Below are 54,817 nucleotides of genomic sequence, written 5' to 3' on the forward strand. Positions count from 1 at the left end.
TGCACCTGAGCACCTCGGACGCCTTGCTGGTGACCTTGCTGGTCGCGATCTCGAACTTTTTCTGGCTGCCGATCGGCGGCACGTTAAGCGACCGCTTCGGCCGCAAACCAGTGCTGATCGCCATGACGGTGCTGACTGTCCTTACGGCTTATCCGGCATTGTCCTACGTGGTCAACGCACCAAGCTTTGCGCACATGCTGGAAACCCTGCTGTGGTTCTCGTTCCTGTATGGCATGTATAACGGCGCGATGATCCCGGCGTTGACTGAAATCATGCCGGTGGAAGTGCGTGTGGCGGGTTTCTCCCTGGCCTACAGCCTGGCGACAGCAGTGTTCGGTGGCTTTACCCCGGCGATCTCCACCTGGTTCATTCACATCACTGAAGACAAGGCTTCACCTGCGTATTGGATGATCTTCGCCGCGCTGTGTGCATTGTGTTCGACCCTGGCGTTGTATCGCCGCGCCAATACCCGTGGCCAAGTCATGCAGGAGGCTGCGCAATGAAACCGCTGTTCAAGACCCTCACTGCTGTCGTCCTCGGCACCCTGGCGCTGACCGCCCAGGCCGAACAACTCAAGGTCATGACCTCGGGCGGCTTCACCGCCGCGTATAAATTGCTCGGCCCGCAATACGCCGAGCAAAGCGGTGACACCCTCGACACCATCCTTGGCCCGTCCATGGGCAAGGCGCCGGAAGCGATTCCCAACCGCCTGGCCCGTGGCGAACACGCCGACGTGGTGATCATGGTCGGCTATGCCCTGGATGAACTGATCAAACAAGGCAAAGTCGACCCCGCCTCCCGCGTGGAATTGGCGGACTCGCGGATCGGCCTGGTGGTGAAGGAAGGTGCGGCCAAACCTTCGATCAATACCGATGCCGAGCTCAAGGCTGTGCTGAGCCAAGCCAAGTCGGTGGCCTATTCAGATAGCGCCAGCGGCGTGTATGTCGAGAAGCAATTGTTCAAGAAACTCGGCATGCCGGCCAAGGGCACCATGATCGAACGCGTGCCGGTGGGCGAGCAGGTGGCCAAGGGCGATTATGAGGTCGGCTTGCAGCAAGTGGCGGAGTTGTTGCCAGTCAAGGGTGTAACGTTTGTGGGCAAAATCCCGGAAGACGTGCAGTCGGTGACGCGCTTTGCCGCGGGCATTCCGGTGAACGCCGAACACCCGGAGCAGGCCAAGGCGCTGTTGCAGTTCATGGCATCGCCCGAGGCCCAGCCGGAGGTGCAATCCACCGGCCTGGACTCGGTGTCACGCTGACCGGAACGGCATCTCCCGTACCAGTCGCTCCAACTCCAGCGCCGCCGGTGGCAATGTCCGCCCGCGGCGCTTGATCAAGCCCACATTGCGCAGCACCTGGGGCTCCACCAGCGGCACACTGACCAGAATCGGGTGAGTGTGCGCCGGCATCGCAATCGACGGCACCATCGCCACGCCCAGCCCCGCCTCCACCAGCCCGATCATCGTGGTCACATGGTGGGTCTCGCAGATACTCGGCTTTTTCACCCGCACGCCACGCAGCGCCTGGTCGAGCAGGAAGCGATTGCCCGACGTCTTGTCCACCTCAATGTAGTCATGCTCATAAGCCTCGGTCCAGCTCACGCTGTCACGCGCAGCCAGAGGGTGATCACGCCGACAGGCCAGCACGTAGCGCTCCTGCAGCAGCAACTCGAATTCCACCTCATCGGCCAGGCTGCCGCTGAAACTCACGCCAAAGTCTGCCTCGCCGCTGGCCACCGCATTGCACACCTCGCCGGCACTGGCATCCAGCACCCGCAGGCGAATCTTCGGATACAGCTTGTGGAATTCGGAGATCACGTGGGGCATGAAGTAATACGCGGTAGACGGCACACAGGCGATGGTGACGTTGCCCATGCGTGTGGACGCGACGTTGCTGATGCCCATCAAGGCGATGTCCAGATCATCGAGCATTCGCTCCACCTGGGGCAAGAAGGCACGACCGACCATGGTCAGGCTGACCCGCCGCGTGGTGCGCTCGAACAACTTTACATCCAGCGCGGATTCAAGCTTTTCGATACGCCGGCTGAGGGCCGGTTGCGAGATACGGATAGCCTCGGCAGCGCCACGAAAACTGCCCTTGTCCACCACGGCGCGGAAGGCTTGGAGGTCGTTGAGGTCGAAGTTGATGATCACGGGAGGCAGGCCAAAGGTGGTCGAGGTGACGAGCATTATCGTATGGGAGCCGGTGGGACGCCATGTGTGCCGAGACGGTTTGCCGAGATCATCCTGTTACACATATGAAGTCATACATATCAGCAGGTTATCGGCCGCCTGCGGCCACGCGATCGCCAAAACGGGTCAATACTTGGGGCCTGACCTACACAACTGGAGACGTAGCAACTCATGGAAACCTACCCCTTCTGGATGGACGACGAGGCGCCGGGCATCGGCATCGATCAGTTGCTTCTTGCATCGCGTCAATGGTCGAGTAGGATTGAATCCTACTCACCTCTGGCGGATAACCCCATGCGCTCAACCCAGCAAATGAGCATCACCTTGCCCCTTGAAATGGCTGCCCTGGTCAAAGCCAAGGTGGCTGCTGGCGAATATGCCAGCGAAAGTGAAGTGATTCGCGACGGCCTGCGGGCGTTGCTGGCGCGTGATCGTGCCATGGAAGATTGGCTCAGAGACGAAGTCATCCCAGCAGCGACCGCCCTTGAGGCCAAGCCTGAGCTTGGGTTATCGCCAGAACAGGTCCGCGAACAGATGGCCGCCAGACGTCAGCGCAAAGGCACACGGGAAGCGTGAGCTACTCGGTAGTTTTTTCGCCCCAGGTCCTGGTGCAACTCGATGCCCTCGAGGATTACATCAGCGATGTCGGCTCCCCTCCTGTAGCGGCACGTTTTATCGATAACCTCATCAGCTACTGTGAAAGCCTTGCCCTGTTTCCCTTGCGTGGCATGCGCCGTGACGACCTGCTGAAAGACTTGCGCATCACTCACTGTCGTCGCAGCACCGTTATTGCTTTCAGAGTGAAGCCTGACTTCAAAACGGTATCGATAGTGGGGGTGTTTTACGGCGGGCAAGACTACACGGCGTTGTTGCACGCAGATGAGAACGAGCACCCGACAAGGGCTGAAAAGCCTGCTGAAAACTGATCAGCAGGCTTTTAGCGTTCAAACACCCTTTAATGAAGGGCCTGATAGCGCGTTCCAAGCCGTTGGCGCACCGAAAAATGCCTGGGCATTACTGTCCAACGTTTCCAAATGATACCCGCCTTCCTGCACGATCACGCAGGGCAACCCCAGCGCACGGATGCGGGCTCCCAACCGCGCAAAGCCGTCCCGCGTCACCGCGACTTTGCTTTGTGGGTCCAGCTCGTAGATATCGAAGCCCAGTGACAACACCAGCACATCCGCCGAGAAGCGCTTCACCGCTGCCAGGGCCTGCTCCAGCTTTTCGAAGAACACCGCTTCGCTGGCACCATGGGGCATCGGCAGGTTGAGGTTGTACCCTTCGCCGGCGCCACCGCCTTTTTCCTCGGCAAAACCAGCCACGCCAGGATAGAAGTTGGTCGGGTCGCCGTGGATCGACACATACAGCACGTCGTCGCGGTCGTAGAAAATTTCCTGGATGCCTTGGCCGTGATGCATATCGGTATCGAGCACGGCGACACGCTGGAAACCTTGTCGCAGTGCTTGCGCAGCCACGGCCGCATTGTTGATGTAACAGAAGCCACCGGCCGCGTCGAAGCGGGCGTGATGGCCCGGCGGCCGGCACAAGGCGTAGGCGGCAGGTGCGCCATCGAGGAGGTCACCCGCAGCGGCGACGGCACTTTGCGCCGACCAATAAGCCGAGCGCCAGGTCAACTCGCCGATGGGGCAACTGCCATCGGCCAGGTAGCGTGCAGCCTGGGCCAGGATGCCGCGCAGGGCATTGGGTTCACGCACGAAAATATTGGACATGACTTCGTCGCCCCAGTCTTCGGGGATCTCTTTCCAACGCGGGTGAGCCTCTTGAAGAAAAGCCAAATAGGCGCTGCCGTGCACGGCGAGCAAAGGACCCATACCGTAATCGGTCGGTTGCTGGATATCGAAGCCCAGGGTTTGCGCAGCCAGCAGCAGGTTGCGCGCTCGCTCGGGAACCTCCTGGGGCGTGCGCATCTGGCCGCGGGAATAGTAGCTACGCGGGTGATGCAGGAGTTGTTCGGGGTGGAAAAACGTCTTCATGAGTTGCTCCTGGATAAACACAGAACCTGTGGGAGCTGGCTTGCCTGCGATTGCGGTGAATCAGGCAGTACATTGTTCTCTGACAGTCCGCTATCGCAGGCAAGCCAGCTCCCACATGGGCATGGCGTCAGCCTTCAGAAATGAACGCGCCCGGCGCGTTTCAAGACGGCGTTGAGCAAGACATCGGTGCCTTGGCGCACATCGTCGGGCAAGACATCTTCGGCTTCGTTGTGGCTCAGGCCGCCGACGCAGGGGATGAAGATCATCGCGGTGGGGCAATAGCGCGCCAGGTGAATCGCATCGTGGCCAGCACCGCTGACGATGGTCTGCTGGCTGTAGCCCAAACCGTCCACCGCAGCCTGCACGCAAGCCACGCACTCGGCGTCGAACGGCGTGGCCGGGCTGATCCAGTGAGGCGTGATGGTGACGCTCAGGCCACGGTGGTCAGCGATAGCCTGCAGGCGTGCACGCACTTGCTGCTCCATGGCGTCGATGTCGGCGTCGTGGTGGTGGCGCAGGTCGACGGTAAAATTGAGCAATCCGGGGATGGTGTTGCGCGACGACTTGGCGATGCTCAGTTCACCCACAGTGGTGAGACCCTGCGGGGCAAAATCGGCAGCGAGGTTTTCCAGGGCCTGGATCATTTTCGCCGCGCCGTACAGCGCATCTTTACGCAACAGCATCGGCGTAGTGCCAGCGTGCGCGGCCATGCCTTCGACCCGCACATCGAGCCAGCGAATCGCTTGACCACCGGTGACTACGCCGATGCTGTTGGCGTTGTCTTCCAGGATCGGGCCTTGCTCGATATGCGCCTCGAAATACGCATCCACCGCACCACCCAACGGGCGCTCACCGTTGTAGCCGGTGGTGCGCAACGCCTCGTTCACGCTGATACCGTCTACATCGGCGGTGGCCAGTGCCTTGTCCAGGGCGAGCGTGCCGGTGAACACCGCCGAGCCCAGCATCGCTGGGGTGAAACGGGCGCCCTCCTCGTTGGTCCACACTGCAATTTCCAACGGCTTGCGCGTCTGGATGCCGTGGTCGTCGAGGCTGCGGATCACTTCCAGGCCAGCCAACACGCCGTACACCCCATCGAAGCGTCCGCCTTCGGGCTGGGTATCCAGGTGGCTGCCCATCATCACAGGGGCTGCGTCGTTATCGGTGCCGTCGCGGCGAGCGAACAGGTTGCCAATAGCGTCCACGCTCAACGTCAGGCCAGCGGCTGTACACCAGTGACTGAACAGCTCACGACCGGCCTTGTCTTCAGCGCTCAATGCCAGGCGGCAGCTGCCACCGCGTGCCGTCGCGCCGATCTCGGCCATGGCCATCAGGCTATGCCACAGGCGCTCGCCATTAATCTTCAACATTGCTGACTCCCTCAACTGTGTGCCATTTCCAGGCGATGAGCCGTGGCGTGGCGGCGGGACAAGGCCAGCACGCACACCAAAGAAACCGCCGCGATCACGCTGTAGAACACTGCCATCGGCCACCATTGGCCTTGGTATTGATGGGCCAGCCAAGTGCCGATCAGCGGGGTCAAACCACCGGCCAGGGCACCACAGACCTGATAAGCCAGAGAGATCGCGGTGTAGCGCACACGTGTTTCAAACAGGCCGCTGACAAAGCCTGCAATGACGGCGTAGAAGGACGCCATGCACACCACCGCGAGGGCAATGCCAAGGATGATCAAGGGCGCCTGGCCGCTGCTGACCAATACGAACATCGGGTACGGCGACGCCATCGCCAGTACGGTCATGGCGCACAGGAACCGTGTAGCGCCGACCTTCTCCGCCACCCAGGCGGCCAGAGGCTGAACGCAGAACTGGATGATGGCGACGAAGAACAGGCATTCCAAAATCAACGAGCGCGGTAGGCCCAATTGTTGAGTGCTGTAGGCAATCATGAAGGTGTTGGTGAAATACACGCCGGCAATCCCCAACGTATTGGCGCCAATGCACAGCAACAGCGGGCGCCAAGCGGTTTTCAGCACTTCCAGGACGGGGGCTTGGTCCTTTTTAATAGCACGGGCCTTTTCCGCCAGGGCCTTGTCTTCAAGGAACTCCGGCGACTCGTTCACACCCAGGCGAATCGCCAGGCCGACCACTAGCAGCAAGGCGCTGGCCAGGAACGGCAGGCGCCAGCCCCAACTGAGCAGGTCTTCTTCCGGCAGACGAGTGACGGCGCTGAACGCCAGCAAGGACAGAATCAAACCGGCCGGGCTGCCCAACTGCGCGAAGGATGCAAAGAAGTTACGGCGCCCCTTTGGCGCATGTTCCCCGGCCATCAACACCGCCCCACCCCACTCGCCGCCGACCGCAATGCCCTGCACCACGCGCAGCAGGATCAGCAGCACCGGGGCTGCGGCGCCGATCTGCGCATAGGTCGGTAACAGGCCGATACACACCGTCACCACGCCCATCATCACGAGGGTAATCACCAGGGACTTCTTGCGCCCGATGCGGTCGCCGATATGGCCGAACACGATGCCGCCCAACGGCCGTGCGAAAAAGCCCACGGCGAAGGTGCCGAATGCGGCCATGGTGCTGAACAGTTTATCGTCGGAAGGGAAGAACAGCTGACCGAACACCAGCGCGGCGGCGGTAGCGTAGATGTAAAAGTCGTACCACTCGATCATGGTGCCGATAAAGGCGGCGGCCGCGGCACGGCGAGGCTGCGGCGAAGCGGAAGGCTTCATGGGGTTGGCTCCTTTGGTTATTTTTTTGGCAGGAGAAGGTCGAACCAGTGCGCTCTGGTGGCGCTTGTTAAGCCCGATTTTTCGGCCTGGGGCTATGATTAGTCAATTTTCTATTTATTATCTTGATTATAAAAACTGCTTATTCTCGAGCGATGCCATGCCCGAATCCCGCCGCGATATTCACCCCCTACTCAATGACCGCCTGGACTGGAACCTGCTGCGCACCTTCCGCGTGATCGGCCAGGAACTTAGCATCAGCCGCGCCGCCGCCCGCCTGCATCTGACGCAACCGGCGATCAGCCAGGCGCTCAAGCGCCTGGAAGAACAGCTGGATTGCCAACTCATCCTGCGCCGCGGCCCGCGCTTCGTGCTCACCGAGGCCGGTGAGCAGATCTTCGCCATCGCCGGCGAGATGTACGGTCAGGTCTCGCAGATGAGCAACGCCCTGCAAAAGCCCGGCGATGAAGTGATCGGCAAAGTGCGTTTGCTGATGATCAGCCGGATTAATTCCGACACTTTCGATGACTTTCTCGCAGGCTTTCATCGCGAGCATCCGCGGGTAGACCTGGAGGTCGAAGTGATGCGCAGCTCCGACATCGTCGCCGCGCTGCTGGAGAAAACCGCGACCTTGGGGCTGAGCCTCAACCGTCGGCCACAGCCGCGCCTGGAACAGCACCTGTTTCTGCGTCAGCGCTATGCGTTTTTTTGTGGGAAACACCACCCATTGTTCGGACGCACAGGCTTGGTCGAAGGGGACTTGCAGTCGGAAAACTTCGTGAGTTTTACCAGTGACCAGATCGGCGGGATGCTCTCGCCGCTGACGATTTTTCGTGATCAGCAAGGGTTCGGTGGGCGGATCGTGGCGTCATCCTCCAGCCTGGAAGAAGTGCGTCGATTGGTCATTGCCGGGTTTGGCTTGGGCTGCTTACCCACTCATGTGGTGGCGGACGATGTGAAGAGCGGGCTGCTGTGGCGGTTGCCGCCGGATGAGGGGATTGCGGATGTGGATATTCATCTGTTGTGGAACCGGGAGCAGAAGATGAGTCGGGCGGAGGGGGTGTTTATTGAGTGTCTTCTAAGTCGGTTGGCCGACGAATGATTGCTCACATCGATAGCACTGATGATTACTATCGAAACGAGCGCCTGCTCGATTGCCAACACTGATTCCTATAATCGCCCCCAGCTTCCCTCTCCTGCGTCTGACCTCAGGCGACTTTCACCTTGGAATCCCACACCATGCCAAGCGCGAGCCAGGCCTCTAACGGCCTTCCCGAACATAATCAACAAAGCGTCAAACAGCAGTGGCTGGCGATTCTTTCGGTCGCCGTGGGTGCCTTTGCCCTGGTGACCAGTGAATTCCTGCCGGTGGGCGTACTCAACGACGTCGCCAGCGATCTGGGCATCAGTGCCGGTCACGCCGGGTTGATGGTGACATTGCCCGGTATCATGGCCGCCCTCGCCGCGCCGTTTCTGTCGGTCAGCATTGGCGCCATGGACCGTCGTTACCTGCTGATCGGCCTGACACTGGTGATGATCATCGCCAACTCGGTGGTGGCCTTCGCCAACGATTTCAGCCTGCTGCTGTTCGGTCGCGTATTGCTCGGCATCAGCATCGGCGGCTTCTGGGCCACGGCCATTGCCCTCAGCGGGCGGCTGGCGCCCAAAGGCGTTGGGGTTGCGAAAGCCACCTCGATCATCATGATGGGCGTGACACTGGCCACCGTCTTGGGCGTACCGGTAGGTACGTGGCTCAGTGGCCTGATGGGCTGGCGCATGACCTTCCTGGTCACGGCGTTGGTGGGCATTCCGGTGCTGTTGGCGCAAATCTTCCTGCTGCCGCGACTCACCCCTGAGAAAGCCATTCAGATCCGTGACCTGCCGGCTTTGTTTATCAACCCACAAGCACGGGTCGGGTTGATCGCCGTGCTGCTGATCGGCCTGGCGCACTTTGCTGCGTATACCTATGTCGCGCCGTTCTTTAAACACAGCTCCGGCTTCGACGGGCCGACGATTGGCTCGCTGTTGTTGCTGTATGGCGTGGCTGGGGTGCTGGGCAATATCTTCGCCGGCTTTGCCGCCAACCGCAGCGTACGCAACACCCTGTTGTTGGTCGCACTGATGATCGGCACCAGCACCGCGCTGTTCCCCTACTTCGCCACCGGCATGACCGGTGCGGCGATGCTGATCGCCCTCTGGGGCTTCGCCTTCGGCGCGTTCCCAGCCTGCGCGAGCATCTGGATGTTTGTGGTGGCGCCCAAGGACGTAGAGCGTGGTATGCCGCTGTTTGTGGCGCTGTTTCAGGTGATCATCGCCCTGGGTTCATTCTTTGGCGGGCGGATCGTCGACCAAATGGGCAGTTCGGTGTTGTTGAGCCTGGCCACGGTGTTAGTAGGGTTCGGGTTTGCGACCGTGCTGGTGTTGGGGCGCAAGGTCAGTAATAACCTGGTGGCACAGCCTGCCTGACCGGACTGCATCCGCAAAAAAGCCTGCTGAGAGCTGAGTTCAGCAGGCTTTTTTCGTTTCAGGGAGCAGGTATTTATTTGGCCGCGGGGAAATCACGCTCGAGGACGGCATCCACCAGCATTTGCGCGTTTTCGATCAATTGAGCCAGGGCCATGATCACGGGCGACTGAGTGCTGTCCGGATCTTCGGCGCATTGGTAGGCGGTTTGAAGGGCGGATGAGAGGGTTTCGGTGGCAGCTGTACGCGGGTTGACAGACCGGAAACGTGGAAACCCGGCGCACCCGAAGATGCCCCACGCACAGCCGCCATAACAGATGGGCACAGACAAACGTCTGAAACCAGTTTGGGGATGCGCGAAAGTCGCACGTTATTCGGCCTGTCAAAACCGGTCGCCATGAGGGCGACGGCGGAAGGTTAGCGCCCTGCCCCGGCCAACGCAACCCTGCACGAAAACTGCCGAACCTGCACAACGTAAGCACCTGTTTCGGAAAAGCTTGGTAACCAGAATCCCCACCAGGAACCTTGTGTGCATAAGCCTGCAAGCTAGCCTCAAAAGGTCGCCGCTGTGGCGACATACTGTCAAGGGTGCTGATATGCCAACGAGATATCGCGATGCGGTCACAGGTGAATACGTAACCGAGCAAGAGGCGAAGAAAAGACCAAGGGAAACGGTGAAGGAAACCGATAAAAAGCGCCCGGCAAAGCCGACGGCCAAGAAGTAGGATCAACAGATGAGAGCGACTGCCGTATGTCCAGACAGACTTGCCAATGAAACCCGATTGCCCCAATGTAATGACAAACGTCATTACACAAGGAGCTATCCCTTGGCATCTATCAACATCCGTATCGATGACGACCTGAAAGCTCGTGCCTACCTAGAGCTGGAGAAACTCGGTGTCACACCTTCTGAACTGATACGTCAGGCGTTGCAATATGTTGCCGAACGCGGCCAGTTGCCATTTAAGCCTGTCCTCATGACTGAAGAGGATGAAGCCTTGATGGAGACCGTACGTGAGCGCCTTGCGTCGCCTCAACGTGTGAGGGTTTCTCTGGATGACCTATAGCCTTGATTTTGATGCGCGTGCATTGAAGGAATGGCAGAAACTCGGCGACACCCTCCGTCAGCAACTCAAGAAGAAGCTGGTCGAAGTCCTGAACAACCCATGTATTGAGGCTAACCGCCTACATGGGCTGCCTGACTGCTACAAGATCAAACTGCGTAGCAGCGGGTACAGGCTGGTGTATCAAGTGATAGATCAGGAAGTTACGGTGTTCGTGGTCGCCGTCGATAAGCGTGAACGAGATCAGGCTTATCGCAAAGCGTCTGAGCGCCTTGATCAGCGTTAGGCAGGACTACAACAATTCCCTGAAGCAGCCGTTAATAAAGGCTAAAAACGAAAAAGCCCCGTAGTTTATTCAGCTACGGGGCTTTTTCTATGTAATGGCGGAGAGATAGGGATTCGAACCCTAGGTACCGGTGAAGGTACAACGGATTTCGAATCCGTCCCATTCGGCCACTCTGGCATCTCTCCAACGGCGCGCATCATAACAGCATGATTGATGGATGCAAAGCGCCGAAGCGATTTTTTTCCGTGCTATCAGATGCTTGCGTCGATTACAGCGGTACGCCGAGGCGCTTGGCGACTTCTTCGTAGGCTTCGATCACGTCACCGAGGCCTTGGCGGAAGCGGTCTTTGTCCATCTTCTTCTTGGTGTCCTTGTCCCACAGGCGGCAGCCGTCCGGGCTGAATTCGTCGCCCAGAACAATGGAGCCGTCGTGGAACACGCCGAACTCCAGCTTGAAGTCCACCAGCAACAGGCCGGCGTCGTCGAACAGCTTGCTCAGCACGTCGTTGACCTTGAGGGACAACTCCTTCATGCGCGCCAGTTGCTCAGCGGAGCCCCAACCGAACGCCACGACGTGGGATTCGTTGATGAACGGATCGCCCTTGGCGTCGTCCTTCAAGAACAGTTCGAAGGTGTAAGGGTTGAGCTTGAGGCCCTCTTCCACGCCCAAACGCTTGACCAGGCTGCCGGCGGCGTAGTTACGCACGACGCACTCGACCGGGATCATGTCGAGCTTCTTGACCAGGCATTCGTTGTCGCCCAGCAGTTGGTCGAATTGGGTCGGGATACCGGCCGCTTCGAGTTTCTGCATGATGAAGGCGTTGAACTTGTTGTTCACCATGCCTTTGCGATCCAGCTGTTCGATGCGCTTGCCGTCGAACGCCGAGGTGTCGTTGCGAAACAGCAGGATCAGGCGGTTGGCGTCGTCGGTCTTGTACACCGACTTGGCTTTGCCGCGGTAGAGTTCTTCACGTTTTTCCATGATGGGCTCCGCTTTGAGTAAGGTGGGCTAGGCGATGTGTCGCCAGTCGAGCCCTGAATCTTGATCGGCCAATTGCAGCCAGTCCGGGTCGCACCCTAGGGTGTCGACAAAACATTGCCGGGCAAGCGTCGGCAGGTTGTTCTTGCTGCTGAGGTGAGCCAGGACCAGGTGTTGCAGGTCTTGCCAGCCCAACTCATACACCAGGTATGCGGCCTGGTGGTTGTTCAAATGTCCCAGCTCGCCGCCCACCCGCTGCTTGAGAAAGTAAGGGTAATGACCGCGCGCCAGCAGGTCTCGGCAGTGGTTGGACTCGATCATCAAGGCATCGAGGTCCCGGTAACCCTCCAGCACCTTGGCGCAGTAGGAACCCAGGTCGGTGAGCACACCGAAGCGCCGCTCACCGTCACTGAATACATATTGCGTCGGCTCCTGGGCATCGTGAGCAACCGCAATGACATTGATGCTCAGGGCGCCAATGTGCAGTTGCTCACCACCGGCCAGGAAGCCAGCAGGCTCAATGGGTTTGCGCATCCCGCGCAACGTGCCGCGACTCAAGTACACCGGTAAATTGTAGCGCCGAGACAGCAAACCCACGCCATGCACATGGTCGGCATGTTCGTGGGTTACCAGAATCGCGCTCAGTTGCGTGGGGTGAACCCCCAGGCGCAACAGGCGCCGCTCGGTTTCCCGCAGGGAGAAACCACAATCGACCAGCACGTACGTGTCATCATGGGCGACCAGCGTACCGTTCCCTTGGCTACCGCTGCCGAGAACGGCAAAACGCATCGGATCAGCCCAGGTTGTCTTGAATCACGCCCAACACTTTGCGCGCTGTTTCAGCTGGCGCGACGGTGTTGATGTTCTTCTCGACGGTGACTTGCACGCTTTCGCCCACCTTGCTCAAACGAACCTGGTAACGCTCGGCACGGGTTTCGATCTCTTCCTTGGTCGGCGCGCTGCCGAACAATTTGCCGAAGAAACCTGGCTCGTCGTCTTTCTTCTCGGCCTTTTCAGCCACGTTGATGTAGTACAGGCCCAGGCTGCGGTTGATGTCTTCAACGCGCCAAGGGCCTTGCTCCAACGCACGGCCAACACTGGCCCAGGCACGGTCGAGGTCTTCACCCAGGTTCAGCACGACGTTACCGCTGCCGTCTTCGGTGAGGCTGACGCGGCTAGGGGTGTCGTAATCACGGGCGGCGAGCAGGGAAACGGAACCGCCCTTCTCGGAGATACGGCTCATGCTGGCCAGCATCTCGTCGACCAGCGCGGCGTCGACGCCGGTGTTAACCGAGCGCGGCGTGAAGTCGACGTCAGCCGTGCTGCCGGCAGGCCGCTCGGCGCTGACTACATAGACTTCGCTGGTATTGCGCTGCACGCCGGGCTCGATGCGCACACGCACACGGGCTTCGCTGTCGGCGGCAACACCGCCCGCCAGCAGGCGCTGGGCCATGTTGGCGGACAGCTCGCGACCTTGCTGCCATGCGGTGGTGAACTCACCCGTCTGCGGGCGTTGCTGGTCGAGGCGGAAACCGTTGTCCTGGAAGAACTGCACCGCCACCGGCCAGACTTCGGCAGGTGGGCGCTGAGCCACGATCCAGCGGTTGTCGCCGCTTTTCTGCAGGCTGTAGTCGCTGGCATCGGCCACGGCCATAATCGGCTGTGGGCGTGGCACTACGTACTCACCCTTGACCGTGTCGTCGGCAACGTTGCGTGGAATCGGCAGCAGCGGGTCAAGGCGCTTGGCGACATTGACATCAGGCGGCAGTTGCATCGGTTTGGTTGCTTGCGCTTCCAGGTAATCGCTGCCGCGGTCACGGAAGTAGCCTTCCGGGCCCCATACCCAACCGCAGCCACTGGTGCTGGAGATAATCAAGGCAAGTGCGGAAAGTCCGGCCAATCGCTTCATGCGTAGTGCTTCCTCAATTAAACCAGGACGCCGGACTGGCGCAGGGCCTGTCGCAGCGGTTCGTGACAGGCTTCGCTGAGGCGGGTGAGCGGCAGACGGATACCGTCCGGCATCAGGCCCATCTCAAACAGCGCCCACTTCACGGGAATAGGATTGGATTCGATAAACAGTGTCTTGTTGAGCGGCATCAGCTTCTCGTGGATCGCTCGAGCGGTGGCTGCATCGCCCGCGATGGCGGCGGCACACATATCGCTCATGGCGCGCGGGGCCACGTTGGCGGTCACGGAGATGTTGCCCTTGCCACCCAGCAGGATCAGCTCGACAGCGGTGGCGTCGTCACCGGAATACACCAGGAAGTCGCTGTTCACGCCGGCCAGGATGTCCTTGGCGCGCTGCAGGTCGCCGGTGGCTTCCTTGATGCCGATGATGTTCGGCACGGTGGACAGGCGGATCACGGTCTCGGCCTTCATGTCGCACGCGGTGCGACCCGGTACGTTGTAGAGGATCTGCGGGATCTGCACGGCTTCGGCGATGGCTTTGAAGTGCTGGTACAAGCCTTCCTGGGTCGGCTTGTTGTAGTACGGAGTTACCAGCAGGCAAGCGTCGGCGCCGGCCTTCTTGGCGTTCTTGGTCAGTTCGATCGCTTCACGCGTCGAGTTGGCGCCTGTACCGGCGATCACGGCAATGCGGCCCGCTACGCGCTTGACCACGAACTCGATCACCTGGATGTGTTCTTCCACATCGAGGGTGGCCGATTCACCTGTGGTGCCGACCGCCACAATGGCGTTGGTGCCCTCTTGCAGGTGGAAGTCCACCAGTTTGCCCAGGCTGTCCCAGTCGAGACGACCTTGTGCATCCATGGGTGTGACCAGTGCCACCATACTGCCCGCAATCATGCAACCGCTCCTGCCGGAAAAAGAGAGCCGTAATGGTACTGGCGCCAAGATGCTTGTACAAGCGAAGTACCGCGTGAGGATGCGTTCTGGCGCAACTAAACGTCGGACAATGCCATCATTAGGCCAAAGCACCGCCCGAAGCGGGCTGATCACGCAATGAAAACGCCACCTCCTAGCCCTTAGCGACGCTTTTCGCTACCCTTGATCCTTTGATCGATACCGCCCACACGGTAACGACCGCTCATCGCTTTAGGAAGGCTGCATGTCCACCCCCACAGTTCGCGAACAATTCCTTGTTATCAGTGCCCTCGGCGCCAACCCCATGGAGCTGACCAACGTCCTGTGCCGCGCCAGCCATGAGAACCGCTGCGCCGTCGTGACCTCCCGCCTGACCCGCCATGGCGAGTGCAGTGCGCTGGTCCTGCAGATTTCTGGCTCCTGGGATGCCTTGGCGCGCCTGGAAACAGGCCTGCCGGGCCTGGCCAAGAAGCATGATTTCACCGTCAACGTGGTACGCAGCGCCGCCCTGGAAAACCGTCCCCAGGCCCTGCCTTACGTAGCCTATGTCAGCTCGGCCTACCGTTCGGACATCGTCAACGAGTTGTGCCAGTTCTTTATCGACCACAACGTCGAGCTGGAAAACCTGACCTGTGACACCTACCAGGCGCCACAAACCGGCGGCACCATGCTCAATGCCACCTTTACCGTGACCTTGCCGGCCGGCGTACAGATCAGTTGGCTGCGCGACCAGTTCCTGGATTTCGCCGATGCCCTGAACCTCGACGCCTTGATCGAGCCATGGCGCCCACAGAACCCCATGTAAGGAAGTACCTCTCTATGCCGGTAGCCATCGACACACCCGTGGCCGACTTCGAGGCCCAGGCCACCAGCGGCCAGACCTTCAGCCTCGCAGCCCTCAAGGGCAAGCAAGTGGTGATCTACTTTTACCCGAAGGACAGCACCCCTGGCTGCACCACCGAAGGCCAGGGTTTTCGTGACCAGTACGCCGCGTTCAAGGCCGCTAATACCGAAGTGTTCGGCGTGTCGCGTGACAGCGTGAAGTCCCACGAGAACTTCAAGGGCAAACAAGAATTTCCTTTCGAGCTGATCAGCGATAAGGACGAAGCGGTCTGCCAGCTGTTTGATGTGATCAAGTTGAAGAAACTGTATGGCAAGGAATACCTGGGCGTGGATCGCAGCACCTTCCTGATCGACAGCCAAGGCGTACTGCGTCAGGAATGGCGCGGCGTGAAAGTGCCGGGGCATGTTGATGCGGTTCTGGCGGCAGCGCAGGCGCTGAACAAGGCTTGATCTTGCCTCGATAAGGCTTTCAGGCCTTGCGCAACCAATAACGGTACACACCCTCGGCGGCATCTTCATGCTCCAGGGTGTGGCCGGCCAGCTTGGCAAAAGTGCGAAAATCACGCTGGGAGCCGGCGTCGGTGGCAGTCACCTTGAGCACGGCACCGCTGGCCATTTTATTGAGCTCCAGCTTGGCCTTGAGCAACGGCAAAGGGCAGTTCAGACCGCTGGCGTCGAGTTCGGCGTCACAGGCTACAGCGTCGGTCATAGTGTTACTCCAGGCAAACATTCGGGCTGCTTAGAATATCTGGTCCCAAGCTCAGTGTCCGGCTACAGTAAGCTCTTTGTCGAAAGGCTTTGTGCATGACTTTTTTGCGCCCTACCCTGCTGACGCTGGCCTGCCTGCTGGCCTCCCCGGCCTTCGCTGACGACCTGCCGTCACTTGGTGATGCCAGTTCTGCCATTGTCTCGCCGCAACAGGAATACCAACTGGGCCGCGCCTGGCTGGCCTACCTGCGCGGCCAGGTTTCGCAACTCAACGACCCGCAACTCAAGGATTACGTTGAAACCAGCGTGTACAAGCTGGTGGAGACCAGCCAGGTCAATGACCGGCGCCTGGAATTCATCCTGATCAACAGCCCACAGCTCAACGCCTTTGCGGCTCCGGGCGGGATCGTCGGAGTCAACGGCGGGCTGTTTCTCAATGCACAGACCGAAGGTGAATACGCGTCGGTACTGGCCCACGAACTGGCGCACTTGTCCCAGCGTCACTTCGCCCGAGGCGTGGAAGCGCAATCACGCATGCAACTGCCGATGATGGCCGCCCTGCTTGGCGGCATTATCGCTGCCGCTGCGGGTGCCGGCGATGCCGGTATCGCCGCGATTGCCGGCTCACAAGCCGCCGCTATCCAGGAACAGCGCCGCTTCTCCCGCCAGAACGAGCAAGAGGCCGACCGCATCGGCATTCTCAATCTGGAGAAAGCCGGCTACGACCCGCGCTCCATGCCCACCATGTTCGAACGGCTGATGCGCCAATACCGCTTCGACGCCAAGCCGCCGGAATTCCTGCTGACTCACCCGGTAACCGAATCGCGTATCGCCGACACCCGCAACCGCGCCGAACAAGCCAAACCTGGCGGCAAGGAAGACAGCCTGCGCTATCAATTGATTCGCGCACGGGTGCAGCTCAAGTACGAAGACACACCAGGTCTGGCCGCCAAGCGCTTCCAGGCGCAGCTGGATGAAAACCCTAAAAATGACGTAGCGCGTTATGGCCTGGCCATCGCCCAGATCAAGGGTACTCAACTCAAGGAAGCGCGGGAAAGCCTGGCGCCGCTGCTGGCCAAGGCACCCAACGACATCACCTACAACCTGGCCCAAATCGAACTGGACATCACCAGCAACCGCATGCCGGATGCGCAGCAACGTACCGACCGCATGCTCACCCAGTACCCCAGCAACTATCCACTGAACCAAGTGCGAGTAGACCTGTTGCTTAAACAGAACCGTACCGCCGATGCAGAAAAGGCGCTGGATGGGCTGCTCAAGTCGCGCCCGGACGATCCGGACGTGTGGTATCAGGTTGCTGAAACCCGCGGTTTGTCCGGCAACATTATCGGCCTGCATCAGGCTCGCGCCGAATATTTCGCATTGGTGGGGGATTTCCAGCAAGCCATCCAGCAGTTGGACTTTGCCAAGCGGCGTGCTGGCAATAACTTCCCGCTGTCCTCGCGCATCGACGCCCGTCAGCGTGAACTGATCGAACAGGAGCGCCTGGTGAAAGGCATGATGAGCTGAACCCGCCGCCCACAAAAAAGCCCCGCTGCCGTTAACCGGCAGCGGGGCTTTTTTATAGGTCTAGCGGATTACTCAGCCAGCTTGAAGGTGATGAAGCTGGCACGGCCTTGACGCAGGACGCGCATCGACACCGAGCGATTCTTCGGCAACGCCTTGGCGATGTCGGCGAACTCTTTTGTGGTATCGATTGCCTGGTTGTTCAAGTGGGTGATCACGTCACCCGGCTGCAGGCCGATCAAGGCGGCTGGGCCGTCCTGAACTTCCTTGATCACTACACCGCTTTGCAGGTCGAAGGTTTTCTTCTGCTCGGCGGTCAGCTCAACCACGGCGATACCCAGGCGGTTACTGCTGCGCTCGGCACCTGGCTTGGCGTTGCCCAGGGCATCCAGGGGGGCGCCTTCTTCCGGAATTGCGCCAACGGTCAGTTCGACGTTCTGGCGCTTGCCGTCACGAATCACTTCCAGCTTGGCTTTGCCGCCAGCCTTGAGCGCGCCGACCAAATGAGGCAAGTCTGCCGACATGATGATCGGCTGGCCGTTCATGCTCAGGATGACGTCACCGACTTTCAGGCCGCCTTTGGCCGCAGGGCCATTGTCCTGAATCTGCGCAACCAGGGCACCGGCCGGCTTGTCGAGACCGAAGGACTCAGCCAGGTCCTTGTTCACTTCCTGGATGACCACGCCCAACCAGCCGCGGCTGACCTTGCCGCCGCTTTTGAGCTGATTGGAGACGTCCATGGCCACATCGATCGGGATCGCGAAGGACACGCCCATGAAGCCACCAGAGCGGGTGTAGATCTGCGAGTTGATCCCCACCACTTCGCCGGCCAGGTTGAACAGCGGGCCACCGGAGTTACCCGGGTTGATCGGCACGTCGGTCTGGATGAACGGTACGTAGTTTTCGTTTGGCAGGCTGCGCCCGATGGCACTGACGATGCCTTGGGTAACGGTGTGGTCAAAGCCGAACGGTGAACCGATCGCGACCACCCACTGGCCGGCTTTCAGGTCCTGGGACTTGCCCAGCTTAAGCACTGGCAAGTCCTTGCCATCGATTTTGAGCAGGGCCACGTCGGAACGTGGATCGGTGCCAATCAGCTTGGCCTTGAGTTCACTGCGGTCGGCCAGGCGCACGAGAATCTCGTCGGCATCGGCAATCACGTGGTTGTTGGTGAGGATGTAGCCGTCAGGCGAAATGATGAAGCCGGAGCCCAGGGACTGGGCTTCGCGCTGACCACCGCCGCCACGGGGAGAGCGAGGTTGGGGCATGCCGCGTTCGAAGAACTCGCGCAACATGGGCGGCAAGCCTTCCAGGTCGGGCATCTGCTGGTTCGAGACTTTGCGATCCGGCAGCTTCTGCGTGGTACTGATGTTCACTACGGCAGGCGAGGCCTGCTCCACCAGTTGGGTGAAGTCAGGCAGCTCGACCGCTTGCGCAGGTAAGGCCTGGCCCAGCACCAGCACTGTGGCGACTATGGATAAATAAGACTTCAAACGTGGTATCGACATACAGCTCCCGTTACGACGAGCAGAGTTAAGCGACAGGGTTCAATAAACGCCGGATACTGCGACCGGCATTTTTGTTCCGCGAACAAACAAGGCCAGAGCCATCAAACCCTGACCTATAAAAAACATGGGAAGTTTTTGCAAGTGAAAATGCTGATCCAGAGATTTCATACGCCCAGCACCCAACGAAATTCGGGCCCAGATTGAAAGAACAGGATGAACATAAGATTAACAATCTCAGGGCTTGGCAGTGGCCTTTTCACCACGTACCGACAACGCGATACGTTCAGCTGTACCGAGGGGAATTTCACCCACCACCGTGACCATCATTTCGCCATCCACCGTATTCAAACGCCGCGATACTGCCACGGTTGGCCCCAACTGAGCGCGGGTTTCATTCACGTCAGCGCCATTGGCTGACTCAAGGAACACCGAAAAACGTGCGAGCCCATCGTCATACATCAAACTGTCGACGGTAGATTTCGTTTGGGGATCTTTGCGCGCAGCGCTGCTGATCTGTTGGAAACCAGGCGGTAGCCAGTCCAGATGCCACCTTTGCGTGGCAGATAGGCCAGGTGCTTTAGCGGCGGACATTGTTACCGGCGAACAGTCGCTGCTGGGCTGCAAGTCATGGTCAGAAGGAGTGGCCGAAGTATCAAGGCGGGTGAACTGAAAACGCTCCAGCAACTGCCCCCGGGCATTTAGCAGCAAGGACTTGAGCGGCAGCGCAGTTTCACGGTCCAGATGTAACTCAAACCCATAACGGTAGGGGTCACGCGGGCTGATCGACACAATCACCGCATTACGACCGGCCACGCGGGATTTGCCAATGACGGCCAGATCATAGAATGAGGTGAGTTTTTTCGGATCAAGAATACGCGAGGGCGCCTCAGGCGAATGACCGAGACCGGCAACCAACGTGCCACTGACGCATTGTGCCCGACCATCAACCCTGACCGCTTCCTGGGCGGAGCCGTCAAGTTGCAACAAGCGTTCACGGACATGGCCATCCTGGACGCGGTGCCAGATGTCATGGGTGGAAAAGCTGCCGTTACGTTCGTAGACAAACGTACCTTCAAAGCTTTGCTGCTGCTCTGCACGCCCAAGTCGAGTCAGCCAGTCTTGGGCTTCATCGGCATGGGCGGATAGTGCAAACCAACTACTGAGCAAAAGCGCAAGGAGCGGTATGGCGCGCATAGGGCTCCTTAGCGAATCAGCGGTTTTCCTGGCTTGCTGCGCGAGCGTACGGCAGAGCGCTTTCAGCGCCTTTGGCGGCCGATTCCTGTGCATGTTGACGCAGGTAGCCTGGAAGGCGCTGATCTTGCCAGCCGGATTGCCCCTGAAGTACACCATTGGCCATCGGGCCGGTGGTATCAGTGCTTTCCTTGTATCCAGCCAGCACGGCCGGGCCTTTGACTTGCGGACCGGCCATGACCGGTTGCTGAGTCTGCTGGGCCAGTTCGTTGCCTGCGATCTCATCCTGGTTGTACAGTCGAACGCCTGCCAACACAGCAACGGTCACCGAGGCGGCCACTGCCAGACGACCCAGGCTACGCCATGGACCACGCGAGGCTTTTGCCGGAACGGCTTCATCAGCCAGTGCAGCAGAAACGGCCGCAGCAATATCCAGACGAGGGATTAGGAGATCCTTGTGCATCACCGCCCGAGCGACTTGGTAACGAGACCAGGTATCACGGGTTTCGGCGTCATCAAATGCGTTGAGCACTCGACGAAGTTCCAGTTCATCCGCTTCGTTATCCATCACTGCGGACAGCGATTCCTGCAGGGCATCACGACTCATGGCGGTTCCTCTCTTGGCTGTCGCCGCTGTCTTTAGTTTTCCTGCAACAACGGTTGCAAGGCTTTGTCGATGGCTTCCCGGGCCCGGAAAATCCGTGACCTCACAGTCCCCACCGGACATTGCATGACGCTCGCAATGTCTTCGTAACTCAGACCATCGAATTCACGTAAAGTTAACGCCGTACGCAAATCTTCTGGCAGTTGCTGAATAGTGCGATGAACGGTGCCCTCGATCTCGTCGCGCAGCAACGCACGCTCCGGCGACTCGAGATCTTTGAGGCCGTGATCACCATCGTAGAATTCTGCATCTTCTGAACTGACATCACTGTCTGGTGGGCGGCGACCGCGTGACACCAGATAGTTTTTCGCCGTGTTAATGGCGATGCGGTATAGCCACGTGTAAAACGCACTGTCACCGCGGAAATTTCCAAGTGCACGGTAAGCCTTGATAAAAGCTTCCTGTGCAACGTCCTGCGCTTCATGGGTGTCGTGCACAAACCGCACGATCAACCCGAGAATTTTGTGCTGGTATTTCAGCACTAGCAGATCAAATGCTCGCTTATCACCGCGCTGTACGCGCTCGACCAGCTGCTGATCCTCTTCCTGGGTTAGCATGAACACTCCTCGTTGTACTTGAAGGAGGCTTGCATAACTAAACGATCAGGCTTGCAAACATAGACTCGGGCTTTTCGCAAAAGTTCTCCCCCTTCAAGCAAGTTTCCGGCATGCACTGATTTGGCACACACGAAAAACGCAGCACGGTCGGTGCCGGCTGCGCGAATAATCTTGTCGCCGGTTTCGTGACGCGTCCAATGCTCCCGACGGGCCAATAAACTCAACGTTTTCCCAGCTTTCGGGCAACCTGCTATTGAGTCGGGGCCTATGCAAAAAGTTCCCGTCCCGCCAACCGGCCGTTTCCCAAAGCTGCGCTGCATAATCTCACAATGCCACGAAGGCGTGGCTATTGTGCCGCTCCACCCCTCTATATACTAGTGGCCCGTGTGACCCTTTGATTCGCCGATCCAGGCGTCCTGTTTGCGCCCCCCTTTGGATCGCTTTTTGCGGAATCCGTCAAATGAGCCAACAGTTTCAACACGATGTCCTCGTAATCGGCAGCGGCGCCGCCGGCTTGAGCCTGGCCCTGACCCTGCCCAGCCATTTGCGTATAGCGGTTTTGAGCAAAGGCGACCTGGCCAACGGCTCGACCTTCTGGGCCCAGGGCGGCGTGGCTGCGGTGCTGGACGACACCGACACCGTGCAATCCCACGTCGAAGACACCCTTAACGCCGGCGGTGGCCTGTGCAACGAAGACGCCGTGCGCTTCACCGTCGAGCACAGCCGGGAAGCCATCCAATGGTTGATCGACCAAGGTGTGCCCTTCACCCGCGATGAACATGCCGGCAGCGACGACGGTGGCTTTGAGTTCCACCTGACCCGCGAAGGCGGCCACAGCCATCGCCGAATCATTCACGCAGCCGATGCCACCGGGGCCGCGATTTTCAAGACCCTGCTCGACCAGGCCCGCCAACGCCCCAACATCCAATTGTTGGAGCAGCGCGTCGCCGTCGACCTGATCACCGAAAAACGCCTGGGCCTGCCGGGCGAACGCTGCCTCGGCGCCTACGTACTCAACCGCACCAGCGGTGAAGTCGATACCTATGGCGCACGCTTCACCATTCTCGCCTCGGGCGGCGCCGCCAAGGTCTACCTCTATACCAGCAACCCCGACGGTGCTTGCGGCGACGGCATTGCGATGGCCTGGCGCTCGGGCTGCCGGGTCGCCAACCTGGAGTTCAACCAATTCCACCCCACGTGCCTGTATCACCCGCAGGCCAAGAGCTTCCTGATCACCGAAGCCCTGCGCGGCGAAGGTGCGCATTTGAAGCTGCCCAATGGCGAACGCTTCATGCAGCGCTTCGACCCACGCGCCGAGCTGGCACCACGCGATATCGTCGCCCGCGCCATCGACCACGAAATGAAGCGCCTGGGTATCGACTGCGTGTACCTGGACATCAGCCACAAGCCGGAAGCCTTCATCAAGACCCACTTTCCGACCGTCTACGAACGCTGCCTGACCTTCAATATCGACATCACCAAGGGCCCGATCCCCGTGGTGCCGGCCGCGCACTACACCTGCGGGGGCGTAATGGTCGACCAGCATGGCCGCACCGACGTGCCGGGCCTGTACGCTATTGGCGAAACCAGCTTCACCGGCCTGCACGGCGCCAACCGCATGGCCAGCAATTCACTGCTCGAATGCTTCGTGTATGCGCGTTCGGCGGCAGCGGACATTCTTGAGCAACTGCCGCGCATCCCGGTACCGGCCGCCCTGCCCCGCTGGGACGCGAGCCAGGTCACCGATTCGGACGAAGACGTGATCATCGCCCACAACTGGGACGAGCTGCGGCGATTCATGTGGGACTATGTGGGCATCGTGCGCACCAACAAGCGCCTGCAACGGGCGCAACATCGGGTGCGCTTGCTGCTGGATGAGATCGATGAGTTCTACAGCAACTATAAGGTCAGCCGCGACCTGATCGAATTGCGCAACCTGGCCCAAGTGGCCGAGCTGATGATCCGGTCGGCCATGGAGCGCAAGGAAAGCCGCGGCCTGCATTACACCCTCGACTACCCACAGATGCTGCCCGAAGCCCGCGACACTATCCTGGTGCCAACCACCTACGGCGGCTGAACTTCAGACGCACCCGCAGGCGCCGGTGCACATCGGCGGCCTGCGCATCCTTTGGCACGCAGATGGACCGCACTCGCCGTTCACCCTGTACCCGGTAACGCAATACCACGATCAGCGGCAACGCCAGGCTGTCGGGCCGCAGTTGCACAGGGTGCCATCCGCGTGCGGCGCTCCATAACTGCCAGCCATCGTCGTCACGGCGCAGGCCCCGAATCGACGAACGGTGAGAGAGCAGGATTTGCCGCGGTAATACCCAGGCACAATGAGCCAGGCATAGCAGGATGCCCAGGCTTGAGTAAGGCAGGTTTAGAACCAGCAGGCTGCCCAGCGCGATCAGCTGGGCAAGCACATAGGCCGCCAGCAACAGCCGCGAGGCCTGCCAGCGGCATTCGAAACGGTTACTTGGGCTGGACACGATCCAGGATCATCCGAACCATGCGCTGCAGCTCCGGGTCTTCGGATTCGGCGCGCTCCATGAACCAGCCAAACATGTCCTGGTCTTCGCACTCGAGCAACCTGACGTAGAGGTCGCGGTCCACCTGATTGAGCGTCGCGTACACCCCTTTGGTGAAAGGCACCAGCAACACATCCAGCTCCAGCATGCCGCGACGGCTGTGCCAGTAGAGGCGATTGATTTCTACATCTTCGACCATGGAGCCCTCCTAAAATAGAGCGCAAGTATACAGCCCAGACGACACTGGAACAGTCGGCTTTGGTCGCCCTATATGGAAACTATGCATTTGCCGGACGCCCCTCTATGATGCACCCATGACTTTTTGACCTGCGATGACCCATGGCTGACTCCGCTTTTTTCTGCTCCCTGTCCCACGAAGGCGTTCTCGCCGTCCGCGGCTCTGATGCTGCCAAGTTCCTGCAGGGCCAACTGACCTGCAACCTCAATTACCTGAGTGAAACCCAGGCCAGCCTGGGCGCGCGCTGCACGCAAAAAGGCCGGATGCAGTCGAGCTTCCGTATCCTGCTGCAGGGTGATGGCGTACTCCTGGCCATGGCCACCGAGCTGCTTGAACCGCAGCTGGCGGATTTGAAAAAGTACGCGGTGTTCTCCAAATCCAAGCTCACCGACGAAAGCGCTGCCTGGGCGCGCTTCGGCCTGGCGAACGCAGATGCGGCCCTGAGCGCCCTGGGCCTCGCGCTGCCTGTCGAGACCGATAGCGTGGCGCGCAACGAAGCATTGATTGCCGTCCGCGTTTCCCCGGGCCGTGCCGAACTCTGGGTACCTGCCGAACACGCCGACGCTGTACGCAGCCAATTGGCCGCGCAGTTGCAACAAGCTGAATTGAATGCCTGGCTGCTTGGCCAGATCCGTGCCGGTATCGGCCAGGTGATGCCCCAGACGCGCGAGCTGTTCATCCCGCAGATGCTCAACCTGCAGGCCGTGGGTGGCGTCAGTTTCAAGAAAGGCTGCTACACCGGCCAGGAAATCGTCGCGCGCATGCAGTACTTGGGCAAACTCAAGCGGCGTCTGTATCGCCTGAACCTGGAGGCCGCTGAACTCCCCGATCCAGGCACGCCGCTGTTTTCCCCCAGCCATAACAGCGCAATCGGCGAGGTGGTCATCGCGGCAAAAGCTGACCAGTCGATTGAACTTCTCGCTGTGCTGCAAGCCGAAGCTGCCGACAGTGGCGACGTGCGCTTGGGCACCTTGGAGGGCCCGGGCTTGCACCTGCTTGACCTGCCCTACCAACTGGACCGTGATCGCGAGATCCAGCGTTAATCGCCGTACTTTTTTGCAACACCCTAGAGAGCATGAATGAACGAGCTGGCGGAAAAAGTCCAACAAGCGTTGGTAACGGCCATCGACAACGATGACCTGGTTCTGCCGACATTGCCGGAGGTGGCCCTGAAAATTCGCCAGGCCGCCGAAGACCCGGACATCAGCATCAGCCACCTGAGCAAAGTGATCAGTCGTGACACGGCCCTGTCGGCGCGCCTGATCAAAGTGGTCAACAGCCCATTGTTACGGGCCAGCCAGGAAGTCACCGACCTGCACACCGCCATCACCCGGCTCGGTACCAACTACAGCAGCAACCTGGCCATCGGCCTGGTGATGGAGCAGATCTTTCACGCCCGCTCCGGGGTGGTCGAACAAAAAATGCGCGACGTGTGGCGCCGCAGCCTGGAGGTGGCGGGTGTGAGCTACGCCTTGTGCCGTCGCCACAGCCAGCTCAAGCCAGACCAGGCGGCCCTGGGTGGCCTGGTGCATCAGATCGGCGTGCTGCCGATCCTCACGTATGCCGAGGACCACTATGAGTTGCTGGCCGACCCCGTCAGCCTCAACCATGTCATCGACAGCATCCACCCGGTACTGGGGGACAAGCTGCTGCGGGTCTGGGACTTCCCTGAGATGCTGGTGAACGTGCCAGGCCAATACCTGGACCTGACACGCGACTCTGCACGCCTGGACTACGTCGACCTGGTGCAGGTCGCTGCGCTGTACTGCCATCGCGGCACCGACCACCCCCTGGGAACCGTGCCCATTACCACGTTGCCGGCCCTCATGAAGTTACGCATAGACCTGCACAGCGACGCCCTGCGCAGCGAACTGGACGAAGCGCGCTCGATGTTTTACTGATCAACCCGCGATAAAACTCACGCGCACCTTAAGCCCCGCCAGCTCGCCATCATGCAGGCTGATCTGCGCCAGGTGCGCACGGCAAATCTCCCCGACAATCGCCAGCCCCAAGCCCGACCCCATGCCCTGCTGGCTGCGTCGATAAAAGCGCTCGAATACCCGGTCCCGCTCATCCAGCGGAATACCGGGACCGTCATCCTCGACCTCCAGCACCGCCGGGGCCGTCACTCGCAGAATCACATTGCCGCCGGGCGGGGTATGGGCCAAGGCGTTGTCCACCAGGTTGCTCAGCAGCTCATTCAACAGCGTCGGCTCGCCGCGCAGCCATACCGGCTCGTCGGCCTCCAGCGCCAGGGCCACACCCCGCGCGTGGGCCAGCGGCGCCATGGCCATACCGAGCTCACGGGCCAATTGGCTTAAATCGAGCAGTTGCGCACCGCCTTCGGCAATGGCGCGGGCACCGTTTTCGATGCGGGCCAGGGACAACAATTGATTGGCCAGGTGCGTCAGGCGGTCGGTGCCCTGGGCGGCCGTTTCCAGGGTGCTGCGCCAGGTGGCCGGTTCTTCGGCACGCAGGCCCAGTTCCAGCCTGGCCTTGAGTGCCGCCAGGGGTGTGCGCAGCTCGTGGGCAGCGTCGGCAATAAACTGCGCCTGGCGCTCGAACTGCCCGCGCAGACGTTCGGTGAAATGGTTAAGCGAGCGCACCAGTGGGCCAAACTCATCCTGAACTTCCACCAATGGCAGGGGCCGCAGGTCATCCGGCTGGCGCTCTTCCACCGCCGTACGCAGGCGTTCCAGCGGGCGCAGTGCGGCGCTCACCGCAAACCACACCAGCAATAACGCACCGATAGCGAGCATGCCCAGGCGCAGCAGGGTGTCGGCCATCAGGCTGCGGGCCATAGCCACCCGCGCTTCGTCGGTCTCCGCGACACGAACTTCGGCCATGCCATTCATGTTCGGCTCCGAGACGGCCTTGAGCAGGCTCACCACGCGTACATGCTGGCCCAGGTACATGGCGTTGTAGAACCGCGCCAAGGCTGGATAATCGTCGGTGCGGGGCGTGCCGGGCGGCGGGCCGGGCAGGTTTTCGTAACCGGAAATCAGTTTCTGATCAATATCATTGACCTGGTAATAAATGCGCCCGGCACTGTCGTAGGCAAAGGTGTCTAGGGCCACATAGGGCACATTGGCGCTGAGGGTGCCGTCCACCTGGGTCAAGCCGGCGGCAATGGTGCGCGCCGACGCCAGCAGCGTGCGGTCATAGGCGGTGTCGGCGGCTTCGCGACCGTTCCAATAGGCGCTCATGCCGCTGGCGAGCATCAACAACACCAGCAACAGCGCCAGGTTGCACAGTAAGCGCCAGCGCAGACTGCTGGGCTTATGCATCACGGGCTTCCAGCAAATAGCCAAGGCCGCGGAAGGTGACGATTGCGATGGGCTGGCCATCGAGTTTTTTGCGCAGGCGATGCACGTAGATTTCGATGGCGTCGGGGCTGGCCTCCTCGTCCAGGCCGAATACCTGGGAAGCCAATTGCTCCTTACTCATCACGCGGCCCGGCCGGGCGATCAAGGCTTCGAGCACCGCTTGTTCTCGGGAGGTCAAGGTCATCAGTTCGCCTGCGACCGTGAAGCGCCGGGTGTCGAGGTCGTACACCAGCACACCGCAGGTCTGCTGGCGCTCGCCGCCCAACACGCTGCGCCGCAACAGTGCCTTGACCCGTGCTTCAAGCTCCGTGAGTTCGAACGGTTTGGCCAGGTAGTCATCGGCGCCCAGGTTCAGGCCGTGCACGCGGTCTTTTACATCACTGCGAGCAGTCAGCATCAGCACCGGCAGGTTTTTTCCACGTGCCCGCAAACGCGCGAGCACCTCGAAACCATCCAGGCGCGGCAACCCCACGTCCAGGATCGCCACGGCGTATTCCTCGCTGCTCAAGGCCAGGTCCGCCGCCACGCCGTCATGCAACACATCAACGGTCAAACCCATGCTCTTGAGCGCTTGGGCCACACTTTCGGCGAGCTGCAGATGGTCTTCAACCAGGAGGACACGCATGGATTCTACCTCGTTCAGGGGTGGTCGACGCCACGCTTTGCCCGGCAGTTTACAGCCGCAACCTGGCCTGTGAAGCCCGAAAACATTGAAAGGCGATTGAAAGGTTAGTGAAAGCTTCGCCCCTTAGCATCCAACCACGGTGGTCTATGCCCGCCCAGTTGCCTGACCCGTAGCGCCCGAAAAACGCCTCGAAGCGTTTTCGCCAAAATAAGAACAATAACGGAGTACACCACGATGCTGTCGACCCAGCCACAGGCTTGCCCGCCCGTTCGCTCTTCCCGCCTGACCCACACCGCCCTCGCCAGTGCCGCTGCCCTTGCCGGCTTTTCGCCGCTCAGCCAGGCTGCCTTCTTCGAAGACAGTAGCGCGACCCTGGAAACCCGCAACATGTACTTCAACCGCGACTTTCGCGACGGTACCAGTGCGCAGCAATCCAAACGCGACGAATGGGCTCAGGGTTTCATGCTCAACGTGCAATCGGGCTACACCGACGGCACCGTCGGCTTTGGCGTGGATGCGCTGGGCATGCTCGGCGTCAAGCTCGACTCCAGCCCCGACCGCACCGGCACCGGCCTGCTGCCGACCCACGATGACGGCCGCGCCGCCAACGAGTACTCCAAGCTGGGCGTGACCGGCAAAGTGAAAATCTCGGCGACTGAGCTTAAGATCGGCTCGCTGATCCCCGAACTGCCGATCCTCAAGCCCAACGACGGGCGCATCCTGCCACAGACCTTCAACGGTGGCTTGATCACCTCCAAGGAATTCAAGAACCTGGTGTTCACCGGTGGCCGCCTGGACAAAGCCAAGGACCGCGACGACACCCACTACGAAGACATCGCGCTCAATAACAAGAACAGCCGCTTCCTCAGCGGTGCCACCGGCAAGCACTTCAACTTCGGTGGCGTCGACTACAAGTTCGCCGACAAGATCACCGGCAGCTATCACTTTGCCCAACTCGACGACGTCTACCGCCAGCACTTCCTCGGGATGGTCGCATCACGCCCGATGGGCCCTGGCACCTTCGCCGCCGACCTGCGCCTGGCGATCAGCGATGACACCGGCTCGGCCCGCGGCGGAAATATCGACAACCAGTCCCTCAACGGCCTGTTCAGCTATGCCCTCAATGGCCATAAGCTCAGCGCCGGCTACCAGCACATGTCCGGCGACAGCGCCTTCCCGTATGTGGATGGCAGTGACCCGTACCTGGTCAACTTCGTACAGATCAACGATTTTGCCGGCGCCGAAGAACGCTCCTGGCAGGCACGTTACGACTACGATTTCGCCAAGCTGGGCATTCCGGGCTTGAGTTTCATGAGCCGTTACCTCTCGGGTGACAACATCAAGCTCAAGAACGGCCAGACCGGCAAGGAGTGGGAACGCAACAGCGAGATCAAGTACGTGGTGCAAAGCGGCACGTTCAAAGATGTGGCCGTGCGCCTGCGTAACGCCACCTATCGCTCCAACTATTCAGCCCGTGATGCGGATGAAATGCGCTTGCTGGTCAGCTATAGCGTCGCACTTTGGTAGTACCCCCTCATAACAAAAACGATGGAGATCGCCATGACCCTTTCACTGCGTAAATTTGCCCTCGCCGCCGGCTGCATGCTGTTCGCCGGCCAACTGCTGGCCGCCGACGAACCCAAGCGTCCGGAATGCATCGCCCCGGCCTCCCCTGGCGGCGGTTTTGACCTGACCTGCAAGCTGGCGCAAAGCGCGCTGGTCAACCAGAAACTGCTGAGCAAGCCGATGCGTGTGACCTACATGCCCGGCGGCGTGGGCGCGGTGGCCTACAACGCCGTCGTCGCCCAGCGCCCTGCGGATGCCGGCACGTTGGTCGCCTGGTCGAGCGGTTCGTTGCTGAACCTGGCCCAGGGCAAGTTCGGCCGTTTTGATGAAAGCGCCGTGCGCTGGCTGGCGGCGGTAGGCACCAGCTACGGTGCCATCGCAGTGAAAAACGATTCGCCCTACAAGACCCTCGACGATCTCGTAAAAGCCTTGAAGAAAGATCCGGGCAGCGTAGTGATAGGTTCCGGCGGCACCGTCGGCAGCCAGGACTGGATGCAGACCGCGCTGATCGCCAAGGCTGCCGGGATCAACCCGCGTGAACTGCGTTATGTGGCCCTTGAAGGCGGCGGTGAAATCGCTACCGCCCTGCTCGGCGGTCATATCCAGGTAGGTAGTACCGACATCTCCGACTCCATGCCGCATATCCTCAGCGGTGACATGCGCCTGCTGGCGGTGTTCTCCGAGAAACGCCTGGACGAGCCGGAGATGAAGGACATCCCCACCGCCAAGGAGCAAGGCTACGACATCGTATGGCCAGTGGTACGCGGCTTCTACCTGGGGCCAAAAGTCAGTGATACCGACTACGCCTGGTGGAAAGACGCCTTCGACAAGCTGCTGGCCTCCGACGAGTTCGCCAAGCTGCGTGACCAGCGCGAGCTGTTCCCGTTTGCCATGACCGGCCCGGAGCTGGACACCTACGTGAAGAAGCAGGTGGCTGACTACAAAGTGCTGGCCAAAGAGTTCGGCCTGATCCAGTAATCGCCCCTCTTTTTGTGTAATGCCCCTGTAGGAGCGAGCTTGCTCGCGATGAGCCCAAGGACAACCACGTGCGTTCAGACAGCACGCGTTATCGTTGAAGTTTTTCGCGAGCAAGCTCGCGCCTACAAGAGGGGCCTTGGAGTTTTCTATGCTCTTACAACGCATTTTCGCCGCAGTGCTGTTGCTGGCCTGCGCCGGCCTGGCCCTGATGGCCTGGCCGTATCAGGCGGCGTTTTCCTACGAGCCGGTCGGCCCACGCGCCTACCCGCTGTTGATGCTCGGGCTGATGAGCCTGGCGCTGATCTACATGCTGTTTCGCCCGCAACCGACCAAGCACACCGAAGAAGAACCGGCGCTGGACCGCGAAACCCTGGTCAAGATCGGCATTTGCGTCGCGCTGTTGCTCGTGTTCGCCGCCACCTTCGAATCCCTGGGGTTCATCCTCAGCAGCATGTTGATCGGCATTCCAATGGCGCGCCTGTATGGCGGCCGCTGGATGCCCAGCGTGGTGATCGTCGGCCTGATGGCTATCGGCTTGTACCTGCTGTTCGATAAAGCCATGGATGTGCCGTTGCCCCTCGGCCTGCTCGACGTTCTGGAGAACTGATATGGATACTTTTGGTTATTTGGGCCAGGGTTTCGGCGTCGCGCTGAGCCCGTACAACCTGGTGACCGCGCTGTGCGGCACCTTGATCGGCACCGTGGTGGGCCTGCTGCCCGGCCTGGGCCCGATCAACGGCGTGGCGCTGTTGATCCCCATCGCATTCGCCCTAGGCCTGCCGCCGGAGTCAGCGTTGATCCTGCTCGCAGCGGTGTACCTGGGTTGCGAATACGGCGGCCGCATCAGCTCGATCCTGCTCAACATCCCGGGCGAAGCCTCCACCGTGATGACTACCCTCGACGGTTACCCGATGGCCCGCAAAGGCCTGGCTGGTGTAGCATTGTCGTTGTCGGCATGGAGTTCGTTCATCGGTGCGTTTATCGCTACCTGCGGCATGGTGCTGTTTGCCCCGCTGCTGGCCAAATGGGCGATTGCCTTCGGCCCGGCGGAATATTTCGTACTGATGGTGTTCGCGATTGTGTGCCTGGGGGGCATGGCCGGAGACAAACCGCTGAAGACCTTCGTGGCGGCGCTGATCGGGCTTTTCCTCTCGGCAGTGGGCATCGACGCCAACAGCGGCGTGTACCGCTTTACCGGAGATAACATCCACCTCACCGATGGCATTCAGTTTGTAGTGCTGGTGCTGGGCCTGTTCTCCATCAGCGAGATCCTGTTGCTGCTGGAAAAAACCCATCGCGGCCAGGAAGCAGTCAAGGCCACCGGACGCATGATGTTCAACCTGAAGGAAGCCGGTGCGGTGTTCGTGGTTAACATCCGTTGCGGCCTGCTCGGATTCATCATGGGCGTGTTGCCGGGTGCCGGTGCAACACTGGCTTCGGCCGTTGCCTACATGACCGAAAAACGCATGGCCGGTGCCAGCGGCAAGTTCGGCCAGGGCGATATGCGCGGTCTGGCGGCACCGGAAACAGCCATTGGGGCGTCCGCCTGTGGCGCGTTGGTGCCGATGCTGACGCTCGGCGTGCCAGGTTCGGGCACCACCGCGGTGATGATCGGCGCCCTGTCGCTGTACAACATCACCCCAGGCCCGCTGCTGTTTCAACAGCAACCCGACATCGTCTGGGGCCTGATCGCATCGTTGTTCATTGCCAACATCATGCTGGTGATCCTCAACATCCCGATGATCCGTATCTTCACCCGTATCCTCGCCGTGCCGAACTGGGCACTGGTGCCGGTGATCGCGATCATCACCGCGATTGGTGTGTATGCGGTGCATGCCACCACTTTCGACCTGTTCCTGATGGTCGGCATCGGCATCTTCGGCTACATCCTGCGCAAGCTGGATTTCCCTCTGTCGCCGGTATTGCTGGGCTTTATCCTCGGCGGTCTGATGGAACAGAACCTGCGCCGTGCGCTGTCAATTTCCAACGGCGCGCTGGATATCCTGTGGTCGAGCCCGATCACCTTCGGCGTGTGGGTATTGACCGCACTGATGCTGATGCTCCCGCTGGTTCGCATCTACCGCAAACGTACCCTGCAGCGTCGTGCCGTGGCTGATGTCTGAAGCCACCTTTAAACATTGGTGGGGAACACCGCTGGTCGGCCTGGCCGGCGGTTACCTGGCCAGCCTGGTCGGCTGGCCGTTGCCGTACATGGTCGGCTCGTTGCTGGCGATCATCCTGGTGCGTTGCCTCACGCCCTGGCAGTTGGCAGAGATTCCCGGCGGGCGCAAATGCGGCCAGTGGGTGGTGGGCATCGGCATTGGCCTGCACTTCACCCCGCTGGTGATCGAGCAGGTGATGAGCCATTTCGGCCTGATTTTCTTCGGTGCCCTGGTCACCAGCTTGTCGAGCGTGGTCGGCGTGTGGTTGATGCGTCGCAGCGGTGAAGACCGCGCCACGGCGTTTTTCTCCAGCATGCCGGGCGGCTCCGGGGAGATGGTCAACCTTGGCGCCCGCAATGGCGCGGTGCTCAGCCGGGTTGCGGCTGGGCAAAGCCTGCGTGTGCTGGTGGTGGTGCTGTGTGTGCCAGCGATCTTCAAATATTTGCTCGGAGGCGGCGCGCCGCAGTTCCATCCGGCGCCTGTAGACTGGAAGTGGCTGGCCCTGCTGTTTCCGATAGGTGCGCTGGTTGCCTGGGGCTGGCAGCGTTTGCGCCAACCCAACCCGTGGCTGTTCGGGCCTTTACTGGTGAGTGCCATCGCCAGCGTGACCTGGGATCTACACATTGGCCTGCCCGACGGCGGCAGCCAGATAGGCCAATGGCTGATCGGCAGCGGTTTGGGCTGCCACTTCAATCGGCAGTTCTTCCGTAGCGCTCCGGCGTTCATGGGCCGCACCTTGATTGGCACCGCCTTGACCATGGCGCTCGCCACGTTGGCGGCGGTAGGGTTGAGTGCGCTGACGCACCTGGACCTGCGCTCACTGAGTTTGGGCATGATGCCCGGCGGCATTGCCGAGATGAGCCTGACGGCAGAGACCCTGCAATTATCGGTGCCGTTGGTGACGGCAATGCAGGTGATGCGTCTGCTGTTTGTGCTGTTTTTGGCAGAGCCGTTGTTCAGGCACTGGAACCGCCAATCTTAACTCTGGAAATGGCCCCTCAGGGGCCACGACCGTTTGTCTGAACTGGCAATCTTCACAGCTAGCCAAGCTCACCTTATCAGACCTTCCATGGAGCGACTTCCCTCTGAGGAGCGCAATCGTGGTGACCCCAAGCGAAACAACGCTCGAAAACGAAAATGAAGAGCCCGCCGCAATCGTCAATACGATTACCGTCCATGGTTCCCCCAATCGCCTTGTACTCAATGGGGATGGAACGCGTCTGTATGTCGCAAGCTCCACATTGCCACAAGGCATTACTGTCATCGACACAGCGAACTTTAGCGTTCTGAGGACAATCACCACCGTGGGATCGCCCATTTGGCTGGCCATGCACCCCACGGCCCCGCGCCTTTACGCCAGCGATAACAGCCAGGCCAGCGATACGCCGATCACAGTGATAGACACCTTGACCGATACCGTCAGTGATCAGATCAGGGGGTTTACCACCCTCAATGGCTTGGCGTTGAACTCTACCGGAGCACGCTTATACGTCGCTGACCACGCCGCCTCGGAAGTGGTGGTGATCGATACCGCCAATCATCAGCGAATCGCCACCACCCCAGTGCGTTACCCTCGAGAGATCGCGATAGCACCCGGCAACGCCCGTTTACACCTTGCCTCGGATTTGGATGGGTGGACCAGCATCCACCTGGGGACCAACAGGGTTGTGACCCAAACCAATACCGTTGCCGGTCAACCTACCTCCATTGCTCATGCTCGCTTCAACGCACGTGTCTACATCACCTACCAGGACCGTGGTGAGGTCTTTATCGGCAATACCTCCGCCGCACAGGTCAGTACCATACTGGACGGTTTGCTAGGCCCCTATCAGGTGGCATTTCATACGATGCTCGAATTCGCCTACATTACGGAAACCGATGGCGATCGCGTGAGTATCCTCCACACCCGCACACAAACCGTAACCGACACCATCACAGGCTTCAACAAACCGCGGGGTATCGTCGTGACACCCAACGGCCGAACCGCCTACGTGGCCAATATCGGCAATAGCACAGTGTCGCAAGTCCGTCTGTAGCCATGGTCGTCCGGTTCAGAGTGGCGGCAGCTGCCACTCGATCGGTGCCTCGCCATTCTGTTCAAGAAACTTGTTAGCCCGGCTGAAATGCCCGCAGCCCAGAAACCCGCGATACGCCGACAACGGCGACGGATGCACCGACGTCAGCACCAGATGCTTGGTGGCATCGATGAGCTTCTGCTTGCTTTGAGCATGAGCGCCCCACAGCAGGAACACCAGGTGCGGCTGATGCTCGCTGACTACCTCGATAATCCGATCGGTGAAGAACTGCCAGCCCTTGCCCGCATGGGCGTTGGCGTTGGCGCGCTCCACGGTCATGGTGGTGTTGAGCATCAGCACGCCCTGATCGGCCCAGCTTTGCAGGTAGCCGTGGTTGGGGATGTCGATGTTCAGGTCGCGCTTGAGCTCTTTATAGATATTGACCAGCGACGGCGGCGCCGGCACGCCCGGTTGCACCGAGAAACACAGGCCATGGGCCTGGCCAGGGCCGTGGTAAGGGTCCTGGCCGAGGATCACGACCTTGACCTTGTCCAGCGGTGTTGAATTGAGCGCGTTGAAAATCAATGGGCCGGGCGGGTAGATCTCTTTGCCAGCGGCATGTTCCTGGCGCAGAAACTCGCGCAGTAGCGCCATGTAGGGCTTCTCGAACTCATCGCGCAGGGCGTGTTTCCAGCTGGGTTCGAGTTTGATACGGTCGCCATCGGTCATAGTTGAATTGTCTTGTAAAAAAGAATGAGGCGAACCCTAGGAAAGCCGACCCCGCTTGTCAATTGATCTGACACAGCACCGGCACTTTCCCACGAAGGGATCATACTCATCCTTCACCTTCTCGATTGAGGTCACGATGAACCTGCATTTCGAAGAACTGACCGGCAGTGGCGGCGCTCGCATCGGCATCGCCAGCCTGGACGCGCCAAAGTCCCTTAACGCCCTCTCCCTGCCGATGATTCTAGCCCTGGATGAGCGCATGGAGGCCTGGGCCAAAGACCCGCAGATCGTCTGCGTGCTGCTGCGCGGCAACGGTCCCAAAGCTTTTTGCGCCGGTGGCGAAGTGCGCAGCCTGGCTCAGGCTTGCCGTGAACAGCCCGGCGAAGTTCCGGCCCTGGCCGCGCAGTTTTTTGCCGCTGAATATCGTCTTGACTACCGCCTTCACACCTACCCAAAGCCGTTGATCTGCTGGGGCCACGGTTATGTCTTGGGCGGTGGCATGGGCCTGTTGCAAAGCGCCGCCGTGCGTATCGTCACACCAAGCAGTCGTTTGGCCATGCCCGAGATCAGCATTGGCTTGTACCCGGATGTGGGTGCCAGTTGGTTCCTGTCCCGCCTGCCGGGCAAGCTCGGCCTGTTCCTGGGCCTCACCGGTGCCCATATCAACGGCCGCGACGCACTGGACTTGGGCTTGGCCGATCGCTTCCTGCGCGATGAGCAGCAAGACGAATTGCTTGATGGCCTGCTGCAGCTGAACTGGAAGGAACAGAGCGCGATGCAACTCAACAGCTTGCTCAAGGCCCTGGCGCAGGAGGCGATCAGCGATCAACCCGACGCGCAATGGCTACCACGCCGCACTCAGATCGACGAATGGCTGGATGTAGGAGATGTGCGGTGTGCCTGGCGCGCCTTGAACCTGCTGCGCGACCACAGCGACCCGCTATTGAGCCGGGCCGGCAAAACCCTCAGTGAGGGCTGCCCGCTGACGGCGCATCTGGTGTGGGAACAGCTCCAGCGCGCCCGCCACCTGTCCCTGGCCCAGGTGTTCCAGATGGAATACACCCTGAGCCTCAACTGCTGCCGTCATCCGGAATTCGCCGAAGGGGTTCGGGCACGCCTGATCGACAAAGACCAGGCGCCTCATTGGCACTGGCCGGATATCAACACACTCCCGGAAGCGGTGGTGCAAGCGCACTTTGACAAGGCCTGGGAAGGTAGGAATCCTCTGGCAGATTTATCTGACTACTGACAGGTCTGTACGTTTGTCGTTGACCTTGAACGCGCAATTGTCCGGTTGGCTGTCCACACACGTATACACCGGCAACTCGAACGCATCGGGCTGCAGCTTCCAATACAAGGAGCTGGTCAACGACATGTTGATAATCTCATTGCCCCTGCTTGGCCTCAACGCTACTACCCCGTTCCAGCTGGTGCGGTAGATGCACTTGTCCACGTAGCCGTTTCCTCTCTCCTCGCCGTCGCCCGGCATGAAGACTGCGCCAATGAACCCGTCGACAACACCACGCGACGCTACCTTCGGGCTTTGCCAGCGCAGGCCATTGTCCTGGGCGCGATAATGGCCGTCGGCGTACACGATCTGCGTCGTATAAGGACAGCCCTGCTCCGCTCTTGCCGATGCAATGAAGCCGCTCATCAGCAGGAGCACGCAAATCAATTGTTTGAACATAGGGATTCCATCTGCTCAGTCTCACCACGCAAAAGCACAAGGCTTCTCGTTAGTGAAGTACAGCTAGCGCCTCAAAGATAGCTGTTAAATCTGACAGTACGGACATACGGTACCTATAAAAAACGGCGCATGATGCGCCGCTTGTTTTTCAAGATATTTAACGGTGACCGCCGCGACCACCTCCGTGGTCGGAACCGCGTCCACGCCCGCCATTGCCCCAGCGGTCGCCCCACCCCTGGTTTGGGTAGGGCCGGTAGCCGGCGCGAGGGTAATAGCGCGGGGCCGGTTGGTAGTAGCGCGGCGCCGAATAGTAGCGAGGCTGTGGCGCATAGTAGCGAGGCGCTGGCGCGTAATAGCTGCGCCCAGAAGGGTAATAACGCGGGCCGCCGTAGTAATAGGCTGGCGCCGGTGCGGTGTAAACCTCGGAGCGATAGTAGGTAGCGCCTCTATCGTAATAGGGCACGCAGGCTGAAAGGGTCAGGCCGAGCAAAGCGATGAGCAGCAGTCGTCGATACATGGCGGCCTCCTGGACCGCGGAAGAGCTCCTCCAGCGACGCTGGCGAGCGGCATTCAGCTTTCACTGAATGACGAAACATCTGACATCAAAAACCGAATCTGGTGCGTTCGCGACACAAGCGGAAACATCTGTTTCAGACGAAGTGAAAGCCCGCCAAAACGCCATGATGATGGAATGCCGCGCAGCCGCGCTGTATCGTGCAACAACTAACGCGCCCTACCCGATTCCCTTCTGAACCGACCCATGACCACACCGACCCTTTGCCCCGCCTGTGGTGCCCGCAACGACTGCTCCCTGGCCGATCCGCGCACTGCCGATCAAGCCTGCTGGTGCTACGGCGTCATCATCGACCCGGCGGTGCTTGAAGCCCCGCCGGATGAGTTGCGTAATAAAGCCTGCCTGTGCCCACGCTGCGCCCAGGGGGACGAACAGTTGCGTAACCGCAATGCGCGTTGATCGCTTCCTCAGCAACCTGCCACAGTTCAATCGCAAGCAAGTGCGCCTGTTGCTGGTGGAGCGCCGGGTGACCGTCGAGGGTGTTGCCGTCAGCGATCCGCACCATGACGTACGTGAATTCAGCCAGGTCTGCGTTGACGGTGAAATTCTGCAAGCGGGCAAACCGGCGCGCTATTTCATGCTGCACAAACCCCGGGGTTGCGTCAGCGCCACGTCGGACCCGCAACACTCCACGGTCCTGGACCTGCTGCACGAACCGGACAAAGCCGACCTGCATATCGCCGGGCGCCTGGATTTCAACACTACCGGCCTCATGCTGATCACCAACGACGGCCAATGGTCACGCCGCCTCACGCAACCGCAGACCAAGTTGCCCAAGGTGTATCACGTGCAAACCGAACAGGACATCGGCCTGCAGTATGCGATGACGTTCGCGGCAGGGGTGTATTTCGCTTTTGAAGATCTCACTACCCAACCTGCCGAACTTGAGCTGCTGGGTCCCAGGACAGCGCGGTTGAGCATCATCGAAGGCCGATATCACCAAGTCAAACGCATGTTCGGTCATTTTGATAACAAGGTGATCGGCCTGCACCGCGAGCGAATGGGGCCTTTAGTGCTCGATGCGTCGCTTGCACCGGGTCAGTATCGGCCACTGACTGACGAAGAGATCCTAAAAGTCTGACGACCGTTCAGCCGATGATGGCAAAAAACCAGCCGCTCGCCTTGCGACATGCGTTCCGTACTGCTTGAATCAGGGCTTCAGCCAAATAATGACTGATGAGTCACCTATAACCTCCAAGAAACACCTTGCCTCGCCCGCGCCTGATCCACGGGCCTTCCCGGCAAACCGCCCGTCATAACAACACCCGCCGGCCAGCCGTCATCGGACCGACATGGGCCCTCATTTTCCAGGCGTATGCCTACCTGTCATAAAGCTCGTGCAGAGTGATCTGCGCGCACTACCCGCTTGCCAGGAGTCTTACGACATGAGGCCAGAAATCGCTGTGCTGGATATACAGGGTCAGTATCGGGTGTACACGGAGCTCTATCGCGCGGACGCGGCGGCAAAGACCATCGTCCTGGTCAACGGCTCCATGGCGACCACGGCGTCCTTCGCTCAAACCGTGAAAAGCCTGTACCCGCAATTCAATGTGGTGTTGTACGACCAGCCCTACGCTGGCCGTTCCAAAATCCATAACCGTCATGAGCAGATGCTGACCAAGGAAGTCGAAGGCCAGATCCTCCTGGAACTGCTCGACCACTTTGCCGCTGAACATGTGCTGTCCTTCTCCTGGGGCGGGGCCGCCACGTTGGTTGCCCTCGCCCAGCGACCCCGCCGGGTGGAAAAAGCCGTGATCAGTTCATTCTCGCCGGTGATCAATGCGCCCATGCGTGACTACCTCGAACGTGGCGTCGACTACCTGGGCAACCTCGACCGCGACCGCGTCGGCCATCTGGTCAACAGCACTATCGGCAAGCACCTGCCTTCGCTGTTCAAACGCTTCAACTACCGCCATGTCAGCAGCCTGGCCGCACACGAATACGGGCAGATGCACTTTCACATCAGCCACGTGCTCAACAGCGACCGGCAGTGCTACCTCAAGGCAGCCAGGCAGATCGATATTCCGGTGCTGTTCTTGAACGGCGAGTGGGACGAATACACCAGTGCAGACGACGCCAAGCTGTTTGGCCAGCATGTGGCCAAGAGCAGCTTCAGCACCATCCAGGCAACGGGGCATTTCCTGGACATGGAACATAAAGCCGCGTGCCGCGATAGCCGTGAGGCCGTGGTGGGCTTCTTGAAAGGGCAGCGGCCTGCCAACCCGTTGCGGTATAGCCAGGGCCAGGCGCAGCATGCATGGGCGCTTTAAGATCAAGCCTGGCACTGTGGCGAGCATGCTCCCTCGCCACACGCAACTCTCACATTTTTCAAAGAAAAACTTCAAATCCAGCCGAACATCTGGTACAAAGTCAGCCGCTCTGAGCGGGTATAGTTTAATGGTAGAACAGTAGCTTCCCAAGCTTCCGACGAGGGTTCGATTCCCTCTACCCGCTCCACTCAGATTTGCGCTGGCGTCAGGAAGGTTCTGACGCAGGATGCACAAAAAACCGGTCCTTGGTGACCGGTTTTTTTATGGCAAAAATTTGGTCTCCAGCGCTCATCTGCTGCTCGGCAGTCGAGCCTGAGGGCGTGAAGCACCTCGTAATACCTCCAAGCGGCGCCATTTCTGCGCCCTATACTCAACATTGCCCTACCCGGCTATCTGCTGAATCGCATCGATGAATACGTGTTGAATCATCCGCAGGAAAAAAGCCGCTCGGGATTCCTGGCGTCCGCAGCGCTCAAGGTGTTGCAACAGGAGCGGTAGTCACGCCTAAGCAAAGTCTTACGGCAAGGCCGGCAACACCTCGCGATGATGTAGGCTCATCGGCCCAGAGTTCGGAAACATGGCAATGCTGGACACCCAAAAAACCACACCCAAAATCATCCTGCGCCAAGTAGCCGGCTGGGTGTTGGTTTTGCCACTGCTGGCCTCGTTTGTAAGGCTGCCCTTTCCTCTCGGACTACTCTTGGCAATGGGCGTGATTGTCGCGTCGGCTTACGGGGTGAAACTGGCCTGGCGTCATGCGACCCGGCGCGTGGCTGTATTGGCTTTGATTATCACCCTGCTCAATATCATTTCGGCGTTCATGCTAAGTACAGCGTCGGTGCTGAAAGCGCTCTATATAATCTCGTGGCTCTACTGGTACCCCTATTATTCCAATTGGATTTACTGGAATTTCTAGACGGACGAAAAATTTGACCGCAAGAAACGTAGTTTCCAAACCTGCCGCGGGGACTACAGTGGCGTCGTCCCCCTTCACGCCCCTTCAAGGAGCCTGCCGATGACTTATCACTACAAGCTCATGCCTTCCCCCGTCGGTGAGCTCACCCTGGTGGCGCGCGATGGCAAACTCAGCGCCATCCTCTGGGAAATAGAACGCGCCAATCGCGTACGCCTGGGTGAATTGATCGAGGCCAACGACAGCCCGGTGCTGCGAGAAACCGAACGCCAACTGAAGGAGTACTTTGCCGGAACGCGTAACCAGTTCGAACTGGAGCTGGACTTCGCCGGCTCTGACTTCCAGAAGCAGGTCTGGCAGGCACTGCTGACCATTCCCTTCGGCGAAACCCGCAGCTACAGCCAGATCGCCGAGCAGATCGGCAACCCCAAAGCCGTGCGCGCAGTCGGTGCCGCAAATGGGCGCAATCCGATCTCGATCATTGCGCCGTGCCACCGAGTGGTGGGGGCTTCGGGCGGGCTGACCGGGTTCGCCGGAGGGCTTGAAGCCAAGCAGTACCTATTGACGCTTGAGGATCGCAGCCAGGTAAAAATGGCGTTCTGATTACGGGCCAGCAAGCGCCCCGCGGGTAAATGCCTGGTAGTCGAATAAACGCTCGAAACCCAGCTTTTGATACAGTGAAAGGGCGCCCACCGATGCCTCCAGAAAGCATCGGCGGGCGCCCAGGCTTACAGCGTGAAGCAGGGCTACTTGAATCAAGCGCGTGGCGTAGCCTCTTCCGCCAAAGCCGCTGAGCGTGCCGACATCATTCAGCCGGGCCTCGTCCTCGCAGAGCGACAACGTCAGCGAACCTCTCACCTGCCCCTCGGCGGACAAGGTGAAGTGGTAAAGGGTTTCATCAGCGTCGAGGGCCCGCTGGTGACGAGCCTGATAATGCACAGCAATATCGGGCTGCATCGAGTACGCGCTACGCATTGGAACGGCCCACTCATTCAAATTGCGCGTCAGCTTGATCTGCACATCTTCCTCGCTTATCGCTGGAGCAAAGCGCGACAGCTCGAGGACCATCGCCGTGGTCTGTTCGGCAGGCTGGAAACCGAAGCCCGTGAGTACCTCGCATAACCCAACCACCCTTTGCTCATGAACCACGATGCGTATGTCGAGCGAGAGGCGGCGGATCAAGTCCAGCGGTGCAGCCATTGTTTCATCCAACGCTGCGCTGCCCACACGAACAAATAACAGATCGCACGAACCCGCATGTTCATCCGTGAAGTAAGCGTTGATATCAGTGCTGTAACGACGATGCAACGGGCAGATTGCGGCAAAATAATGGTGTTCGGTCAGGTGGTAACGTGTGGGCAGATCGCAGGCGGCGTCGGCGTGCATTGGAAGGCGTCCAGGTAAAAACCCAGTGTTGCGCGCGCCGCGCTGTGAAGCCGTAGGCTCGCTCCTAAAAACACCGCAGAAAAACCCACAATGCAGCTCACATGAAAAACGGCGGTTGGATCCTCCCCAACCGCCGTTTTTCATGTCAGGCAGCGGCCTCAGCCGTCGCCTTGATGGCCCTTGCCGTAAGTCGAGGCCAGGGCCCGGGCTTTTTGCAGGCGCTCTTCAAGCTTGGGCAGCGTCTCATCCACCAGTGCTTTTATCTCTGGCACATCCGACGCCGCGCCTTCTTTCTGGAACAGGGCGATGGCATCTTCGTTCTCCTTGACCTGCTGCGCGGTATAGGCAGCGTCAAACGAATCGCCGTCCTTGAGTTCAGGCATCAGGGTTTCGGCCTTATCAACGATCTTCTCCCGTGGGGCCACTGGCAAATCAAGCTTCTTGGCGATCGCCGCCAAGTGCTGGTTGGCCAGAGTGCGCTCGTTGATGACCTCAATGGTGTAGTCCTTGATTTCCTGGGACGAGGTCTTGGCGTGGGCCATGCGACTGGTTTCGATATCGGCCATGCCTTTGGCCGAAGCCTGCTCGATGAATTCTGCAGGCGACTGGGCGAAAGCATTGCTGGCGCCGAGGCCCAGCAGCATCGCGAAACTGGCGGTGCGTAACCGGATAGCCATGCGGCTCATGATGGGTTCCTCCAGGGCAAAAATAGGCGCGGGAGCATACACCCCGCCCTGAATTCGAATTTTCAGGGCGATAAAGGTTTAGAAAAAACTTACCTGCGCGACGAACGGTCGTCGTCGCCTCAGGCCGCTTTGCTGCCGAACAGGCCCGGCAATGCGTGCGCCAGGGCATTGAGGGCGAAGCCGATAAACATCACGCCGCAGAGTTTGGTGATCAGGATTTCATGGCGTTGATACAGCGTGCGCACCCGTTGGGCACCCACCACGCCGATCAGGATCGCGTAGGCCAGCAAGCCACCGATAAAGCTCAGCAGAATCAACGTCGGCAGCATCGACCAAGTCAACAACTCGGCCCGGCTGGACAACAACGCGGTGAACGTCGCCACGGCAACCGGGTAGGCCTTGGGGTTGGTCAAGCCAAACAGAATACCGTGCCAGAACGGATGGCGCGCCGCGCCCTGAGGGGCATCGCTGTTGCGGCGTTGGGTGCGGATCGCACGCCAGCCGAGCCAGAACAAATACGCCCCGCTGAGTACGCCGAGCACATCAAAGGCACTGCTGCCGACTTCCCGCGCACCGACGATGGCAATCAGCGCCGTGCTGCACCACACCACATCGCCGAGCAAATGACCGCACAAGAATCCTGCCCCGGCACGCCGGCCACGGGCCGCACCGATGCCGAATACGGCCAGGACACCGGGGCCTGGGGTAATGCCGTAGATAAAACCCGAAGCCAGCACGGCGAGCAGCAAGGATGGGGTCATGGATAGACGCTCCGACAGACGCTAAAAGGTGATTGATTCTGCATGTTTCAGCGCGGTGGGTAAAACTTCATTCCAGCATAGGGCTGGGCACGACAGGCTTGCAGCCGCGAGGCCAGATCGCCGACATGAACCTCCAGCTTATGGCCGTCGGGATCGAGAAAATAAAACGATGCGCCTTCGCTGCGGTTGTCTCGCCACTCCTGTACACCGGCAGCGCGCAGGTGTTCGACCAAGGGAGTGAAATCAGCAGCATCGACAGTGAAGGCATAGTGGGTGTAATCCATCGCCGGAGCAGTCGAGCGCAACGGGTCCAGCGACAGGCACAGCCAAAGCCCAGGCAGTGAGAGGTAGGCACCGTTGTCCCAGGTTGCGTCGAGCTGCAGGCGCAGCAGGTCGTGATAGAAACTGACGCTGCGCGGCACATCGGTGACGGCCAGGGTCAGGTGGTTGAAACCGCTGAGCATCTAGGTGTTCTCGCGTTATCGTTGGTCTGCGGACAATACACCCACCACCCTGCCAATCAACCACTGCAACCCCACATCCCCACCCCGCCGCGTATGCCAGGCCAGCTCAAAGGCAAACGACGGAATATGAAACGGCGGTGGCACGGCCAGCAATTGCCGAGCGTCGATATTCATCAACCCACGGGACGACACCGTCAAAATCAGGTCCGTGCCCTGGATCAACTGCGGCGCCACACCCCAGTGCGGCAGGCTGATCGCCACGTGGCGGCGTTCACGAATGGCCGTCAGTGCCCGTTCGATTTCCGGCGTGCCGCTGCCGCGCATCTCCAGCAGTACATGGGGGCGCGACAGATAGGCCGACAGGTCCAGCACCCCGCTGGACGCCAGGCTGTCGCGGTCGACCAGGCAGGTGTAATGCTCTTCGAACAGCGGCGTAGTCCGCAGTTCGGCGGGCATGTCGGGGAATACGCCCGCAGCCACGTCGAGGTCGCCATTGAGCACACCATCGACCATGCCTTCGCGGCTGGCCTGGATGATCTGCAAGTCGATGCCGGGTGCTTCATGGCGTAGGACGCGAACCAGGCCGGGAAGGAATATCGCGGCGCTGTAGTCAGACATCGCCACGCGAAAGCGGCGCTTGGCCGAGGCGGGATCAAAACGATTCGGCGCCAGTAATGCCTGCACCTGGGCCAGGGCTTCGGTCAATGGCGCCGCCAATTCCAGGGCGCGGGGGGTTGGCACTAATGTGCCGCCCTGACGCATCAGCAGCGGGTCGCCCAGCGTATCACGCAGCCGCGCCAACGCATGGCTGACCGCCGGCTGGCTCAGGTGCAGGCGCTCGGCGGCGCGGGTGACGTGTTGCTCGCTGAGCAAGGCGTCGAGGATCACCAGCAGGTTCAGGTCGATGCGGCGCAGATCATTCATCAGCTGCATGCTCGGCATAATAATTTTGAATTTAAATTTGCGCGACGAATACCCTAGAGTCCAGCAAAACCTTTGGGAGCGTCGAGATGACTGTGTTGCATTGGGTAGGTTTGTTAGCGCTGGCGGTGTTCGCCGGCGCGGTGGTGCCGTTTCAGAGTGCGATCAACGCCAACCTCGGGCGCGGGCTCGGCCATCCCTTGTGGGCCACCCTGGCGTCGTTGCTGGTGAGCATCATCGTGCTGCTGCCGGTGATTGTAGCGCTGCGTTTACCCCTGCCGAGCCAGGCCTTTATCAGCAAGGCACCCTTGTGGATGTGGGCAGGCGGGGCGTTTGGCGTGTGTTTCATTTCATTGGCGTTGATGCTGCTGCCCAAGCTCGGCGCGTCAGGCTTTATTGCGTTGGCCATGGCCGGGCAGATTCTCGCATCGTTGTTGCTGGACCACTTCGGCCTGTTCGGCCTGGTGGAACGTCAGTTGACAACCTCCCGGGTGTTGGGCGCGTTACTGCTGATCAGCGGCGTTGCGTTGATTCAGTTCAGCGGCGCTCAGCCGCCAGGCGATTGATCTGCGCCTGCTCCACCACCGGCTGCGGCGCGCCCTGACTGGCCGCCTGCAACATCGCACGGCCAACGGTCTCGGTGCTCACCACCCAATCCGGCTTCAACCGCCGTGCAAACGAGAGCAAAGGCCCGAGTATGCTATAGAAAGATTGATACAAAGGCGTCTTCGAACGCACACCGTGCAACGGCTGGATGATCCCCGGACGGAACAGATACACCGCCTTGAACGGCAACCGCAGCAAGGCATTTTCGGTTTTGCCCTTGACCCGCGCCCACATCGACTTGCCGGCTTCGGAACTGTCCGTGCCGGCGCCGGATACATAGATAAAGGTCATCTGCGGATTGAGCCGCGCCAGGGTGCTGGCCGCCACGAGGGTCAGGTCATAGGTGAGATGGGTATAGCGCGCCTCCTTCATGCCCGCCGACGAAACGCCGAGGCAAAAGAAACACGCATCAAAACCCTGCAGCAGGTTTTCCAGGGGTTGGAAATCCAGCATGTCGTTGTGCAACACCTGATGCAGCTTGCCGTGCTCCTGGGTCAAGGGCGTGCGACCGACGGCCACCACTTCCTGCACATCGGCCGCCAGCAGGCACTCGCGCAGCACACCCTGGCCCACCATTCCGGTGGCGCCGAATAACAGAACTCTCATCAAATATTCCTTCATCCCACTGACTTGGCGAGTCGATAGACGAGCCTCTTGAAGGCCACCGGCACATCCGCCCTGCACGCCGGCACCTTACTCAATTCACTGACGCACAACCCCATTAAATCGCATGATATCCCCCCTTCAGGTCCATTGACACACCAGGGCATTGTAGGCAGCTATTCCAATGAAATTACTGTGCCATCCTAAAAAGCAGGAATATACCTACACTAAATACTCCATCCGGACTATCGCGCATAGGAATCGTCTGACTTATCGAATCAAAATTTTCCCGATAGTGTTTTCCAGCCCCCCCAAAGGACGATAGAGAAATGGAAAACTCATCACTCACACACAAATTCTCAAATTACAAAAAACTCATAGCATTGGCCGAACCGGACTGGCACTCGGCAAAGAGCGGGCGAATATGCGAACTCAATGTCACCGTCAAAAACAATAATTACCTGACAGATCAATATGGGCGTGACCTCCATCACTTCTGCACGACCTCATATCTTGGACTCGATCACCATCCGGCCATAATAGAAGGGGCAATGCAGGGAATAAGGGAAGCCAAAACCCTGCGAATCGCAAATTCAAAAAACCGTTGCAAACTGGAAATACTCGAACGATACGAGCTAGAACTATCGGATCACTTTAACTCCATTTGTTTAAGCACATTGTCTTGCAGTGCTGCCAGCTCTGGACTGCTCCCTCTGCTCGCGAGCGGAGCCTTTACTCGTAATTGCCCGCCTACGATGGTATTCGACAAGCACTCGCACTACTCGATGAATCACATCAAAGCGTCCTGCGCTGATGAGACTGAAGTAGTGACCGCCCCCCACAACGATCTCTCTTTCATTGAAGACTTATGCAAAACCCGCAAATGCGTCGCGTATATAGCTGACGGCATATACAGCATGGGCGGCGTTGCGGACGTTGACGGCTTACTTTACTTAAAAGCTCGTTACGGGCTATTTCTCTATATGGACGACTCGCATGCGCTGTCGGCATTCGGAGAGGGAGGACGTGGTTACATCCGGCCATTTATGCACACGCAAGACGATCAGACCTTAATAGTCGCGTCCTTAGGAAAGTCTTTCGGTGCTAGCGGTGGGTTGATCATGTTTGGCAGCGAACGACAAAAAAGTTTAACGTACCGCTATGGTGGCCCAAGCAATTGGTCGCAAAGTCTGAACTCAGCAGCTATTGGCGCTGGGCTGGCCTCGCTAAAAATACACCAGACTGAAGAGCTATACGAGCTTCAAGAAAAACTTCAATTCAACATCAAACTATTTGACACGTTAATATATACAGAGCAGCACGGCACACAGACGGCCATACGCTTAATTAACTGTGGAGAAGCTGAAAAAGCCAATGAGCTCGCCACCCGACTTTCGGACGCTGGTTTTTTTACATCTGCTGTATTTTTCCCGGTAGTGCCAAAAGGAAGAGCAGGCGTACGCATAACGCTTCGAGCAGATATGAGCCCTACAACGATAAAATCATTTTGCTCACAGCTAACCCAACTAATCACGTTCTCAAAGACCAGCCTCAGCTTGCACTCCCAGTCAGAAGCTACCTAATGGGCCGTTCATTAATGGCCACGATTACTGAAACGGATTGAAAACGGTGTAAACGATGCCGAGCTAGCAGTTTCCTCCTTACTTAGGATATAGGACGACTTGTATTGAAAAGCAATATCGCTCTCCCCCTCGCCTGTAGCGCTGCCTTCCTCGCTCAAGCCGGTATCAGCAGCTATCTGCCCGCAGTCCCAGCAATCGCGCAAGCTTTAGCCGTCGAAAAGCATGTCGCTCTGGCTCTAACGGTGTACCTGGTGGGCATGGCCTTGCCAATGCTGCTGTGGGGTAGCCTGGCTGAGCGATTTGGCAGAAAACCGGTGTTACTTGCAGCCTTGGCGGTGTATGCCCTGGCGAGTGCGACGATTCCATCAGCGTTCAACATTGAGTCATTTCTAGCCTTACGCCTGCTTCAGGGCTTTGGGGCTGGGGGGATGTCCGTCATGGCACGGGTATTGATGCGCGACAACTTCAGCGGTGCACTGTTGGCCAAGGGGCTGTCGTGGCTGGGGATGACCTTCGTGGTCGCCCTGGGTATCGGCCAATTCGTGGGTTCGTTATTGCACATGGCGTTCGGCTGGAAGGCGATTTTCTATACGTTGGCAATCGGGGCTGTCGCTTTGATTGGGGTGTTGCAGCGGGTGGTATTTGCGACGCAAGCAAAAGCTGGCTCCTCGGTCCGCGCTTGGCGTGTTTACAACGCTATTGCGCGACATCCTCCCTTTCTGCACGCCGCACTGGCCGGCGGTTTGGGCTATGGGGTGATCATTGCATTCAATACCTGCGCACCGTTGATTTTTCAGGGAGGTTTTCAGTGGAGCGCAATGGAATACGGCTGGCTGGGTTGGCCGATCAGTGGGGCTTACCTGGCAGGTGCGTTGATGGTCAATCGCTTCGTTGCACGTACAGGTCGCTTGAGGATGATGCGTGCAGGCGTTGCATTGGTACTGCTCGGTACGGCGACCATGTTGCTTGGCAGCGTGCTTGCCAGTGGGCTCGCGGTGCTGCTGTGGTTGCCCTATTGCCTGGCGGTGCTGGGGCAGTCGATCAGTTACCCTATCAGTTTGTCGCTCGCCAATGATGAGGCTCCCATCAGCGGCTCCTACGCCATGGCCCTCAGCGGTTTTGTGCATCAATGGATGGCAGCCATTATCGGCGGTGTGGCAAGCCTACTGGTGAGCCAGCAGGCGTGGCCGCTGGCGGTGTTGTGTGTGGCGTTGGCGGGCGGCACATGCGTATGCCTTGCCCGCTGCAGCTCGGATCAAAAAGCGCTACGAAAGATCTCCTCAATCTGACGCTGGTCCGCACGCCGTGGGTTGGTCAGCCCGCAGGCATCCTTAAGCGCATTGCTGGCCAGCAATGGAATGTCCTGCAACTTAGCGCCAAGCTCACGCAACCCCGCAGGAATTTCCACGTCCTGGGACAACCGACGAATCGCCGCGATGGCAGCCTGGGCGCCCTCCTCGGCGGTGATGCCCTTGATATCCGCACCAAGGGCCCGGCCCACGTCGCTCAGGCGTTTGGCGCAGACGCTGGCGTTGAAGCTTTGTACGTGGGGCAATAACACTGCGTTGCACACGCCGTGGGGCAGGTCGTACAAGCCGCCCAATTGGTGGGCCATGGCATGCACGAACCCCAGGGAGGCATTGTTGAAGGCCATGCCGGCGAGGAACTGCGCATAGGCCATGTTCTCCCGTGCGGCCTTGTCAGTGCCGTCGCGGACCGCCAGGCGCAGGTTGGCGCTGATCAATTCGATGGCCTTGATCGCGCAGGCGTCGGTGATCGGTGTTGCGGCGGTGGACACGTAGGCTTCGATGGCGTGGGTCAGCGCATCCATGCCCGTGGCGGCGGTGAGGCCCTTGGGCATGCCGACCATCAGGGCCGGGTCGTTGACCGACAGCAACGGCGTGACATTGCGATCAACAATGGCCATTTTTACGTGGCGGCTTTCGTCGGTGATGATGCAAAAACGCGTCATCTCGCTGGCGGTGCCGGCGGTGGTGTTGATGGCCACCAGCGGCAGTTGTGGCTTGCTCGATCGGTCGACGCCTTCATAGTCGCCGATACGCCCACCGTTGGTGGCGCACAGGGCGATGCCCTTGGCGCAGTCATGGGGCGAACCGCCGCCCAGGGACACGACGAAATCGCAGGCGCTCTGTTGCAGCAACGCCAGGCCTTTTTCGACGTTTTCCACATTGGGGTTGGGCTTGGCGCCGTCGTAGATCACCGAATCGATATCCTGCATCGCCAGCTTCTCGGCGATCATGCCGGCCACACCGGCTTTGGCCAGCCCGACGTCGGTCACAATCAACGCCTTGCCAAAGCCGTAGTTGCGGATGGCGGTCATCGCTTCGTCGAGGCAATCGATGCCCATGATGTTGACGGCGGGGATGAAGAACGTGCTGCTCATGATCAATCCTCAAAGGCTTTATGCCGACAGAATCAACCTGTACCGCGTGGCGCATCTTGATCAGGATCAATGCTGGCTCGTGATAAAGTCCCCCCCCAGCCGATTTCGAGTAGACCCGCCGCAATGAAGGATTTCCAGGATATTGACGCCCACCTTGAAGACTGGAGTGCCCTGCGCGCTACCGTCGACTTCAGCGGGATTCTGATCGGCAACGGCGCCAGCCGCACGATTTGGGAAGACTTTGCCTACGACTCGCTGTTCGAAAACGCCCGTACTGTCGAAGAAAAACCCCTGAGCCCATCCGAACTCAGCGTGTTCGACGCCTTGCAAACCCGCAGTTTCGAGCAAGCCCTGGGCGCCTTGAAAACCACCAGCCGGGTCAACAAGGCCCTGGCGGTCAGCTCGGCGGCGCCGCGTAACCGTTACTACGCGATCAAGGAAGCGCTGATCAACACCATCCATGCCGTGCACATTCCCTGGCGTCTGGTGCAGCCGTCGACACTGGCGACGATCAACGCGGAGCTGGCCACCTACGCCACCGTCTTCACCAGTAACTACGACTTGCTCAACTACTGGGCGACCCTGCACGCACCGGGTATCGACGACCTGTTTCGCAGCGCCGACTCAAGCTTCGACCTGCGCAATACGCGCACCGACACCCCCCGCATCCTGTACCTGCACGGCGGCCTGCACCTGGTGCGCAACCTCGACGGCACTGCGCGTAAATTGCCGTCCACCGACAGCACCCTGCTCAGCAGTTTTGCCATCAATAACACGATCAAGACCCTCGACGATGTGCCGCTGTTCGTCAGTGAAGGCAAGGTGCAGGAGAAGCTCAAAAGTATCCGCAGTTCGGATTATCTGTCGTTCTGTTATGAACAGCTGTTGAGCCATGAAGGCGCGCTGTGCATCTTCGGCCATGACTTGGGGCCGCAGGATAAACACCTGGTGGATGCTATCGGCCAGGCCAGCATCACCACCCTGGCGATCTCGGTGTCGGGGCGCAGTGATGGGTTTGTTCGTCAACAGAAGCGGCGGTATCTGGAGCTGTTCGAGAGCAGTGGCGTAACCCTGAAGTTCTTTGCGGCGCGTACTCATCCGCTGGGCAACCCGGCACTGTCAGTCCCTGTCGAACGCTGATCAAAATGTGGGAGCTGGCTTGCCTGCGATAGCGGTGGGTCAGCAACAGATTGGGCACAGATAAACCGCTATCGCAGGCAAGCCAGCTCCCACACTTACCGTATTTCAAGTCGGGATCAACCTCATTCCTCAGCGCTGTGCACCACCACCAGCAACTGCGCCTGCACCTCTCCCACCGAGCGAATCCGGTGGGGTTTCTGCGCGTTGAAATGCAGCGCATCGCCGCGTTCCAACAGCACGCGCTCGTTCATGAAATCCACTTCCACCTGGCCTTCATGCACGAATAAAAACTCCTCCCCCAGGTGCTCCTTGAAGGTCTTGTCGGTGAACTCCGCCGGCGGGTAGATGATGAACGGCAACAGGCTGCGCTCGCTGACTTGGTGGGCCAGCACCGCATAACCCGGCGAGGTGTCGGGCCGCTCGTGGCTGCGCACCAGGCTGTAGCTGTCGAGGCTGACGTTGTCTTCGCTGAACAGTTCTTCGACCTTCACGTTCAACGCCTTGGCCAGTTTCAACGCCGCGGCAATGGAGGGCGTATTGAGCCCGCGCTCGACTTTCGACAGGTAACTCTTGGTCATCCCGGATTTTTCGGCCAGGGCCTCCAGGGTCACGCCAAGTTTTTTTCTTAATATTTTCAAGCGGATAGACATGTGCTGCGGTTAATCCATGCAGAAAGCGATGAGACAGGCTTGCCAATGACACATTGTGTCATATAGCATCTTTAGTGTCATTTGCATTCACCCAACGACCTTGCGAGCAGCGGGCGACCAGCAAATCCGACGTCCATTGAACCACCCAAAGGACACCGATATGGCCAAGACATTAGCACTCCCAAAAGACCAACTGGTCAAGCAAGCACTGAGCCAGATGCAAAACAGCCTGGCAGATAATACGTGGACCGACCGGCAAAAGCTGGCGCTGACCTGCCGGATCCTGTTCGAGTACGGCCACGACTCCGGCCTGGCCGGGCAGATCACCGCACGTGGGCCGACGCCCGGCACCTACTACACCCAGCAATTGGGCCTGGGTTTTGATGAAATCACCGCCAGCAACCTGCTGCTGGTCAATGAAGACCTCGAAGTACTGGAAGGCCATGGCATTCCCAACCCCGCCAACCGTTTTCACACCTGGGTGTACCGCGGCAGACCGGATGTAAACTGCATCATCCACACACACCCCACGCACATTGCCGCGCTGTCGATGCTGGAAGTGCCGTTGCAGGTGTCGCACATGGACCTTTGCCCGCTGTACGAAGACTGCGCTTTTCTGGAGGCCTGGCCCGGCGTGCCAGTGGGCAATGAAGAAGGGGAAATCATCACCACGGCCCTGGGCGACAAGCGCGCCATCCTGCTCTCGCACCACGGGCAGTTGTCCACGGGGGCCAGCATCGAAGAAGCCTGTGTGATTGCGCAGTTGATCGAACGAGCGGCCAAGCTGCAGTTGCTGGCGATGTCTGCGGGCACCGTCAAACCGATCCTGCCAGCGCTGGGGCGCGAGGCCCATGACTGGATCTCCAAGCCCAAGCGCCACGGCGCCGCGTTCAACTACTACGCCCGGCAAAACCTGCGCAAGCACGCCGATTGCCTGAACTGATTGCCCCCCTTTTCGACCGGAGTTTTTCCCATGTCCAACCCAACCATTCACGGCATCATCGGCTACACCATCACCCCCTTCAGCGCCGACGGCCAGCGCGTTGACCTCGACGCCCTCGGGCGCTCCATCGACCGCTTGATCAACAGCGGCGTCCACGCCATCGCGCCCTTGGGCAGCACGGGCGAAGGCGCTTACCTGAGCGATGCCGAGTGGGATGAAGTCAGTGCCTACAGCATCAAGAAAGTCGCCAAGCGCGTGCCGACTATTGTCAGCGTGTCCGACCTGACCACCGCCAAGGCCGTGCGTCGCGCCCGCTACGCCGAAGAGCACGGCGCCGATGTGGTGATGGTGTTGCCGGCCTCGTACTGGAAACTCAGTGAAGCGGAAATTCTCGCCCACTACGCCGCCATCGGCGACAGCATCGGCGTGCCGATCATGCTCTACAACAACCCGGCCACCAGCGGCACCGACATGTCGGTGGAGCTGATCCTGCGTATCCTCAAGCAGGTCGAGAACGTGACCATGGTCAAGGAAAGCACTGGCGACATCCAGCGCATGCACCAGCTGAAACTGCAGAGTGACGTGCCGTTCTACAACGGTTGCAACCCGCTGGCGCTGGAAGCCTTCGCGGCTGGCGCCAAAGGCTGGTGCACCGCAGCGCCGAACCTGATCCCGCAACTGAACCTGAGCTTGTATCAGGCCGTACTGGCCGATGATTTGAACAAGGCGCGGGAGCTGTTCTACCGGCAGTTGCCCTTGCTGCAATTCATCCTCAAAGGCGGGCTGCCGGCGACGATCAAGGCCGGGTTGCGCTTGACCGGGTTGGAGGTGGGTAATCCGCGCTTGCCGGTGTTCCCGTTGGGTGAGGCAGGGATCGGACAGCTCAAAGCGTTGCTGTCATCGGTGTAAAAACGCCCCGGCTCTCGCGAGCCGGGGCGCAGGTCTTCTTGCACGACTGTCAGGTCTTGTCCTTGATAGTGACACTGGGACCATTGGTCTTGACGCTGGCAATGCCATTGTCTCGTGCGGCTGTAGAGGTGTACTGCTCGCTGCTGCCGATCACTTGATGATTGGCAGCCTTGAGGTTGAAGAACGGTTGGCCGTTGCTGGCCACTTTTTTCTCATAACGTTCATCATGTGAGCTGTTGGCCTGCACTGAAGCAATGCCGGTTTCAGCAGCACCGCGGGTGGTGTAAAGCTCGCTGGTCAATATGGTTTCTGCGTTCGCCGCCTTAAGCACAAAACGAAACTGCCCGTTACTGCTTTTACTCAACTCATACCATCCAGCCATGACTTTCTCCTTTGAGTGGGATATCGCTCCCAAACTTGTAGGATTAAAGGCCATGCTCCAATTTTTTCCAGCCGAACACGGGAGATCTATTTAGCTGGAGACAAATGACAATAGTTCTCGATATCATTCGCGACTTTTCCACGTCGTGCTTCGTCAAGAAGGATATCCATGTCTCGTCCCCAGCCCGACCCGTCGTCGGCCGATGCCTGTCGCGGGTTCTATGCAGATATCCTGTATTTCCTGCGTAAACGCACGGACAACGCCAGCGACGC

63 protein-coding genes, 2 tRNA genes and 1 pseudogene (2 of these 66 only partly in view) are annotated in these 54,817 nt (G+C 59.6%); 35 read left to right on the top strand and 31 right to left on the bottom strand.

From position 1 onward, the window contains the following. Positions 1–503, top strand: the 3' end of a protein-coding gene (locus CER19_RS14175) for an MFS transporter (protein ID WP_116666861.1). It extends 805 nt beyond the left edge of the window; 503 of the gene's 1,308 nt are visible here — the last part of the coding sequence; the start codon falls outside the window, past its left edge; it ends in the stop codon at positions 501–503. Beyond that, positions 500–1,258 (top strand): substrate-binding domain-containing protein, encoded by a 759-nt coding sequence (locus tag CER19_RS14180; RefSeq protein ID WP_116666862.1) that lies wholly within the window; start codon positions 500–502, stop codon positions 1,256–1,258. The genes CER19_RS14175 and CER19_RS14180 overlap by 4 nt, the downstream gene beginning before the upstream one ends. Here CER19_RS14180 and CER19_RS14185 read toward each other — a convergent pair. Then, entirely contained in the window at positions 1,250–2,152 is a 903-nt protein-coding gene (locus tag CER19_RS14185; RefSeq protein ID WP_116666932.1) for a LysR family transcriptional regulator, read from the bottom strand. The genes CER19_RS14180 and CER19_RS14185 overlap by 9 nt on opposite strands. A gap of 333 nt (positions 2,153–2,485) precedes the next feature. Here CER19_RS14185 and CER19_RS14190 point away from each other — a divergent pair, with 333 nt between their 5' ends. Then, positions 2,486–2,767, top strand: a complete 282-nt coding sequence (locus CER19_RS14190; RefSeq protein ID WP_116666933.1) for a type II toxin-antitoxin system ParD family antitoxin — start codon at positions 2,486–2,488, stop codon at positions 2,765–2,767. Continuing rightward, positions 2,764–3,117 carry a type II toxin-antitoxin system RelE/ParE family toxin gene (locus tag CER19_RS14195; protein ID WP_116666863.1) on the top strand — a complete coding sequence of 118 codons (354 nt, stop codon included), beginning with the start codon at positions 2,764–2,766 and terminating at the stop codon, positions 3,115–3,117. The genes CER19_RS14190 and CER19_RS14195 overlap by 4 nt, the downstream gene beginning before the upstream one ends. Positions 3,118–3,135: 18 nt before the next feature. On the opposite strand, the gene CER19_RS14200 is transcribed toward CER19_RS14195, so the two are convergent. From CER19_RS14200 to CER19_RS14210, 3 genes are all read right to left on the bottom strand, one after another. Beyond that, positions 3,136–4,188 (bottom strand): histone deacetylase family protein, encoded by a 1,053-nt coding sequence (locus tag CER19_RS14200; protein ID WP_116666864.1) that lies wholly within the window; start codon positions 4,186–4,188, stop codon positions 3,136–3,138. A 134-nt stretch (positions 4,189–4,322) separates the two neighbouring features. Next, positions 4,323–5,555: a Zn-dependent hydrolase gene (locus CER19_RS14205; RefSeq protein WP_116666865.1), complete on the bottom strand. Its 1,233-nt coding sequence runs from the start codon at positions 5,553–5,555 to the stop codon at positions 4,323–4,325. An 11-nt stretch (positions 5,556–5,566) separates the two neighbouring features. After that, on the bottom strand, positions 5,567–6,883 hold the full coding sequence (locus tag CER19_RS14210) for an MFS transporter (RefSeq protein WP_116666866.1): 1,317 nt from the start codon (positions 6,881–6,883) through the stop codon (positions 5,567–5,569). Between the two features lie 157 nt (positions 6,884–7,040). On the opposite strand from CER19_RS14210, the gene CER19_RS14215 reads away from it, so the two are divergent. Both CER19_RS14215 and CER19_RS14220 read left to right on the top strand, forming a co-directional pair. After that, positions 7,041–7,982: a LysR family transcriptional regulator gene (locus CER19_RS14215; protein ID WP_116666867.1), complete on the top strand. Its 942-nt coding sequence runs from the start codon at positions 7,041–7,043 to the stop codon at positions 7,980–7,982. 137 nt (positions 7,983–8,119) lie between these two features. After that, complete coding sequence (locus tag CER19_RS14220; RefSeq protein WP_116666868.1) at positions 8,120–9,346, top strand: MFS transporter; 1,227 nt, start codon at positions 8,120–8,122, stop codon at positions 9,344–9,346. A 73-nt stretch (positions 9,347–9,419) separates the two neighbouring features. On the opposite strand, the gene CER19_RS14225 is transcribed toward CER19_RS14220, so the two are convergent. Further along, positions 9,420–9,668, bottom strand: coding sequence for a DUF6124 family protein (locus CER19_RS14225; protein WP_256660445.1), 249 nt, complete (start codon positions 9,666–9,668; stop codon positions 9,420–9,422). A 502-nt stretch (positions 9,669–10,170) separates the two neighbouring features. Here CER19_RS14225 and CER19_RS14235 point away from each other — a divergent pair. Together CER19_RS14235 and CER19_RS14240 are read left to right on the top strand one after the other, a co-directional pair. Continuing rightward, positions 10,171–10,410, top strand: coding sequence for a type II toxin-antitoxin system RelB/DinJ family antitoxin (locus CER19_RS14235; protein ID WP_116666869.1), 240 nt, complete (start codon positions 10,171–10,173; stop codon positions 10,408–10,410). Beyond that, positions 10,400–10,693: a type II toxin-antitoxin system RelE/ParE family toxin gene (locus tag CER19_RS14240; RefSeq protein WP_116666870.1), complete on the top strand. Its 294-nt coding sequence runs from the start codon at positions 10,400–10,402 to the stop codon at positions 10,691–10,693. The genes CER19_RS14235 and CER19_RS14240 overlap by 11 nt, the downstream gene beginning before the upstream one ends. 95 nt (positions 10,694–10,788) lie before the next feature. On the opposite strand, the gene CER19_RS14245 is transcribed toward CER19_RS14240, so the two are convergent. The 5 genes from CER19_RS14245 to dapA all read right to left on the bottom strand — a co-directional run bounded on the left by CER19_RS14245 (position 10,789) and on the right by dapA (position 14,477). Continuing rightward, a tRNA-Ser gene (locus CER19_RS14245) sits at positions 10,789–10,878 on the bottom strand. A gap of 83 nt (positions 10,879–10,961) precedes the next feature. Continuing rightward, positions 10,962–11,675, bottom strand: coding sequence for a phosphoribosylaminoimidazolesuccinocarboxamide synthase (purC, locus tag CER19_RS14250; RefSeq protein WP_116666871.1), 714 nt, complete (start codon positions 11,673–11,675; stop codon positions 10,962–10,964). Between the two features lie 27 nt (positions 11,676–11,702). Continuing rightward, the gene (locus CER19_RS14255) at positions 11,703–12,461 is read right to left on the bottom strand and encodes an MBL fold metallo-hydrolase (protein ID WP_116666872.1); all 759 of its coding nucleotides are present in this window, start codon (positions 12,459–12,461) and stop codon (positions 11,703–11,705) included. A gap of 4 nt (positions 12,462–12,465) precedes the next feature. After that, positions 12,466–13,581, bottom strand: coding sequence for an outer membrane protein assembly factor BamC (gene bamC, locus CER19_RS14260; protein WP_032892980.1), 1,116 nt, complete (start codon positions 13,579–13,581; stop codon positions 12,466–12,468). A gap of 17 nt (positions 13,582–13,598) precedes the next feature. Next, positions 13,599–14,477 carry a 4-hydroxy-tetrahydrodipicolinate synthase gene (gene dapA / locus CER19_RS14265; RefSeq protein ID WP_116666873.1) on the bottom strand — a complete coding sequence of 293 codons (879 nt, stop codon included), beginning with the start codon at positions 14,475–14,477 and terminating at the stop codon, positions 13,599–13,601. 262 nt (positions 14,478–14,739) lie between these two features. Here dapA and CER19_RS14270 point away from each other — a divergent pair, with 262 nt between their 5' ends. Further along, positions 14,740–15,300 (top strand): glycine cleavage system protein R, encoded by a 561-nt coding sequence (locus CER19_RS14270; RefSeq protein ID WP_003189463.1) that lies wholly within the window; start codon positions 14,740–14,742, stop codon positions 15,298–15,300. 14 nt (positions 15,301–15,314) lie between these two features. After that, positions 15,315–15,788 (top strand): peroxiredoxin, encoded by a 474-nt coding sequence (locus tag CER19_RS14275; protein ID WP_003189461.1) that lies wholly within the window; start codon positions 15,315–15,317, stop codon positions 15,786–15,788. A 19-nt stretch (positions 15,789–15,807) separates the two neighbouring features. Here the strand turns inward: CER19_RS14275 and CER19_RS14280 are convergent, their stop codons facing one another. Continuing rightward, on the bottom strand, positions 15,808–16,047 hold the full coding sequence (locus tag CER19_RS14280; protein WP_014717366.1) for a sulfurtransferase TusA family protein: 240 nt from the start codon (positions 16,045–16,047) through the stop codon (positions 15,808–15,810). A 95-nt stretch (positions 16,048–16,142) separates the two neighbouring features. Between CER19_RS14280 and CER19_RS14285 the strand changes: the two genes are divergently transcribed. After that, positions 16,143–17,576 carry a M48 family metalloprotease gene (locus CER19_RS14285; RefSeq protein WP_003189458.1) on the top strand — a complete coding sequence of 478 codons (1,434 nt, stop codon included), beginning with the start codon at positions 16,143–16,145 and terminating at the stop codon, positions 17,574–17,576. A 68-nt stretch (positions 17,577–17,644) separates the two neighbouring features. Here the strand turns inward: CER19_RS14285 and CER19_RS14290 are convergent, their stop codons facing one another. From CER19_RS14290 to rpoE, 4 genes are all read right to left on the bottom strand, one after another. Next, entirely contained in the window at positions 17,645–19,081 is a 1,437-nt protein-coding gene (locus CER19_RS14290) for a DegQ family serine endoprotease (protein WP_116666874.1), read from the bottom strand. Positions 19,082–19,315: 234 nt separating this feature from the next. Then, on the bottom strand, positions 19,316–20,275 hold the full coding sequence (locus CER19_RS14295; RefSeq protein ID WP_116666875.1) for a MucB/RseB C-terminal domain-containing protein: 960 nt from the start codon (positions 20,273–20,275) through the stop codon (positions 19,316–19,318). A gap of 16 nt (positions 20,276–20,291) precedes the next feature. Then, positions 20,292–20,879: a sigma-E factor negative regulatory protein gene (locus CER19_RS14300; protein ID WP_116666876.1), complete on the bottom strand. Its 588-nt coding sequence runs from the start codon at positions 20,877–20,879 to the stop codon at positions 20,292–20,294. 32 nt (positions 20,880–20,911) lie between these two features. Beyond that, entirely contained in the window at positions 20,912–21,493 is a 582-nt protein-coding gene (gene rpoE, locus CER19_RS14305) for an RNA polymerase sigma factor RpoE (RefSeq protein ID WP_003172477.1), read from the bottom strand. Positions 21,494–21,953: 460 nt separating this feature from the next. Between rpoE and nadB the strand changes: the two genes are divergently transcribed. After that, entirely contained in the window at positions 21,954–23,570 is a 1,617-nt protein-coding gene (nadB, locus tag CER19_RS14310; RefSeq protein ID WP_054897610.1) for an L-aspartate oxidase, read from the top strand. On the opposite strand, the gene CER19_RS14315 is transcribed toward nadB, so the two are convergent. Both CER19_RS14315 and CER19_RS14320 read right to left on the bottom strand, forming a co-directional pair. Beyond that, entirely contained in the window at positions 23,539–23,985 is a 447-nt protein-coding gene (locus CER19_RS14315) for a protein YgfX (RefSeq protein ID WP_116666877.1), read from the bottom strand. The two genes, nadB and CER19_RS14315, sit on opposite strands and share 32 nt — an antisense overlap. After that, positions 23,969–24,223, bottom strand: coding sequence for a succinate dehydrogenase assembly factor 2 (locus CER19_RS14320; protein ID WP_116666878.1), 255 nt, complete (start codon positions 24,221–24,223; stop codon positions 23,969–23,971). Before CER19_RS14320 ends, CER19_RS14315 begins: the two co-directional genes overlap by 17 nt. A gap of 140 nt (positions 24,224–24,363) precedes the next feature. Between CER19_RS14320 and CER19_RS14325 the strand changes: the two genes are divergently transcribed. Both CER19_RS14325 and CER19_RS14330 read left to right on the top strand, forming a co-directional pair. Then, on the top strand, positions 24,364–25,305 hold the full coding sequence (locus CER19_RS14325) for a folate-binding protein YgfZ (protein WP_116666879.1): 942 nt from the start codon (positions 24,364–24,366) through the stop codon (positions 25,303–25,305). 36 nt (positions 25,306–25,341) lie between these two features. Next, positions 25,342–26,163, top strand: coding sequence for an HDOD domain-containing protein (locus CER19_RS14330; protein ID WP_116666880.1), 822 nt, complete (start codon positions 25,342–25,344; stop codon positions 26,161–26,163). On the opposite strand, the gene CER19_RS14335 is transcribed toward CER19_RS14330, so the two are convergent. Together CER19_RS14335 and CER19_RS14340 are read right to left on the bottom strand one after the other, a co-directional pair. Next, positions 26,164–27,549: a sensor histidine kinase gene (locus CER19_RS14335; protein ID WP_098952465.1), complete on the bottom strand. Its 1,386-nt coding sequence runs from the start codon at positions 27,547–27,549 to the stop codon at positions 26,164–26,166. Continuing rightward, entirely contained in the window at positions 27,542–28,213 is a 672-nt protein-coding gene (locus CER19_RS14340) for a response regulator (RefSeq protein WP_116666881.1), read from the bottom strand. Before CER19_RS14340 ends, CER19_RS14335 begins: the two co-directional genes overlap by 8 nt. Before the next feature lie 234 nt (positions 28,214–28,447). Here CER19_RS14340 and CER19_RS14345 point away from each other — a divergent pair, with 234 nt between their 5' ends. The 6 genes from CER19_RS14345 (at position 28,448) to CER19_RS14370 (ending at position 34,955) form a co-directional block, all read left to right on the top strand. Next, a complete protein-coding gene (locus CER19_RS14345; protein WP_116666882.1) occupies positions 28,448–29,740 on the top strand; it encodes an OprD family porin in 1,293 nt (430 codons plus the stop codon). Between the two features lie 27 nt (positions 29,741–29,767). Then, a complete protein-coding gene (locus CER19_RS14350) occupies positions 29,768–30,757 on the top strand; it encodes a tripartite tricarboxylate transporter substrate binding protein (RefSeq protein WP_165861635.1) in 990 nt (329 codons plus the stop codon). A gap of 148 nt (positions 30,758–30,905) precedes the next feature. Next, positions 30,906–31,364, top strand: a complete 459-nt coding sequence (locus tag CER19_RS14355; protein WP_116666884.1) for a tripartite tricarboxylate transporter TctB family protein — start codon at positions 30,906–30,908, stop codon at positions 31,362–31,364. A gap of 1 nt (position 31,365) precedes the next feature. After that, a complete protein-coding gene (locus tag CER19_RS14360; RefSeq protein ID WP_116666885.1) occupies positions 31,366–32,880 on the top strand; it encodes a tripartite tricarboxylate transporter permease in 1,515 nt (504 codons plus the stop codon). Then, positions 32,873–33,901 (top strand): AbrB family transcriptional regulator, encoded by a 1,029-nt coding sequence (locus CER19_RS14365; RefSeq protein WP_116666886.1) that lies wholly within the window; start codon positions 32,873–32,875, stop codon positions 33,899–33,901. Before CER19_RS14360 ends, CER19_RS14365 begins: the two co-directional genes overlap by 8 nt. 118 nt (positions 33,902–34,019) lie before the next feature. Continuing rightward, positions 34,020–34,955, top strand: coding sequence for a YncE family protein (locus tag CER19_RS14370; protein WP_165861634.1), 936 nt, complete (start codon positions 34,020–34,022; stop codon positions 34,953–34,955). A 15-nt stretch (positions 34,956–34,970) separates the two neighbouring features. Here CER19_RS14370 and ung read toward each other — a convergent pair whose 3' ends face one another. Then, positions 34,971–35,663, bottom strand: a complete 693-nt coding sequence (gene ung, locus CER19_RS14375; RefSeq protein WP_116666888.1) for a uracil-DNA glycosylase — start codon at positions 35,661–35,663, stop codon at positions 34,971–34,973. Between the two features lie 136 nt (positions 35,664–35,799). Between ung and CER19_RS14380 the strand changes: the two genes are divergently transcribed. After that, a complete protein-coding gene (locus tag CER19_RS14380; protein WP_116666889.1) occupies positions 35,800–36,912 on the top strand; it encodes an enoyl-CoA hydratase/isomerase family protein in 1,113 nt (370 codons plus the stop codon). On the opposite strand, the gene CER19_RS14385 is transcribed toward CER19_RS14380, so the two are convergent. Continuing rightward, positions 36,898–37,350, bottom strand: a complete 453-nt coding sequence (locus CER19_RS14385; protein WP_116666890.1) for a DUF3757 domain-containing protein — start codon at positions 37,348–37,350, stop codon at positions 36,898–36,900. The genes CER19_RS14380 and CER19_RS14385 overlap by 15 nt on opposite strands. A gap of 157 nt (positions 37,351–37,507) precedes the next feature. Next, positions 37,508–37,867: a hypothetical protein gene (locus CER19_RS14390; RefSeq protein ID WP_116666891.1), complete on the bottom strand. Its 360-nt coding sequence runs from the start codon at positions 37,865–37,867 to the stop codon at positions 37,508–37,510. A gap of 243 nt (positions 37,868–38,110) precedes the next feature. Between CER19_RS14390 and CER19_RS14395 the strand changes: the two genes are divergently transcribed. The 7 genes and pseudogenes from CER19_RS14395 to CER19_RS14425 all read left to right on the top strand — a co-directional run bounded on the left by CER19_RS14395 (position 38,111) and on the right by CER19_RS14425 (position 41,710). Then, complete coding sequence (locus CER19_RS14395; RefSeq protein WP_116666892.1) at positions 38,111–38,323, top strand: cysteine-rich CWC family protein; 213 nt, start codon at positions 38,111–38,113, stop codon at positions 38,321–38,323. Next, positions 38,313–39,005, top strand: coding sequence for a pseudouridine synthase (locus CER19_RS14400; protein WP_116666893.1), 693 nt, complete (start codon positions 38,313–38,315; stop codon positions 39,003–39,005). Before CER19_RS14395 ends, CER19_RS14400 begins: the two co-directional genes overlap by 11 nt. A gap of 304 nt (positions 39,006–39,309) precedes the next feature. Beyond that, positions 39,310–40,194 carry an alpha/beta fold hydrolase gene (locus tag CER19_RS14405; protein WP_116666894.1) on the top strand — a complete coding sequence of 295 codons (885 nt, stop codon included), beginning with the start codon at positions 39,310–39,312 and terminating at the stop codon, positions 40,192–40,194. Between the two features lie 113 nt (positions 40,195–40,307). Then, positions 40,308–40,381, top strand: a tRNA-Gly gene (locus tag CER19_RS14410). Between the two features lie 182 nt (positions 40,382–40,563). Further along, positions 40,564–40,692: pseudogene (locus CER19_RS14415) on the top strand (type II toxin-antitoxin system HicB family antitoxin); the annotation flags it as partial. Between the two features lie 85 nt (positions 40,693–40,777). Next, positions 40,778–41,110 (top strand): hypothetical protein, encoded by a 333-nt coding sequence (locus CER19_RS14420; RefSeq protein WP_116666895.1) that lies wholly within the window; start codon positions 40,778–40,780, stop codon positions 41,108–41,110. Between the two features lie 99 nt (positions 41,111–41,209). Beyond that, entirely contained in the window at positions 41,210–41,710 is a 501-nt protein-coding gene (locus CER19_RS14425; RefSeq protein WP_116666896.1) for a methylated-DNA--[protein]-cysteine S-methyltransferase, read from the top strand. On the opposite strand, the gene CER19_RS14430 is transcribed toward CER19_RS14425, so the two are convergent. From CER19_RS14430 to CER19_RS14450, 5 genes are all read right to left on the bottom strand, one after another. Further along, on the bottom strand, positions 41,711–42,493 hold the full coding sequence (locus CER19_RS14430; protein ID WP_116666897.1) for a GNAT family N-acetyltransferase: 783 nt from the start codon (positions 42,491–42,493) through the stop codon (positions 41,711–41,713). Between the two features lie 158 nt (positions 42,494–42,651). Further along, on the bottom strand, positions 42,652–43,179 hold the full coding sequence (locus tag CER19_RS14435) for a DUF4142 domain-containing protein (protein ID WP_003189402.1): 528 nt from the start codon (positions 43,177–43,179) through the stop codon (positions 42,652–42,654). Between the two features lie 119 nt (positions 43,180–43,298). Continuing rightward, positions 43,299–43,940 (bottom strand): LysE family translocator, encoded by a 642-nt coding sequence (locus tag CER19_RS14440; RefSeq protein ID WP_116666898.1) that lies wholly within the window; start codon positions 43,938–43,940, stop codon positions 43,299–43,301. Between the two features lie 47 nt (positions 43,941–43,987). Then, entirely contained in the window at positions 43,988–44,404 is a 417-nt protein-coding gene (gene fos, locus CER19_RS14445; RefSeq protein ID WP_116666899.1) for a fosfomycin resistance glutathione transferase, read from the bottom strand. Between the two features lie 15 nt (positions 44,405–44,419). Beyond that, positions 44,420–45,346 (bottom strand): LysR family transcriptional regulator, encoded by a 927-nt coding sequence (locus CER19_RS14450; RefSeq protein ID WP_116666900.1) that lies wholly within the window; start codon positions 45,344–45,346, stop codon positions 44,420–44,422. Between the two features lie 68 nt (positions 45,347–45,414). Here CER19_RS14450 and CER19_RS14455 point away from each other — a divergent pair, with 68 nt between their 5' ends. Then, on the top strand, positions 45,415–45,891 hold the full coding sequence (locus tag CER19_RS14455) for a DMT family transporter (protein WP_116666901.1): 477 nt from the start codon (positions 45,415–45,417) through the stop codon (positions 45,889–45,891). Here CER19_RS14455 and CER19_RS14460 read toward each other — a convergent pair. After that, complete coding sequence (locus tag CER19_RS14460) at positions 45,863–46,537, bottom strand: NAD(P)H-binding protein (protein WP_116666902.1); 675 nt, start codon at positions 46,535–46,537, stop codon at positions 45,863–45,865. The genes CER19_RS14455 and CER19_RS14460 overlap by 29 nt on opposite strands. A gap of 326 nt (positions 46,538–46,863) precedes the next feature. Here CER19_RS14460 and CER19_RS14465 point away from each other — a divergent pair, with 326 nt between their 5' ends. Both CER19_RS14465 and CER19_RS14470 read left to right on the top strand, forming a co-directional pair. Beyond that, positions 46,864–48,117, top strand: a complete 1,254-nt coding sequence (locus CER19_RS14465; protein ID WP_116666903.1) for an aminotransferase class I/II-fold pyridoxal phosphate-dependent enzyme — start codon at positions 46,864–46,866, stop codon at positions 48,115–48,117. A gap of 104 nt (positions 48,118–48,221) precedes the next feature. Further along, positions 48,222–49,406: an MFS transporter gene (locus tag CER19_RS14470; RefSeq protein WP_116666904.1), complete on the top strand. Its 1,185-nt coding sequence runs from the start codon at positions 48,222–48,224 to the stop codon at positions 49,404–49,406. On the opposite strand, the gene yiaY is transcribed toward CER19_RS14470, so the two are convergent. After that, positions 49,373–50,521, bottom strand: a complete 1,149-nt coding sequence (gene yiaY / locus CER19_RS14475; RefSeq protein ID WP_116666905.1) for an L-threonine dehydrogenase — start codon at positions 50,519–50,521, stop codon at positions 49,373–49,375. The genes CER19_RS14470 and yiaY overlap by 34 nt on opposite strands. A gap of 123 nt (positions 50,522–50,644) precedes the next feature. Here yiaY and CER19_RS14480 point away from each other — a divergent pair, with 123 nt between their 5' ends. Continuing rightward, on the top strand, positions 50,645–51,661 hold the full coding sequence (locus tag CER19_RS14480) for a DUF4917 family protein (protein WP_116666906.1): 1,017 nt from the start codon (positions 50,645–50,647) through the stop codon (positions 51,659–51,661). 122 nt (positions 51,662–51,783) lie between these two features. Here CER19_RS14480 and CER19_RS14485 read toward each other — a convergent pair whose 3' ends face one another. Beyond that, positions 51,784–52,311 (bottom strand): helix-turn-helix domain-containing protein, encoded by a 528-nt coding sequence (locus CER19_RS14485; RefSeq protein WP_032893083.1) that lies wholly within the window; start codon positions 52,309–52,311, stop codon positions 51,784–51,786. 160 nt (positions 52,312–52,471) lie between these two features. Here CER19_RS14485 and CER19_RS14490 point away from each other — a divergent pair, with 160 nt between their 5' ends. Further along, entirely contained in the window at positions 52,472–53,254 is a 783-nt protein-coding gene (locus tag CER19_RS14490; protein ID WP_116666907.1) for an aldolase, read from the top strand. Positions 53,255–53,284: 30 nt separating this feature from the next. Next, the gene (locus CER19_RS14495; protein WP_116666908.1) at positions 53,285–54,163 is read left to right on the top strand and encodes a dihydrodipicolinate synthase family protein; all 879 of its coding nucleotides are present in this window, start codon (positions 53,285–53,287) and stop codon (positions 54,161–54,163) included. Positions 54,164–54,212: 49 nt separating this feature from the next. Here the strand turns inward: CER19_RS14495 and CER19_RS14500 are convergent, their stop codons facing one another. Continuing rightward, complete coding sequence (locus tag CER19_RS14500; protein ID WP_116666909.1) at positions 54,213–54,545, bottom strand: YegP family protein; 333 nt, start codon at positions 54,543–54,545, stop codon at positions 54,213–54,215. Positions 54,546–54,713: 168 nt separating this feature from the next. Between CER19_RS14500 and CER19_RS14505 the strand changes: the two genes are divergently transcribed. After that, positions 54,714–54,817: the 5' end (the start) of an RNA polymerase sigma factor gene (locus tag CER19_RS14505; RefSeq protein WP_056790450.1), read on the top strand. The gene runs 436 nt beyond the window's last position; 104 of the gene's 540 nt are visible here — the first part of the coding sequence; its start codon is at positions 54,714–54,716; its stop codon lies beyond the right edge, outside the window.

The sequence above is a fragment of the Pseudomonas sp. GL93 genome (genome assembly GCF_003408955.1).
Lineage (GTDB): Bacteria > Pseudomonadota > Gammaproteobacteria > Pseudomonadales > Pseudomonadaceae > Aquipseudomonas > Aquipseudomonas paracarnis.

Coding starts and splice junctions, on each gene's coding strand:
- CER19_RS14180 (WP_116666862.1), top strand. CDS start 500: ATGAAACCGCTGTTCAAGACCCTCACTGCTGTCGTCCTCGGCACCCTG.
- CER19_RS14190 (WP_116666933.1), top strand. CDS start 2,486: ATGCGCTCAACCCAGCAAATGAGCATCACCTTGCCCCTTGAAATGGCT.
- CER19_RS14200 (WP_116666864.1), bottom strand. CDS start 4,188: ATGAAGACGTTTTTCCACCCCGAACAACTCCTGCATCACCCGCGTAGC.
- CER19_RS14205 (WP_116666865.1), bottom strand. CDS start 5,555: ATGTTGAAGATTAATGGCGAGCGCCTGTGGCATAGCCTGATGGCCATG.
- CER19_RS14210 (WP_116666866.1), bottom strand. CDS start 6,883: ATGAAGCCTTCCGCTTCGCCGCAGCCTCGCCGTGCCGCGGCCGCCGCC.
- CER19_RS14215 (WP_116666867.1), top strand. CDS start 7,041: ATGCCCGAATCCCGCCGCGATATTCACCCCCTACTCAATGACCGCCTG.
- CER19_RS14220 (WP_116666868.1), top strand. CDS start 8,120: ATGCCAAGCGCGAGCCAGGCCTCTAACGGCCTTCCCGAACATAATCAA.
- CER19_RS14240 (WP_116666870.1), top strand. CDS start 10,400: ATGACCTATAGCCTTGATTTTGATGCGCGTGCATTGAAGGAATGGCAG.
- purC (WP_116666871.1), bottom strand. CDS start 11,675: ATGGAAAAACGTGAAGAACTCTACCGCGGCAAAGCCAAGTCGGTGTAC.
- CER19_RS14255 (WP_116666872.1), bottom strand. CDS start 12,461: ATGCGTTTTGCCGTTCTCGGCAGCGGTAGCCAAGGGAACGGTACGCTG.
- bamC (WP_032892980.1), bottom strand. CDS start 13,581: ATGAAGCGATTGGCCGGACTTTCCGCACTTGCCTTGATTATCTCCAGC.
- dapA (WP_116666873.1), bottom strand. CDS start 14,477: ATGATTGCGGGCAGTATGGTGGCACTGGTCACACCCATGGATGCACAA.
- CER19_RS14270 (WP_003189463.1), top strand. CDS start 14,740: ATGTCCACCCCCACAGTTCGCGAACAATTCCTTGTTATCAGTGCCCTC.
- CER19_RS14275 (WP_003189461.1), top strand. CDS start 15,315: ATGCCGGTAGCCATCGACACACCCGTGGCCGACTTCGAGGCCCAGGCC.
- CER19_RS14280 (WP_014717366.1), bottom strand. CDS start 16,047: ATGACCGACGCTGTAGCCTGTGACGCCGAACTCGACGCCAGCGGTCTG.
- CER19_RS14285 (WP_003189458.1), top strand. CDS start 16,143: ATGACTTTTTTGCGCCCTACCCTGCTGACGCTGGCCTGCCTGCTGGCC.
- CER19_RS14290 (WP_116666874.1), bottom strand. CDS start 19,081: ATGTCGATACCACGTTTGAAGTCTTATTTATCCATAGTCGCCACAGTG.
- CER19_RS14295 (WP_116666875.1), bottom strand. CDS start 20,275: ATGCGCGCCATACCGCTCCTTGCGCTTTTGCTCAGTAGTTGGTTTGCA.
- CER19_RS14300 (WP_116666876.1), bottom strand. CDS start 20,879: ATGAGTCGTGATGCCCTGCAGGAATCGCTGTCCGCAGTGATGGATAAC.
- rpoE (WP_003172477.1), bottom strand. CDS start 21,493: ATGCTAACCCAGGAAGAGGATCAGCAGCTGGTCGAGCGCGTACAGCGC.
- nadB (WP_054897610.1), top strand. CDS start 21,954: ATGAGCCAACAGTTTCAACACGATGTCCTCGTAATCGGCAGCGGCGCC.
- CER19_RS14320 (WP_116666878.1), bottom strand. CDS start 24,223: ATGGTCGAAGATGTAGAAATCAATCGCCTCTACTGGCACAGCCGTCGC.
- CER19_RS14325 (WP_116666879.1), top strand. CDS start 24,364: ATGGCTGACTCCGCTTTTTTCTGCTCCCTGTCCCACGAAGGCGTTCTC.
- CER19_RS14330 (WP_116666880.1), top strand. CDS start 25,342: ATGAACGAGCTGGCGGAAAAAGTCCAACAAGCGTTGGTAACGGCCATC.
- CER19_RS14335 (WP_098952465.1), bottom strand. CDS start 27,549: ATGCATAAGCCCAGCAGTCTGCGCTGGCGCTTACTGTGCAACCTGGCG.
- CER19_RS14340 (WP_116666881.1), bottom strand. CDS start 28,213: ATGCGTGTCCTCCTGGTTGAAGACCATCTGCAGCTCGCCGAAAGTGTG.
- CER19_RS14345 (WP_116666882.1), top strand. CDS start 28,448: ATGCTGTCGACCCAGCCACAGGCTTGCCCGCCCGTTCGCTCTTCCCGC.
- CER19_RS14355 (WP_116666884.1), top strand. CDS start 30,906: ATGCTCTTACAACGCATTTTCGCCGCAGTGCTGTTGCTGGCCTGCGCC.
- CER19_RS14360 (WP_116666885.1), top strand. CDS start 31,366: ATGGATACTTTTGGTTATTTGGGCCAGGGTTTCGGCGTCGCGCTGAGC.
- CER19_RS14365 (WP_116666886.1), top strand. CDS start 32,873: ATGTCTGAAGCCACCTTTAAACATTGGTGGGGAACACCGCTGGTCGGC.
- ung (WP_116666888.1), bottom strand. CDS start 35,663: ATGACCGATGGCGACCGTATCAAACTCGAACCCAGCTGGAAACACGCC.
- CER19_RS14380 (WP_116666889.1), top strand. CDS start 35,800: ATGAACCTGCATTTCGAAGAACTGACCGGCAGTGGCGGCGCTCGCATC.
- CER19_RS14385 (WP_116666890.1), bottom strand. CDS start 37,350: ATGTTCAAACAATTGATTTGCGTGCTCCTGCTGATGAGCGGCTTCATT.
- CER19_RS14390 (WP_116666891.1), bottom strand. CDS start 37,867: ATGTATCGACGACTGCTGCTCATCGCTTTGCTCGGCCTGACCCTTTCA.
- CER19_RS14395 (WP_116666892.1), top strand. CDS start 38,111: ATGACCACACCGACCCTTTGCCCCGCCTGTGGTGCCCGCAACGACTGC.
- CER19_RS14400 (WP_116666893.1), top strand. CDS start 38,313: ATGCGCGTTGATCGCTTCCTCAGCAACCTGCCACAGTTCAATCGCAAG.
- CER19_RS14405 (WP_116666894.1), top strand. CDS start 39,310: ATGAGGCCAGAAATCGCTGTGCTGGATATACAGGGTCAGTATCGGGTG.
- CER19_RS14420 (WP_116666895.1), top strand. CDS start 40,778: ATGCTGGACACCCAAAAAACCACACCCAAAATCATCCTGCGCCAAGTA.
- CER19_RS14425 (WP_116666896.1), top strand. CDS start 41,210: ATGACTTATCACTACAAGCTCATGCCTTCCCCCGTCGGTGAGCTCACC.
- CER19_RS14430 (WP_116666897.1), bottom strand. CDS start 42,493: ATGCACGCCGACGCCGCCTGCGATCTGCCCACACGTTACCACCTGACC.
- CER19_RS14435 (WP_003189402.1), bottom strand. CDS start 43,179: ATGAGCCGCATGGCTATCCGGTTACGCACCGCCAGTTTCGCGATGCTG.
- CER19_RS14440 (WP_116666898.1), bottom strand. CDS start 43,940: ATGACCCCATCCTTGCTGCTCGCCGTGCTGGCTTCGGGTTTTATCTAC.
- fos (WP_116666899.1), bottom strand. CDS start 44,404: ATGCTCAGCGGTTTCAACCACCTGACCCTGGCCGTCACCGATGTGCCG.
- CER19_RS14450 (WP_116666900.1), bottom strand. CDS start 45,346: ATGCCGAGCATGCAGCTGATGAATGATCTGCGCCGCATCGACCTGAAC.
- CER19_RS14455 (WP_116666901.1), top strand. CDS start 45,415: ATGACTGTGTTGCATTGGGTAGGTTTGTTAGCGCTGGCGGTGTTCGCC.
- CER19_RS14460 (WP_116666902.1), bottom strand. CDS start 46,537: ATGAGAGTTCTGTTATTCGGCGCCACCGGAATGGTGGGCCAGGGTGTG.
- CER19_RS14465 (WP_116666903.1), top strand. CDS start 46,864: ATGGAAAACTCATCACTCACACACAAATTCTCAAATTACAAAAAACTC.
- yiaY (WP_116666905.1), bottom strand. CDS start 50,521: ATGAGCAGCACGTTCTTCATCCCCGCCGTCAACATCATGGGCATCGAT.
- CER19_RS14480 (WP_116666906.1), top strand. CDS start 50,645: ATGAAGGATTTCCAGGATATTGACGCCCACCTTGAAGACTGGAGTGCC.
- CER19_RS14485 (WP_032893083.1), bottom strand. CDS start 52,311: ATGTCTATCCGCTTGAAAATATTAAGAAAAAAACTTGGCGTGACCCTG.
- CER19_RS14490 (WP_116666907.1), top strand. CDS start 52,472: ATGGCCAAGACATTAGCACTCCCAAAAGACCAACTGGTCAAGCAAGCA.
- CER19_RS14495 (WP_116666908.1), top strand. CDS start 53,285: ATGTCCAACCCAACCATTCACGGCATCATCGGCTACACCATCACCCCC.
- CER19_RS14500 (WP_116666909.1), bottom strand. CDS start 54,545: ATGGCTGGATGGTATGAGTTGAGTAAAAGCAGTAACGGGCAGTTTCGT.